Source organism: Pseudoalteromonas sp. P80D2 (assembly GCF_036680945.1).
GTDB lineage: Bacteria > Pseudomonadota > Gammaproteobacteria > Enterobacterales > Alteromonadaceae > Pseudoalteromonas > Pseudoalteromonas shioyasakiensis.
Map to the genome: position 1 here is coordinate 1 of NZ_JAZDAR010000015.1, position 57,671 is coordinate 57,671.

General features: G+C 40.3%; 39 protein-coding genes and 1 tRNA gene (1 of these 40 running past the window's edge). 17 read left to right on the top strand and 23 right to left on the bottom strand.

The features are described from left to right. The first annotated feature begins 342 nt into the window (after positions 1-342). From VRK28_RS00155 to VRK28_RS00175, 5 genes are all read left to right on the top strand, one after another. Positions 343-1,290: an HlyD family secretion protein gene (locus VRK28_RS00155; RefSeq protein ID WP_062567027.1), complete on the top strand. Its 948-nt coding sequence runs from the start codon at positions 343-345 to the stop codon at positions 1,288-1,290. Next, positions 1,287-2,213 carry an ABC transporter ATP-binding protein gene (locus VRK28_RS00160; protein ID WP_062567026.1) on the top strand — a complete coding sequence of 309 codons (927 nt, stop codon included), beginning with the start codon at positions 1,287-1,289 and terminating at the stop codon, positions 2,211-2,213. Before VRK28_RS00155 ends, VRK28_RS00160 begins: the two co-directional genes overlap by 4 nt. Before the next feature lie 5 nt (positions 2,214-2,218). Continuing rightward, positions 2,219-3,364 carry an ABC transporter permease gene (locus tag VRK28_RS00165; RefSeq protein ID WP_062567032.1) on the top strand — a complete coding sequence of 382 codons (1,146 nt, stop codon included), beginning with the start codon at positions 2,219-2,221 and terminating at the stop codon, positions 3,362-3,364. Between the two features lie 68 nt (positions 3,365-3,432). Continuing rightward, positions 3,433-4,596 carry a sugar ABC transporter substrate-binding protein gene (locus tag VRK28_RS00170; protein WP_062567025.1) on the top strand — a complete coding sequence of 388 codons (1,164 nt, stop codon included), beginning with the start codon at positions 3,433-3,435 and terminating at the stop codon, positions 4,594-4,596. Next, positions 4,593-6,830: an ATP-binding protein gene (locus VRK28_RS00175; RefSeq protein ID WP_062567024.1), complete on the top strand. Its 2,238-nt coding sequence runs from the start codon at positions 4,593-4,595 to the stop codon at positions 6,828-6,830. Before VRK28_RS00170 ends, VRK28_RS00175 begins: the two co-directional genes overlap by 4 nt. 10 nt (positions 6,831-6,840) lie before the next feature. Here VRK28_RS00175 and gloA read toward each other — a convergent pair whose 3' ends face one another. Continuing rightward, entirely contained in the window at positions 6,841-7,239 is a 399-nt protein-coding gene (gene gloA, locus VRK28_RS00180; RefSeq protein ID WP_062567031.1) for a lactoylglutathione lyase, read from the bottom strand. Positions 7,240-7,458: 219 nt separating this feature from the next. Beyond that, positions 7,459-9,366, bottom strand: coding sequence for an aminotransferase class V-fold PLP-dependent enzyme (locus VRK28_RS00185; protein WP_062567023.1), 1,908 nt, complete (start codon positions 9,364-9,366; stop codon positions 7,459-7,461). A gap of 240 nt (positions 9,367-9,606) precedes the next feature. On the opposite strand from VRK28_RS00185, the gene VRK28_RS00190 reads away from it, so the two are divergent. Beyond that, positions 9,607-11,145, top strand: a complete 1,539-nt coding sequence (locus VRK28_RS00190; RefSeq protein WP_062567022.1) for a S10 family peptidase — start codon at positions 9,607-9,609, stop codon at positions 11,143-11,145. A 120-nt stretch (positions 11,146-11,265) separates the two neighbouring features. Here VRK28_RS00190 and nth read toward each other — a convergent pair whose 3' ends face one another. The 9 genes from nth to VRK28_RS00235 form a co-directional block, all read right to left on the bottom strand. Further along, positions 11,266-11,898: an endonuclease III gene (gene nth, locus VRK28_RS00195; RefSeq protein WP_054553695.1), complete on the bottom strand. Its 633-nt coding sequence runs from the start codon at positions 11,896-11,898 to the stop codon at positions 11,266-11,268. Between the two features lie 38 nt (positions 11,899-11,936). Beyond that, complete coding sequence (locus tag VRK28_RS00200) at positions 11,937-12,635, bottom strand: electron transport complex subunit E (protein WP_054553694.1); 699 nt, start codon at positions 12,633-12,635, stop codon at positions 11,937-11,939. Next, positions 12,635-13,270: an electron transport complex subunit RsxG gene (rsxG, locus tag VRK28_RS00205; RefSeq protein ID WP_054563640.1), complete on the bottom strand. Its 636-nt coding sequence runs from the start codon at positions 13,268-13,270 to the stop codon at positions 12,635-12,637. The genes VRK28_RS00200 and rsxG overlap by 1 nt, the downstream gene beginning before the upstream one ends. After that, a complete protein-coding gene (gene rsxD, locus VRK28_RS00210) occupies positions 13,270-14,325 on the bottom strand; it encodes an electron transport complex subunit RsxD (RefSeq protein WP_062567021.1) in 1,056 nt (351 codons plus the stop codon). The genes rsxG and rsxD overlap by 1 nt, the downstream gene beginning before the upstream one ends. After that, positions 14,322-17,009: an electron transport complex subunit RsxC gene (gene rsxC / locus VRK28_RS00215; RefSeq protein ID WP_062567020.1), complete on the bottom strand. Its 2,688-nt coding sequence runs from the start codon at positions 17,007-17,009 to the stop codon at positions 14,322-14,324. The genes rsxD and rsxC overlap by 4 nt, the downstream gene beginning before the upstream one ends. A gap of 8 nt (positions 17,010-17,017) precedes the next feature. Further along, positions 17,018-17,572: an electron transport complex subunit RsxB gene (gene rsxB, locus VRK28_RS00220; RefSeq protein WP_054563643.1), complete on the bottom strand. Its 555-nt coding sequence runs from the start codon at positions 17,570-17,572 to the stop codon at positions 17,018-17,020. Position 17,573: 1 nt separating this feature from the next. Continuing rightward, a complete protein-coding gene (rsxA, locus tag VRK28_RS00225; RefSeq protein ID WP_054553689.1) occupies positions 17,574-18,155 on the bottom strand; it encodes an electron transport complex subunit RsxA in 582 nt (193 codons plus the stop codon). A gap of 438 nt (positions 18,156-18,593) precedes the next feature. Next, positions 18,594-20,537, bottom strand: a complete 1,944-nt coding sequence (locus VRK28_RS00230) for an EAL domain-containing protein (RefSeq protein ID WP_062567019.1) — start codon at positions 20,535-20,537, stop codon at positions 18,594-18,596. Between the two features lie 181 nt (positions 20,538-20,718). Beyond that, positions 20,719-20,795: transfer RNA gene (locus VRK28_RS00235), tRNA-Asn, on the bottom strand. Between the two features lie 1,062 nt (positions 20,796-21,857). Between VRK28_RS00235 and VRK28_RS00240 the strand changes: the two genes are divergently transcribed. Genes VRK28_RS00240 through VRK28_RS00255 form a run of 4 tightly spaced genes read left to right on the top strand, consistent with a single transcriptional unit; the run spans position 21,858 to position 26,819 of the window. Beyond that, positions 21,858-23,237 (top strand): MATE family efflux transporter, encoded by a 1,380-nt coding sequence (locus VRK28_RS00240; protein WP_058583763.1) that lies wholly within the window; start codon positions 21,858-21,860, stop codon positions 23,235-23,237. Next, positions 23,234-25,228, top strand: a complete 1,995-nt coding sequence (uvrB, locus tag VRK28_RS00245; protein WP_054563646.1) for an excinuclease ABC subunit UvrB — start codon at positions 23,234-23,236, stop codon at positions 25,226-25,228. Before VRK28_RS00240 ends, uvrB begins: the two co-directional genes overlap by 4 nt. 5 nt (positions 25,229-25,233) lie before the next feature. After that, positions 25,234-26,163: a class I SAM-dependent methyltransferase gene (locus tag VRK28_RS00250; RefSeq protein ID WP_062567018.1), complete on the top strand. Its 930-nt coding sequence runs from the start codon at positions 25,234-25,236 to the stop codon at positions 26,161-26,163. Further along, positions 26,163-26,819: a tRNA (adenine(22)-N(1))-methyltransferase gene (locus tag VRK28_RS00255; RefSeq protein WP_062567017.1), complete on the top strand. Its 657-nt coding sequence runs from the start codon at positions 26,163-26,165 to the stop codon at positions 26,817-26,819. Before VRK28_RS00250 ends, VRK28_RS00255 begins: the two co-directional genes overlap by 1 nt. Positions 26,820-26,834: 15 nt before the next feature. Here VRK28_RS00255 and VRK28_RS00260 read toward each other — a convergent pair whose 3' ends face one another. The 9 genes from VRK28_RS00260 to VRK28_RS00300 form a co-directional block, all read right to left on the bottom strand. Next, positions 26,835-27,077 (bottom strand): hypothetical protein, encoded by a 243-nt coding sequence (locus VRK28_RS00260; protein ID WP_332393077.1) that lies wholly within the window; start codon positions 27,075-27,077, stop codon positions 26,835-26,837. A gap of 231 nt (positions 27,078-27,308) precedes the next feature. Further along, complete coding sequence (locus VRK28_RS00265) at positions 27,309-28,196, bottom strand: DMT family transporter (protein ID WP_062567016.1); 888 nt, start codon at positions 28,194-28,196, stop codon at positions 27,309-27,311. Positions 28,197-28,268: 72 nt separating this feature from the next. Next, positions 28,269-28,427 carry a YbaM family protein gene (locus VRK28_RS00270; protein ID WP_082710998.1) on the bottom strand — a complete coding sequence of 53 codons (159 nt, stop codon included), beginning with the start codon at positions 28,425-28,427 and terminating at the stop codon, positions 28,269-28,271. Further along, positions 28,424-28,696: a late competence development ComFB family protein gene (locus VRK28_RS00275; RefSeq protein ID WP_062567015.1), complete on the bottom strand. Its 273-nt coding sequence runs from the start codon at positions 28,694-28,696 to the stop codon at positions 28,424-28,426. Before VRK28_RS00275 ends, VRK28_RS00270 begins: the two co-directional genes overlap by 4 nt. Positions 28,697-28,742: 46 nt before the next feature. Then, positions 28,743-29,636, bottom strand: a complete 894-nt coding sequence (locus VRK28_RS00280; RefSeq protein WP_208855504.1) for a histone deacetylase family protein — start codon at positions 29,634-29,636, stop codon at positions 28,743-28,745. Continuing rightward, the gene (locus tag VRK28_RS00285; RefSeq protein ID WP_062567013.1) at positions 29,633-30,241 is read right to left on the bottom strand and encodes a primosomal replication protein; all 609 of its coding nucleotides are present in this window, start codon (positions 30,239-30,241) and stop codon (positions 29,633-29,635) included. The genes VRK28_RS00280 and VRK28_RS00285 overlap by 4 nt, the downstream gene beginning before the upstream one ends. Next, a complete protein-coding gene (locus VRK28_RS00290; protein WP_062567012.1) occupies positions 30,242-31,018 on the bottom strand; it encodes a TSUP family transporter in 777 nt (258 codons plus the stop codon). Further along, positions 31,018-33,093, bottom strand: a complete 2,076-nt coding sequence (gene dinG, locus VRK28_RS00295) for an ATP-dependent DNA helicase DinG (protein WP_058583755.1) — start codon at positions 33,091-33,093, stop codon at positions 31,018-31,020. Before dinG ends, VRK28_RS00290 begins: the two co-directional genes overlap by 1 nt. A gap of 85 nt (positions 33,094-33,178) precedes the next feature. Next, on the bottom strand, positions 33,179-34,894 hold the full coding sequence (locus VRK28_RS00300) for a tetratricopeptide repeat-containing sulfotransferase family protein (RefSeq protein ID WP_062567011.1): 1,716 nt from the start codon (positions 34,892-34,894) through the stop codon (positions 33,179-33,181). Positions 34,895-34,962: 68 nt separating this feature from the next. Here VRK28_RS00300 and VRK28_RS00305 point away from each other — a divergent pair, with 68 nt between their 5' ends. The 3 genes from VRK28_RS00305 (at position 34,963) to VRK28_RS00315 (ending at position 42,147) form a co-directional block, all read left to right on the top strand. Next, on the top strand, positions 34,963-37,311 hold the full coding sequence (locus tag VRK28_RS00305; protein WP_062567010.1) for a DNA polymerase II: 2,349 nt from the start codon (positions 34,963-34,965) through the stop codon (positions 37,309-37,311). 255 nt (positions 37,312-37,566) lie between these two features. After that, a complete protein-coding gene (locus VRK28_RS00310) occupies positions 37,567-40,425 on the top strand; it encodes a TonB-dependent receptor domain-containing protein (RefSeq protein ID WP_058583752.1) in 2,859 nt (952 codons plus the stop codon). A gap of 75 nt (positions 40,426-40,500) precedes the next feature. Next, the gene (locus VRK28_RS00315) at positions 40,501-42,147 is read left to right on the top strand and encodes a tetratricopeptide repeat-containing sulfotransferase family protein (RefSeq protein ID WP_062567009.1); all 1,647 of its coding nucleotides are present in this window, start codon (positions 40,501-40,503) and stop codon (positions 42,145-42,147) included. A 40-nt stretch (positions 42,148-42,187) separates the two neighbouring features. Here VRK28_RS00315 and VRK28_RS00320 read toward each other — a convergent pair whose 3' ends face one another. The 3 genes from VRK28_RS00320 to VRK28_RS00330 all read right to left on the bottom strand — a co-directional run bounded on the left by VRK28_RS00320 (position 42,188) and on the right by VRK28_RS00330 (position 46,416). Continuing rightward, the gene (locus VRK28_RS00320; protein WP_156426514.1) at positions 42,188-43,978 is read right to left on the bottom strand and encodes a 2OG-Fe(II) oxygenase family protein; all 1,791 of its coding nucleotides are present in this window, start codon (positions 43,976-43,978) and stop codon (positions 42,188-42,190) included. Between the two features lie 53 nt (positions 43,979-44,031). Further along, on the bottom strand, positions 44,032-45,177 hold the full coding sequence (locus tag VRK28_RS00325; protein WP_062567007.1) for a DUF547 domain-containing protein: 1,146 nt from the start codon (positions 45,175-45,177) through the stop codon (positions 44,032-44,034). Positions 45,178-45,240: 63 nt separating this feature from the next. Further along, entirely contained in the window at positions 45,241-46,416 is a 1,176-nt protein-coding gene (locus VRK28_RS00330) for a DUF547 domain-containing protein (protein WP_062567006.1), read from the bottom strand. A 640-nt stretch (positions 46,417-47,056) separates the two neighbouring features. Between VRK28_RS00330 and VRK28_RS00335 the strand changes: the two genes are divergently transcribed. The 4 genes from VRK28_RS00335 to VRK28_RS00350 form a co-directional block, all read left to right on the top strand. Then, positions 47,057-49,720, top strand: a complete 2,664-nt coding sequence (locus tag VRK28_RS00335; RefSeq protein WP_062567005.1) for a TonB-dependent receptor — start codon at positions 47,057-47,059, stop codon at positions 49,718-49,720. Positions 49,721-49,835: 115 nt separating this feature from the next. Next, on the top strand, positions 49,836-51,776 hold the full coding sequence (locus VRK28_RS00340) for a S9 family peptidase (protein WP_062567004.1): 1,941 nt from the start codon (positions 49,836-49,838) through the stop codon (positions 51,774-51,776). 292 nt (positions 51,777-52,068) lie between these two features. Beyond that, the gene (locus VRK28_RS00345; protein WP_054564038.1) at positions 52,069-54,735 is read left to right on the top strand and encodes a TonB-dependent receptor plug domain-containing protein; all 2,667 of its coding nucleotides are present in this window, start codon (positions 52,069-52,071) and stop codon (positions 54,733-54,735) included. Between the two features lie 243 nt (positions 54,736-54,978). Continuing rightward, positions 54,979-57,671 carry the 5' portion of an ATP-binding protein gene (locus VRK28_RS00350; RefSeq protein WP_332393078.1) on the top strand. 1,462 nt of this gene lie beyond the right edge of the window, so the window shows 2,693 of its 4,155 coding nt (coding positions 1-2,693); it begins with the start codon at positions 54,979-54,981; its stop codon lies beyond the right edge, outside the window.

The following is a 57,671-nucleotide window of genomic DNA, read 5'->3' on the forward strand; positions in this document are numbered from 1 at the left end:
CGGTAACAGGGGTTCGAATCCCCTTGGGGACGCCACTTATTCAAGTAGGTTATGTGTAGTAGGGCGGTGAACACCGCGCAATCTATGCACGACGTTATCAAGAGTACAAATCTCTTGGGGGCGCCACTTACTTTAAGTAAGTTGATGTGTTGGAAAGGCTATCTATATATCATTTCAAATAGAACTAAGATTTTTCAACTTAATATTCCTTATTCTCCATATATCTTTACGATATAGACTCCATATATTTCTAAAACTTTAATTCCTATAGATCACTTTTACAGATCATTTTAATACTTTATAGTATCTAGCAACTCATCAGCTAACCATAAGGAAATTAAAATGTTAGCTAAACGTGTTGTACTCATACTAATTTCTTTAGTCATTACTGCTTGTTCAGACTCAAATGAGGGAGTAGCGCTAGGAACGCTTGAGCGTGAGCGTGTGATCCATCCTGCAACGACTAACGAAATACTCATCGATTTACCCGTCTCAGCAGGCCAGTTGGTCGAAAAAGGGCAGGTGATTGCAAAGTTCGATGCTGAACTACAACAAGCGATTGTTGCTAAAGCACAAGCTCAATTAGCTCAAGCCACTGCATTTCTTGAAAAAACCTTGAATGGTGCTCGCCCCGAAGAAGTTGCTGCTGCATCAGCCAAAGTAGCAGCAGCCAATGCTGCATATACGCAAAGCGAAGCTAATTTTCGCCGTGCAAAAACCTTAGTTAAAGATAAACTCGCAAGCCAAGAAACCTTAGACAGTGCTACCGCTGCACGAGATGAGACTTTTGCTAATTTAGAATCAGCAAAGCAGAACTTAAATGAGTTAACAAATGGTTCTCGCGTTGAAGATATTAATAGTGCGAAAGCGCAAGTTCAGGCGGCAGAAGCAGAACTAAAAGTACAGCAAAAATACCTCTCAGATCTGACAATTAAAGCGATGCGTGCTGGCAGGGTCGATAATTTACCTTGGCACGTAGGTGAGCGAGTTACTAAAGGTAGCCCTGTCGTTATAATTCAAGCAAACAGCGCACCTTACGCACGCGTATATATCCCTGAACCATATCGTGCCAAGCTCAATCAGGGCATGACCCTAACGGTTCGCGTCGATGGCATAGATAAAGATCTACAGGGTGAACTTACCTGGATTGCCTCAGAGCCTGCGTTCACGCCTTTTTATGCCCTTAATCAGGAAGAGCGTGCGAGATTAATGTATCTTGCTGAGGTAACACTACCGGTAAGTGAAAATAATTTACCGACAGGCGTACCTGCTCAAGTGATTATGCCATGACTGAATCGGTGATCCATGCCAAAGGTTTGGTAAAACAATTTGGCGATTTAAAAGCGATTGATAACCTTGATCTAGACGTTGAGCAAGGGCAAATTTATGGCTTTTTGGGCCCTAATGGCTGTGGTAAAACGACAGCAATCCGTATGCTTACGGGGTTATTGAAGCCAACCTCTGGTGATATCAATGTGCTTGGCTTGAGTCTGCCAAAAGATGCTGAAAAGCTCAGAACGCAACTTGGTTATATGACGCAAAAGTTTTCACTTTATAGTGACCTGACCGTACTTGAAAACCTAAAGTTCATGGCGGCGCTTTACCCGTTTAAAAAGCAGCAAAAACAACAAAGAATTGACGAATTGCTCCATACCTATGGTCTTGATCAAAGAGTTGATCAAATGGCCGGAAGTATGAGTGGGGGGCAACGGCAGCGCTTAGCATTGGCTGCTGCAGTGATTAATAAACCGAAAATTTTATTTCTTGATGAGCCAACATCGGCAGTCGATCCACAAAATCGCCGTGATTTTTGGGAAACACTGTTTGATTTAAGTAATGCCGGTACCACGATATTAGTCACCACTCATTACATGGATGAAGCAGAGCGTTGTCATCGTTTAGCCATTTTAGAATCAGGTATTAAACGCGCGGATGGCTCTCCAAAGCAATTAATGACAGACATGCACGCTCATGTTGTAGAAATCGCAGGGGCGCAAACCAGAGAATTAAAAAAACAGCTCGCAACAATTGACCATGTTATTTCAGCCACTCAATTAGGTGCACAGCTGCGAGTCTTAGTGAAAAAAGATGTTCAAGACCCCGTTGAGTTCATAAAGCAGCAATCATTTTGTCAGGATACGTGGCAAGTAAATAGTGTGCGCCCAAGCCTTGAAGACGTGTTTGTCACCTGCACAGGGCAGGGCAGACAATGAGTATTATGACTTCATTAAGCCGCATAAAAGCAATTGTAAGCAAAGAATTACTACAATTACGCCGCGATAGAATGACATTTGCGATGGTGGTGATGATCCCCCTTATCCAACTGATTCTATTTGGTTATGCTATTAACACCAACGTTAAAGATATCCCTGTTGCAGTGGTCGATCATAGTCAAACTGCGCTCAGTCGCATTTTAGTACAAACAGTATCGGCGACAAATGTGGTTAAAGTGACAGATTATTACGACAGTATAGAACAGGCACAAACAGCAATCGCCAGTGCGAAAGTGCGGGCTGTGCTGTTTATACCCCACGATGTGGCAAACCGACTTGCTCAGCACCCAACAGTGGGTTTTGGTTTGCCTGATGGCAGTAATGAGTCGTTAGTCAGGCCAATTGCACATTGGTTAGTTGACGGCTCAGATACAATGGTAGCGTCGAGCATAAAATCGCTGCGCAATATGCCGCTTGCAGAGCTTCTCGATAAGCCTGCGAATAGAACATACCCAACCTTTGAGACGACCTTATTTTATAACCCAGAGCAACGCTCTGCAGTGAATATTGTGCCAGGTTTAGCTGCTGTTATTTTAACCATGACGATGATTATGTTTACCTCTGCTGCCATTGTTAAAGAGCAAGAGCGAGGTAATATGGAGCTCTTAATCACCTTACCATTAAGCTCGCTTGAATTAATGATCGGTAAAGTGGTGCCTTATATCTTCATTGGTTTTATTCAGTTATTTATTATATTAGGCATGGGTAAGCTCTTGTTTCATATTCCTTTTGGAGGTGGTTTAGTCGCATTGGTTGTCGCAACCTTTGCCTTTATATGTGCCAGTTTAGTGCTTGGCTTAGTACTTTCAACCATCGCTAAAAATCAGCTTCAAGCAATGCAAATGACAATTTTCATTCTATTACCTTCTATTTTATTGTCAGGTTTTGTATTTCCCTATGAAGGTATGCCAAAGGCAGCGCAATGGCTTGCTGAGTGTTTACCCGCAACGCATTACCTAAGATTAGTACGTGGAATCGTGCTAAAAGATGTCAATTTAATAAGTATGAGCAGTGACTTACTTTGGCTTTTAGCTTTTACTATTTTGGGCTTGGCTGTGGCTGCATTTAGATTTAAGAAAACCCTTGATTAGGCTGGGCAATTTAAGGCATATGTGCTTAACTAAAAAGTAATTTTAATTCATTTTGAGTAGAAATTAGCGTGTGGCGAGTATTTTGGCTGGCGGTGCTATTAGTTACGTTTGATGGCTATGCAGCAACGATAAACCTAGCCCATACCATGAAGCATGAACATTTTAACCAATTGCTTAGTGAGTTTGCAGAGCAAAACGGTTTAACGGTTAACTCTGTATTGGTTGACCAAAAGGCGCTAAAGGTAAGGTTGGTACAAAATACTAGTACCAGCACCTCAACAGACGTAATTATTGTACCCGCTGATCACTTAGGCCTTGATAAATATGCCAACTACAGCGTTATTCCACACTCACTCATAGCTGATACCACAGACAAGCGAACCTTAGAAACTGCAAAGCTCAACAATGAGCTCTTAGGTATACCCATCATTCAAGGGAATCACTTGTTACTTTTTTATAATAAGCAGTTTGTTAAAGAGCCAATAGAAAACTGGCAGGATATATACCAAATTCAACCTTCATTGCCTGAAAAAGTGAAACTCGTTACATGGAGTTTTATGGAAATGTATTGGTTTATCCCGTTCCTATCGGCTTTTAGTGGTGATCTACTTGTAGATAATCAAGTTCAGCTAAATACACCAGCAATGCTATCGGCTCTCAAATTTGTTTGGGGTTTAAATAAACAAAACCTGGTTGATAGACAGTGCGATTACACTTGCTCAAATAATGCATTTAAAGCGCAGCAAGCCGCCTTCATCATCGATGGTGCTTGGGCATTAAAAACGTATGAGCAGGCGCTTGGTGATAGTTTAGCTGTGCAGCAATTGCCGAAACTCAATGGTGAGTATATGCAGCCTTATTACTCAACCTTTGTGCTGGCGTTTCCAAATGATGGCTTAAATGGTGTTAATAAAGACAATTTGATCAAATTTGCTAAATTGGTTCAAGCAGAAAAATTCCAAACACTGGTTTGGCAAAAACTTCAAGATATCCCAGTTAACACTGAGGTTTTAAATAACCTTAAAGCACAACAAGGCACTGAGTTATCAACCTTAATTGATGCCATACAATTTACAAAACCTATGCCTTCAACCGCATCTATGATCATCGTATGGGAAGTATTAAATAAAGGGTTTATTCGCTATGGCAGTGGTGCCTTAACTGCTGAGCAAGCGGGGCTTTTTATGCAAGGGTTGGCAGAGCGTTCGATTGCCAATGAAGGGGCTGAATGAGTAGTCCACGCTTTAGTCGCGCCTTATTTATCAGTGTATTACTACTGGTCATTATTCCCCTGCTGATCCTTGCAGGTTTGATGATAGGGCGATTCTATTTAAGCTCAATTGACCAAGCAAATACGAGTTTACAATGGCAAGCTAGAAATAATGCGGCCAGCCTTGAACAACTCTTATTTAAGCTTGAGAAAAACAGCCAATTGCTTAGTAGCACTAAAGCGATTACAGAACTGCCCAATAAAGTGGTGTACTCACAGTTCGCGCTTGTACAACTGCAGGAGTTTGTTGCCCAGAATCCACAGATAAAAGCATCGATTGTAATTGATAATCAAGGCTTTATAGTTGAAGGTTACCCTATTACCTCTTTAAATTTGAACTATAAACTCACAAAAAGCATTCTCGACAGCGCCAAGACATCAACAGAGCAAAACACAGTTCAAATTATCGATAACCCCCAAGTTAGTGAATTATTTGCGCCTGCAGAGGCAAAACAAAATGCCTTACTGGCAATTACATCTAAGTTGTTACATGAGCAAGATTCTCTTAGTGAGCCAATAATCAAAACGGGCGTGTTAGTGTCTTTTGTGCCTTTATCAGAGGCGTTAAAGTGGCTTGCAATACATAATGAACAACCGGTTTATCAAGCAGGTAAGCAGGTACAAATTACTGCACAAGATAACATTTTATATAGCGTGGGCGATGCTGGCGATAACGGCAAATTAATGGGGCAGGCCTCAATCAGTAATGTTTTTTATGCAGGTAAGCCAACCAGTTTACGATTCCAAATTAATGAAGCAAAAACCACCTACACCAGCGCTGTAAAGCAAACGGCTATATTGGCAGGGTTGTCAATTGTAGGACTCTCTATTATTTCATTTATTTCAGTGCGTTGGTTGACGGCACGGCTCCATAACCCGCTAAATCGCATTACTGCTCTTAGCCGAGAATATGCATTAGGTAATTACAAACAAGATACCGACGATTTTCATTATCAAGAGTTTAAAGATATTGCAGATTCCCTTAGCAGCATGGCCGATACCATTGATATACAAATTACTTCATTGCAATTAGAAAAACTTCGCGCTGAGCGCTCTGAGCAAGTTAAAAGCCAGTTCTTAGCCAATATGAGCCATGAAATACGTACTCCGATGAATGGTATTGTGGGCTTTTTGCAGCTACTCAATAAAAGCACGTTAACACAAGAGCAAGCAGAGTTTGTAAGGCAAATTAACAACTGTAGTGATGTGTTATTAACCGTGATTAACGATATTCTCGACTTTTCAAAAATAGAAGCCAATAAGGTAGAGCTCGAGTCGCGACAATGTGATTTAGTCGCGCTTTGCCATGACCTTATCTTACTATTTAAACCGAGTTGTGATGCTAAAGGGGTTGGCTGCCGGCTTGAGGTCTCCTCATTACAATCGCTGAATGTAGAATGTGATGAAATACGCGTTAAACAAGTGCTGATTAACTTGCTCTCTAACGCCGTTAAGTTTACCAATCAAGGAGAGATCATTCTTTCGCTTACTCTGCAAAGCCGAGATGAACACCAGACAGCCGTCGAGTTATCGGTAAAAGATACAGGCATTGGTATCGCTGAAGATAAAATAACAGCTCTGTTTAACCCCTTTGTACAAGCGCAAAGTAACACCACTCGTGAATATGGAGGAACCGGTCTTGGGCTTGCCATCAGTAAGGGGATGATTGATTTGATGGGAGGTACTATTGGTATCGACAGTGAGCTTGGCAAAGGTACCGAGTTTACCATTAATGTTAATTTTAAATCACTAAACACACAGGACGCTAGCGAAAAAGTACACCAATCAAATGAAGACATTCAGTTCGATTTTAAATCAGTCGACAAGCCAATATTAATTGCCGAAGATAACCCAATTAATCAAATTGTTATCTCTAAGTATTTAACTCAATTAGGTCTAAATTATGAATTGGCAGAAAATGGACAAATTGCCTGTGAGAAAACCCTAACACAAGATTACGCACTGATTTTAATGGATATTCAAATGCCGGTGATGGATGGATTAACTGCCAGCGAAAACTTACTTGCAAGGCCAGATTTTGATACGCCGATTATTGCGGTTAGTGCTAATGCTATGAAAGACGACATCGAAACAAGCGCAAAAATTGGTATCAGTGACCATATCGCAAAGCCAATTAATTTTGCTGAACTTGAAAAAGCACTCGCAAAGTGGCTATCTCAGCAATCGCTGAAATAGCCGGTATGAATCAAAAAGTGTTGTTATCTTTTTTCTGAATTAACTCAATTGCATAACCATCTGGGTCTTTAACAAATGCAATTTCAGTTGTGCCGCCTTTTACAGGACCCGGCTCACGACTCACATTACCGCCAGCAGCTTTAATGTCTTCGCAGGCTTTATAAATATTATCAAACTCGATAGCAATATGACCGTATGCATTACCTAAATCATAGCTGTCTGTATCCCAGTTATAAGTAAGCTCAAGCACGGTCGAATCTTTTTCGTCACCATAACCGACAAAAGCAAGGGTGTAGCGGTACTCTTCGTTGTCTGCACGGCGCAGCTCTTTCATACCTAATACCTGCGTATAAAATTCAATTGATTTATCTAAATCAGCAACGCGAAGCATTGTGTGTAATAAGCGCATTTTAAGCATCCTCTTTCTTGTCTTTAAATTCGCACAATTTCAATAACGCAGCATGGTACAACGCTGCGCATTAAAATTATTAAAAATGGATTATAAGTTATTTCGATTGCATGCACAGTAGCATTGAGACAAAGCGTTTAATATGAAAAGGGTGGCGTTATGCAGCAATGAATCGGGATTGCTGCATAACAATGAGGTTTTTGCGGTATAAGCGAAAGCTTAGCTTTTCACTTTACCTTTAAGTACATAAATTTCGCCATCAAAGCTCCCTTGAATTGTCAGGCCCTGACCCGCCAACTCCTTAAGATATTCGATATGCTCATTAGTGATATGTTGCCCCGGCACTAACAGTGGGATACCAGGAGGATAAGGTGTCACTAATCCGGCACAAATTCGGTTGTTACTTTTGCTAATTGGTACAGATTCACGTTCGCCATAGAATGCATCACTAGGAATACAGGCTAAGTCTATAGCGGGTAGATTCTCTGGTAGGCGTGTGCGCCTCATTGAAGTGGCAAGTTTTACTTTACCGCTATCGAGTTTCTTCAGCGCATTGTAAAGGCGAATGATCTTTGAGCGTGTGCCACCAAGAGTTAGCAAAACTAAAATGGTGCTGTGCGTGTACTTTTCGATTTCAAGGCCAATTTCATCTAATAGAAATTTATGAATATCCTTTAATGAATAAGGTAACTCGCTAATATCGATAAGGATCTTCAGTGGGTCGTGACCCATGTTATCGCCACTAAAATGTGGGAATATATCCATGAAATCTTGCTTATCGAGCACTTTAATATGTTTCAGTGAAGCCATTTGCTGCTTAAACTCTGCAACATGATTCAGCAGGGCATTCAGTAATTTATAACCTTCCATTTCTAATTGCTTCTGGCATACATCCAGCGAAGCAATGAGCTGATATTTTGGCGAGGTACTGGCGTAAATACTGTAGATCTCACGGAAGAAATCGGCATCGAAATCAGGGTCGTTCACATGAATATAAGACGCCTGAGAGAACGCTGAAACCACTTTATGTGCTGAATGGGTAACATAGTCTGCGCCAGCATTAATAGCTGAGTAGTGGCGTAAACTCGGGTGGAAAAGCGAGTAAGCAAACCACGCTTCGTCGATAAACACTTTAATACCGTGCTGATGTGCAAATTCCACTACTTGTTTTAAATCGCTAAGTAGACCATCGTAAGTACAGCCAGTTAAAACCAGTAATTTAGCATCGCTATTTTGTTCAATCGCTTGCTTGATGTCAGCCAGTGAAGGGGGCGCGAAGATACCATATTTAGGATTTAAAATACTCGATAAGTAAATAGGTAAACTAGCCGATTGCAAAATGCCGTAATGTACTGATTTATGGCAGTTTCGGTCAATGATCACCTTATCGCCTTTACGCAGCAAAGTTTGCAAAATAATCTTATTTGAAGTGGAAGACCCATTGGTAACAAAGTAGGTATGTTTTACTTCAAATGTCGCCGCAGCTGATTCTTGAGAGCGACCTATGGTGTTGGTGCTGTCAGACAGTGAACCAAGCGAGTCGACAGAAACCGACAGGTCGCCAACAAATACGTTACGGCCATAAAACTGATAAAAGTCTTTAATATAGGGAGAATTTCTAAAGCTAGCTCCGCCGCTGTGACCAGGTGTGTGCCATGAATCGTTCGATTCACCCACATAACGACGGTAGGCGGTCCAAAATGGGGTTTCTGAACGGTCATCAAAGTCATTGATCATATAGCCCAAGATTGCTTCAGGGTCTGAAATGACCTCATCTTTAAAAAAGAAAGATTCAATTTCTTCTGACTCGTTAACTATTTCCAAGCCTTTCGTATCGTCACCAATAACATAAACAGGCAGCTCAAGGCGTATGCCTTTTAATTGCTCGATAAAACGGCTATAGGTGCGCTCGCCATTGTTCAGTACATCCCAACTAAGTACCACAGCTTGAATATCGCCATCTTCCTCTACATATTTCAACGCCTGCTTGAGCTCAATGCACTCAATAATGTCGATATCAACATCACTGCGCTCAAAATTGGGGATTGTTTTTGCTAGGTTTGTTGAAAGCTCTTTTAAGGTGGCAGGATCTTGCTCAATTAATAAGATACGAAGTAAAGGTAACATAGCTATTCTCATAAAAATATCACATTACTCAACAGCATAACGAAAGGATGGAAGCTTGTGAAATTAATACTTTGATATTTTTTATACCGAGAAAGATAAGCTTTTTACGTGTTAATCGCAGATAGTTGAAATTACATGTGCTTGCTGTAAAAGTAATCACTTAAGTAAAAGGTTAATTGCACACTGAGTGATAAAGCCACTCAAGCCAGATACAGATAAGCCTGCTAGGGAGAATAAAACATGGCGTATGTTGCCAATTTCAAAACTGTAGTCATCTCTACATTGTTTGCGCTTTGTACAAGCGCGGTTAATGCAGATGAAGTCTCAAATTCAAACAACAGTAAGAAGCCGATACCAGAAGCCACTAAATTTGTGACCCAGCATAAAGGTACTTTTAATGACAAAAGGCTGAAATACAAAGCTGTAGCCGGTGAAACCTATTTATTAAACAAAAACGAAGAGCCAACTGCTGCTATCTTTTCGTTTGATTATATAGCTGCAAGCGATAACAAAAACAGACCAGTCACATTTATCTGGAATGGTGGCCCAGGCTCATCGTCTAATTGGTTACATATGGGTGCATATGGTCCTAAACGAGTTGTTGTACCAAGCGATGCTTCACATCCAGGAATGGCTCCTTACGAATTAAAAGATGCGCCTGAGACGATACTTGATGTGACTGATATGGTGTTCGTGGACCCTGTTGGCACAGGTTACTCGCGTGCCTTAGGTGACACTGACAGCAAAGCTTTTTGGGGCTTAAATCAAGATGCATCTTCTATCGCTGATTTTATTGCCCAGTGGCTAACAAAAGAAAATCGCTGGAATGCACCAATATTTTTATTGGGAGAGAGCTACGGGACAACTCGAGCGGCAGCGGTTTCTAAAGTGCTTATGGATAAACACCTGATCAATGTAAATGGCATTATTTTTGTGTCACAAGCTTTAGACTATCAAGGTTCAAGCCCTTATGTTGATGACAACATCATTTCTTACATCACTTACATACCCACACTTGCTGCAACTGCTTGGTATCATAAAAAAGTAGACACATCTGGAGATTTTGAAGCGTTTATTGATGCGAGCCGACAATTTGCAGTTGATGAATTACTACCAGCCTTATTTAAGGGGAATGCCCTTAGTAAAGCTGACAGAGCGCAAATTGTTGATGGCCTTCACCGTTATACAGGGCTAAGCAAACAATATATTGAGCAGGTTGATTTACGCATTAATGCCTTTAGATTCGCTAAAGAGTTATTGCGTGATGAGGGCGTCGCAGTAGGCTTGCTTGATGGACGTTATAAGCTTGATGAACGAGACGATTTAACAGCGGCTCCTAAGCAAGATGCGTCTAAAGTGATAGGGCCTGCATATAAAGCGGCACTGATGAAATACATGCGCACAGATTTAAACGTACAGTGGAAAAGAAAATACTTAAACCCTGGTGACCCTGAGTTATCAGATAACTGGCGCTGGCGTACTGCTCCTGATGGACAAGGATGGGAGCCAAGATACGTCAATACCGCGCCAGATTTATCTTATGTGCTTCGCAGTAATCCGCAAATGAAAGTGATGGTTGCCTCAGGGTATTACGATATTGTCACGCCATTTTTTGATGCAGAATACACCTTAAACAGACACGGTATATACGCTGATAAAATTGACTATCACTATTATCACGGTGGTCACATGATGTATGTTCACGAACCAGCAAGAGTATCGTTGTTAAATGATACGCGAGAGTTTATTAAAAAGCAGGTGAGCCAAAACCAGCGATAATGGCTAGGCTTATTGTGCCAAACCTTGTGTTTGGCACAATCTGCAAAATGAACTTACTGAGGTGATAGAAAAAGGTGAGCAACTTCACCTTAAAATTGTTAACTTTAGAGTAGACTTTAACTACTCAGTCTTTTCCTTAAACTCACACAAATCTTCGATAATACAACTGCCGCACTTAGGTTTACGAGCCGTGCACACATAGCGACCGTGCAGGATTAACCAGTGGTGTACATCGACCTTAAATTCTTTAGGTACCACTTTTTCTAGTTTTTGTTCTACAGCAACTACATCTTTACCCATGGCAAACTTAGTGCGGTTAGAAACGCGGAAAATATGCGTATCGACAGCAATTGTTGGCCAGCCAAAGGCACAGTTTAAAACAACATTTGCAGTCTTTCTGCCAACACCCGGTAATGCTTCGAGCGCTTCACGATTCTCTGGTACTTCTGAGTTATGTTTATTGACCAGAATCTCACACATTTTATAGACATTATTGGCTTTAGAATTAAACAAACCAATGGTCTTGATGTAATCGCGAAGGCCTTCAAGGCCTAAATCAAGAATCGCTTGAGGCGTGTTAGCAACAGGGAATAGCTTACGGGTTGCTTTATTAACACCCACATCTGTAGCTTGTGCTGATAAGGTAACCGCAACTAATAATTCAAACGGGCTTGAGTATTCAAGCTCTGTTTCTGGGTGCGGGTTTTGCTCACGTAAACGAGATAAGATCTCATAGCGCTTTTCTTTATTCATGGTGGCGTAAAGCACGCAGTGACGGTGCGTGCTCTCCTTTAAGTTAAACTTGTCACTCGGGCTCTAGGGCCTTTTTCTGCTTCTGGAGTAACAACTTGCTTAGATTTTATTTGTGTATCAATGACATTTTTTGCAGCAATCAATAAACCAAGCCCTAAAAAGGCACCCGGTGGTAAAATTGCCAATAAAAATTGGTTATCAAAACTAAATACTTCAATTCGAAGTGCAGCAGCCCATGGCCCTAATAATAAATCGGCGCCATCAAATAGCGTACCTTGACCAATAAGCTCTCGCATTGCCCCTAGCACCACTAAAACTAACATAAAGCCAAGTCCCATCATCAGGCCGTCAAAGGCTGAAAGTGGCACGGTATTTTTAGAAGCGAATGCTTCTGCGCGACCGATAATGGCACAGTTGGTAACAATCAGTGGAATAAAAATCCCCAGTGATTGATAAAGGCCAAATGTATAGGCATTCATCATTAGCTGCACGATGGTTACAAAGCCTGCGATGATCATCACAAAAACAGGAATACGAATATCTTTAGGTACCCAGTTACGCACAATCGATACGGTGACGTTAGAACCAACCAGAACCAATAAAGTTGCTAAACCTAGGCCTAATGCATTGGTAATCGTAGAGGTAACGGCAAGTAGCGGGCACAAGCCTAATAACTGCACAAGGGCAGGGTTATTGGCCCACATGCCATCTTTAAATAAAGTTTTAACTTGGCTCATTACTTGGCTCCTTGACAGATGTTTGGCGCAGCAAACAAGTTATCAAATTCAGCTTGGGCAAACAGCACAGCTTGTTTTACTGAGCCGACAACGGCACGCGGTGTAATGGTTGCGCCAGTAAACTGATCAAATTGGCCACCATCTTTTTTAACAGCCCAGCGGCTATCATCTTCACCCAGTACATTTTGGCCTTTGAAAAGGGTGATCCAGTCTGATTTTTTGACCTCAACTTTATCGCCAAGGCCCGGTGTTTCTTCGTGCTTAGTGACACGAACACCCGCTATTTCACCATTGGCAAAAACCGCAGTTAATAAGTTGATATCGCCACTGTAACCACTTGGTGTTACATGGCGCATCACTAAAGCGTAAGGCTTATTGTCTTTGTAAGCACGATAAATAACTTGCTCTGGGCGTGGACCTAAGCGCTCATCGGTGATCACGACACAATCTTTGTATAGTTGATTGTCATAATGATGGGCATCAAGTACTTGTTGAAGTTGCTCTGCAAGTTGTTGCTTTTCTTGCTCTTCAATACGCTCAGCAGTCAGGCTATGAGTCAGGGCCACAGTGCCTGTGGTAATGAGCGCAAATGCTGTAAGAATAGCGCCGTTTTTAGTCATTGAGGAAAGGATCATTATTTCACCCCATGGCCGTAAGTACGTGGTTTCGTGTAGTAATCAATTAAAGGTACCGCCATATTTAACAGCAATACACTAAATGCCACAGCATCAGGATAACCACCGAAAGTACGAATTAAGTAAACAAGTAGACCAATTAACGCACCATAAATTAAACGACCTCTATTTGTGGTTGATGCAGAAACAGGATCGGTAGCAATAAAGAATGCCCCTAACATGGTTGCACCACTGAATAAATGAAATACCACGCCTGGCTCTGTGCCAGGAGCTGCAATATAACCAATACCACTGCACACGGCCAATGAGGCTAAAAAGCTAACAGGGATATGCCAATTAATGATTTTAGCTTTTAATAAATAAAGCCCCCCGATTAAAAAGCCGAGGTTAACCCAGCCCCAACCAAGGCCAAACCAGTCATTAAAAAGAGGCTTACTCATGCTCTCAGCCACCGTTAGGTGATGGGCGACATCTGTTTTAACGGTATCAAGCGGCGTTGCCATGGTTGTGCCATCAATCGCTACACGTAATTGATCAACACTAAAACCAGCGCTGGTAAAGCCATTGAAAATAACAGACAGCTGCTGTGAGAAGCTGATTGGAGATGCAAGTAAATCACTAACAGGTAACCAGCTTGTCATTTGCACCGGAAACGATACAAGTAGTAATACATAAGCTGCCATAGCAGGGTTAAATAAATTAAAGCCAAGGCCACCATAAAGCTGCTTTACAATAACAATTGCAAACATACAGCCAATTACGATAATCCACCAAGGCGCTAAAGGGGGAATACTCAACGCCAGTAATACGCCTGTTAACCACGCACTACCATCACTGAGTGTTGGCCAAACTTTGCGTTTACGAAGCATCAATACAGCGGCTTCACAGGCGCTAACTGTAATTAGCGCGAGAACAAGCTGAATTAAAACAGCGCTACCAAAAAAGAAAACTTGCGCGATTAAGCCTGGAATACACGCAGCAATCACTGTCATCATTAATCGGCTTAATGATTTATGGCTATGATTATGCGGCGAACTCGCCATGGTTAGTTTCATGACTTATCGTTTCCTTCTTGTTGTAACTTTTTCGCTTTAGCTCTTGCAATGGCACGAGCGACCGCTGCTTTTTTCTTATCTTCGCTAGACTCAGGTTCATCAACCTGCGGTTTTGAATCATCCGTATCGCTTGAATCATCAAGTTGTTCTGATGATTCGTCACTCTGCGCTTGCTCTTTAGCGGCCTTTTTCGCTTTGGCGCGAGCTATGGCAGCTGCAACAGCGGCTTTTTTCTTATCTTCGCTAGATTCAGGAGCATCAGACTGCGGCTTGGCATCAGCCTCATCATTTGAATCATTTATTTGCTCTGAAGAATCGTCACTCTGTGCTTGCTCTTTAGCGGCTTTTTTCGCTTTGGCGCGAGCGATAGCGGCAGCAACGGCAGTTTTTTTCTTATCTTCGTTAGATTCAGGAGCGTCAGCTTGTGGCTGGGCATCTGCCTCAGCACTTGAATCATTAGTTTGCTGTGAAGAGTCGTCACTCTGCGCTTGCTCTTTAGCTGCTTTTTTGGCTTTAGCACGGGCGATAGCAGCTGCAACAGCAGCTTTTTTGTCATCAACTGGCGCGCTATCTTCTTCAGCTTCAGTTTGATTCTCAGCAGCTTGTGCTGCTTTTTTCGCTTTAGCACGAGCGATTGCAGCAGCAACAGCAGCTTTTTTGTCATCAACAGGCGCGCTATCTTCTTCAGCTTCAGTTTGATTCTCAGCAGCTTGCGCTACTTTTTTTGCTTTAGCACGAGCGATTGCAGCAGCAACAGCAGCTTTTTTGTCATCAACTGGTGCGCTATCTTCTTCAGCTTCAGTTTGATTTTCAACAGCTTGCGCTGCTTTTTTCGCTTTAGCACGAGCGATAGCAGCTGCAACAGCAGCTTTTTTGTCATCTTTTGGCGCAGCGTCAGTTTCAGCAGAAGCGTTTTCTTCTGTAGCTTGTGCGGCTTTTTTCGCTTTAGCGCGGGCAATAGCGGCAGCAACAGCAGACTTTTTATCGTCTTTATCGACGCCTTCTTCACCTTGCTCTAGTGCTTTTTGCTCTTTGTATTTACGTGCTTGTTCTTTACGTGCTGCACGCTCTTTAGCCACTTCAGAGTTATCAGGCTCAATCTCTGCACCTTGCTTTTTCGCTTTCGCACGGGCAATAGCTGCAGCGACAGCTGACTTACTGTCTTTATCATCAGATTTAGCTTTAACTCGGGCGAGTGCATCGGCCACTTTTTGTTTTTCGCCATCTGACTTAGCAGCCGGCTTACGTTTATGGCGATTTTGACGCTCTTCTTGTTCGCGCTCTAAGCGCTCTTTACGTGCTTCAAAACGCTCTTTTGCTCGCTCTGCTTTGATTTGCTCTGCTTGCTGCTCTTTGATTTCAGCTTTAGCAACACGATAGTACTGCACCAAGGGTATTTCGCTTGGGCAAACATAAGCACAGGCGCCACATTCAATACAATCGAATAAATTGTGCTCGTTGAGTTTGTCGTATTCTTTAGACTTAGCAAACCATTGTAATTGCTGAGGTAACAATGAAGCAGGGCAGGCGTCAGCACAGGCACTACAACGAATACAGGCTTTTTCATCACCCGGCTCAGCAAGCTCTTGGTGATCTGGCGCTAAAATACAGTTCGTCGCTTTAACCACACCAATACGCACGGTTGGTAGGGTAAAGCCCATCATTGGACCGCCCATAACCACACGTTGCTGTGGAACCGGAGAAAAGCCTTGGCAGTCTAATAAATGTTTAATTTCAGTGCCTAGTAAAGCCCACACATTACCTTGTTTATGGATGGTGTTACCGGTTACCGTTACTACACGCTCTATAAGAGGTTTACCTTCATGTACGGCTTGATTTACCGCAAACAAAGTACCGACATTTTGCACCAACATACCAATATCGGCAGGAATACTGCCACTAGGGACCTCTTTGCCCGTTAGCAATTTAATTAGCTGTTTTTCACCGCCAGAAGGGTAAACCGTTGGTACTGTTTGCACTATGATGCTGTCGTTATGTTGTGCTGCGAGTTTCATGGCAGCAATGGCATCTGGTTTATTATCTTCAATACCAATAATTGTCAGCTGTGGACTTAACAGCTGCTGCATTAATTCAATACCGGCAATTATGCCATCGGCATGTTCGCGCATTAGCATGTCATCAGCAGTGATATAAGGCTCACACTCAACAGCATTAACAATTAAAAACTCGATGGCTTTACGGGTATCAGCTTTTACATAGGTTGGGAAGCCAGCACCGCCCATACCTGCAATACCACTTTGATGAATAATATCTACAAGCTCATCATGGGAAAGTGCTTTGGCATCAGTTACAGGGTTAAGCTCGCACCAGTTATCTTCACCATCAGGTTCAATAATAACGCTAAGTTCAGGCAACGCCGACGGGTGAGCAGAGGGCATTGGGCAAATATCGCTGATCAACCCTGATGTTGGCGCGTGCACAGGCACTGACCAATTACCGCTTGGTTTAGTTAATGCTTGACCTTTTAGAACCTGCTGGCCTTTTTCAACAATAAGTTTACCGTTAGCACCAATATGTTGTTTTAGTGATACAACGAGCTTGTCTGGTAGTGGCAGTCTTGCAATGGCTTGTGTTGTTGATTGCAGCTTTTGACCTGGTGGGTGAACGCCTCCAGGTATAGACCACACTTTGCCTTGTTTAATTTGATCTATTAATTTTTCCATCTGTGCTCCTAATCTACCTGAGTCACAGGGATTGCGTTTAATTGCCATTTCCAGGTTTGTTTGGTTTCTTTGACAGGTAGCATATCAATACAGTCTACAGGGCACGGTTCAACACATAAGTCACAACCGGTACATTCATCAATTAATACAGTGTGCATTTGGCGAGTTGCGCCAACGATGGCATCAACAGGGCAGGCTTGAATACATTTGGTACAGCCAATACATTCATCTTCACGAATATAGGCAACGGTTTTAACTGGATCTGCTTGCTCACCGCCAGCCAGCGGTTTTGCTTCAACACCCATTAAATCAGCGAGTTTTTTTACCGTGGCTTCGCCGCCTGGTGGGCACTTATTGATTTCGTCACCATTGGCAATTGCTTCTGCATAGGGACGACAGCCAGGGTAGCCACATTGGCCACACTGTGTTTGCGGTAAAATGGTATCAATTTGGTCAACAATAGGGTTGCTCTCAACGCGAAAACGAACGGCGGCAAAACCTAAAATTAAACCAAAAATTAGCGCTAATGAACCTAACGCTATCAAAGCATAAAACAAGGTCATATTAAAACTTCACTAATCCTGTAAAACCCATAAAGGCCATCGACATAAGGCCTGCGGTGATCATCGCAATTGAAGCACCTTTAAAAGGAGCAGGGACATCAGCCGCAGCTAAACGCTCACGTAATGCGGCAAACAGTATTAACACCATAGAGAAGCCCACTGCGGCACCAAAGCCGTACACAGCCGATTGTAAGAATGAATGGTCTTCTTTGATATTAAGTAGAGCAACACCTAAAACAGCACAGTTAGTGGTGATAAGCGGTAAGAAAATCCCTAATAAGCGATAGAGTGTCGGGCTGGTTTTTCTCACCACCATTTCGGTAAATTGCACGACAACAGCGATAACCAAAATAAAACTCATGGTACGCAAAAATTCGATATCCAGCGGGATCAAAATATAATGATTCACCAGATAACTAGTCACGGAGGCAAGTGTAAGTACAAAGGTTGTGGCTAAAGACATACCAATTGCGGTATCTAACTTACCCGATACACCCATAAACGGGCATAAACCTAAGAATTGAACTAAAACGAAGTTGTTGACTAGCACAGTGCCAATCAATAACAAGACATACTCTGTCATGCGTGCCTCACGAGAATAAAAACGGCTCTATTATCCTTTTTTATGGGGGCCGACACAACACATGAGGGACGAATAGCTAAAATTAACAAAGCTGTTTACGATTAAAGTGTTAAAGCAAAGTTAATATACCCAAACCACCTCAAGATGCGAGTTTCAGTTGGAATTAAAAGCGATTTAGGCAAGGCATTGATTGCAAACAATAGTGGTTCTATTGTTAAAATCAATAACGCAGTATAAATCGCTTTTAAACCAACCCTTTGGGCGTTTCACAGGCACTTACTCTCATCGTTGTTACTTCTTAAAAGGGACTACCATTGTTGCAAAGTAACGCCTTGATATTAAGCACCTGTGAAACGCTGAATTCTGCATCTTGAGGTGGCTTGGGTATAGCTGGAATAGACCCAAAAATAGTAAGGTTTTTTGGGCCTTAAAGAGGGGTTAGATATCTTTCGGCTTTTCGATGTAATAGCCTTGCACACCATCTAAGCACAGCGTTTCGATGATATGTTTTTCTTCTTGGCTTTCTACGCCTTCAGCAAATACACTCACACCAATACGGTGAGCAAGATCTACCATTAAACGCATAAAGTATTGATTGTTTTTATCTTCTTCGAGGCCGCGAGTATAGCTTGCATCCATTTTGATAAAGTCAGGTTTTAAGTCTCTAAAGAATTTAAATGAGGTTAACCCCACACCAAAACGTTCTACAGTAATGCGTGCGCCCACGCGATGTACCATATCGATAAAGCGTTTACTTGCTTTAATGTTTTGTTGTAATCCAAACTCACTGACTTCAAAAATAAGTTTTGATGCAATGTTACTGTCTTTCAGTAAGCGGCGTTCTAACCAGATCACAAACTGATCATTGTGAGCGCTTGATGCAGTAACATTAATACCAAAGAATTTTTCAGAGAAATTACGCGTTTTAACTTTTTCTAAAGTGGTGTCGATAATTAAGCGGTCAATTTCCATTGCCATTTCTAGCTTCTCTGCCATAGCAAGAAAAGAGGCTGTTGGCAGCATTTGATTTTCTGCAGTTTTAAAACGAACTTGGATCTCGGCATAGGCTTTAACACTTTTACCTATTGGCATAATGTTCTGCATAACCAAGTGAACACGTTTCGACTCAATAACTTCGCTAATAACTTTACGCCAGTTTTGGTTACCAAAACCTGCGCTGGCGTTATTAACTAAGTCTGTTTCGCGCTGCACATGCCATGCATTCGCTTGTTTAGATTGCGCCATGCTCATTGCATTATCAACAATCGATAATAACTCACCAAGCGGCTTACCTTTTTCGTAGCCAACAATACCTGTGTTAGCAACTGAGCTTAATTCTTGGTTTTGCTGATACTGAGTAAAACGCGATTGTAAGTTATCGCCAAAACGTTCAGCTTCTTTAAGAGGGGTATTAGGTAATACCACTGCAAAGTCAGAGCTGTTTAAACGAAAAACCTGACTGCCTGTATAGGTGCCGCTAATATGTTTAATAATATCGGCCACACCTTTTACGTATTCATCACCTTTTTGGTAACCACGGGTTTGGTTGATGGTTTGCAATTCGCTACAACGAACCATGGCAAGCGAACCAAAGGTGCTCTTTTCTGCGTTCTCAATATTCTTTTCGTAGTACTCAACAAACATATTTCGATTGCCAAGGTTTGTAACTACATCTTTATACGCTTCTTTTTTAATATTTAGCGCATTATTTTGAATGTCATCATGCTTGGTCTGTAAGAAATGCGATAGGCGATTGAACGATGGAATTAAATCTTTGCTTAGCTTCTTTAAGCGGGTGGTATCCATCGCTTGCTCAAGGTCACCGTTAACCTGGTTTTGGTTGATATAAATATCAACGATATCTGAAATAGTCGTACTAATTTTACGATTTAGGCGGCGGAACATGCTCTTCATATAAATAATAGGAAGTAGGGCAATAAGGCCTGAAATTAAAACGACAATAAATAAAGACTGTTGTAATAGGCTAGCCAGGTTGTGTGCATTAATCGTAAACTCTACTTTAATGTCAGATGTTTGATTAACGGCGAACTGAGGGCGAATAGAATTAAAACTGTTATTAACTATTTCAGCAAACAAGGGTAGGGATTGGCTAGATTCTACCATGCTAATCACTTGACCTGATTGATCACGGATCACAAGTTTAGAAAAAGTACTGCCATCGGCAAATGCTTTTTGTATTTTCTCTGGTGCAAGTTGCTCAATGGTTTGTGTATTTATATATGCGTTTACTACACGCTGTGCTTTTTGCTGTGCATCACTGACTGCGCTATCAAAGCTAAGCGCAATAAAGTAACCACCTAATAATGCAAACAGCAACCAAGATATAAGTTGTATAAAAATAAGTTTTTTAAAGCCAGCCATGTTCTTATCTTTTAAAAGCCTAAAGGAAGGAATCAATTCCTTGATTGATTGCTTTAAGTATAGTCGTTGTATTCTAAAGCATAATATAGAATAAACTTAAATTAGGTTAGATTATAAGTGCTTTAAAGTCTAATACAATCGACGAATAGTAGTAGATAAAATTTTAATAGATTCGTGGAGTTGGCTCCCCCTCCCCGACTCGAACGGGGGACCTGCGGATTAACAGTCCGTCGCTCTAACCAACTGAGCTAAGGGGGAAGCGTCATGCCTTTCAACGGGGCGAAATATTAATGACAGCATTGCAAAGTGTCAACATAAAAACTTCATAAATTCAAAAAAGAAGCTTATTCGATGTTTTTATGTTCGATCTGAGCAAAATGTAGCTGAAAAGCTCAACATTTTTTGCTTAGCAGCGGGGGATCTATGTCGAATGCATCACTTTTTTGCATGCTTTTTGAGCTGAGTCATTTTTTAAAAATATAAAAAAGGTTTCTTTGCTAAGTCATTCTTTACCAAATCGAGGAAATCACTATTTATGTAATGTTTTTTTCGGATGGCAAAAAATAGATCTAATTCTTTTCGTGGCAGTTCCCACTCCTGATATTTTTTCGTGTATTTCCTTAATGAGGTAAAGGTAGGGTACCCCGATTTTTGATAGAAAATTCTAAAATTAGTTGGCTTCAATTATACACAAGGTAATTTTAGTTCTTTTTATCAGATGTTTAGCTTGTAATCTTTCCTTGTATTTTAATTGTCATACTAAAGTTCACGTAGCTGTAGAACATTTTTTGCGCCTTCTTTTCACTAAACTTATAAAACGGTTAAAACAAGATGCTTTGCTATTTATAGTATTGTGCATTTCAGGCTAGCCTTAAAAGCCTTTATATTTGCGGCTTCTAGAGAGTTATCCACGGTTTCTGTGGATAACTCTGTTTATTAAACTTTAAGAACAGCTATAGTGCTAGGATTTTCGAGGGCTACAGCAATTTCAAGTATTTAATTCACTTTTTTTAATTCATTTTAAATCAATGTGTTAGTGATTTTATCTGAAGCCTCGCTGAATTGATGAGTAAATTTATTCGTGACGATGAAATGGCGCTATTTATTGTGTAAAAAAACAGCGAATACTGCCTTTTAATTGTAACAAAGCTATTAAACTTGTTTTTATATTGTTTTTTATGAGGGTTAGTGGTTATTTTTATGTCAAAGCGCCAAAAGTAATAGTTTTGTGTATGAATTTTGATTCTGTTAATAAAGCATAGCTTGCAAGAGAAGGATGCTTTAAACTTACAGGTTCAGAAAAAGAGGCAAAGTATTCCCATGAGCGTGAAACCGCAGAGCAAAACTAAACCTGATCTTTTAAACTCACCCATTCTGCCAACCTTGAAAAAAATGACCATCCCAATGATCTTTGGCATGATCACCCTAATGATGTTTAATTTGGTTGATACCTTCTTCATTAGTTTGTTAGGTACAGAGCCTCTCGCCGCTGTCAGTTTTACCTTTCCTGTTACTTTTACTGTTATTAGCCTTGCAATTGGTTTAGGGATAGGTACCTCTGCGGTGATAGCTAAAGCACTTGGTAGTGATAAGTTAGATGAAGCACGTTTTGATGCCAGCATGTCGTTGTTGGTATCGGTGGTGATGGTGTTTAGTTTATCTGTAGTAGGTTATTTATTAATAGATCCGATCTTTAAGTTACTTGGAGCAGGCGAATTAGTCTTACCGCTTATTCATGAGTATATGAGTGTGTGGTTCTTAGGCAGCGTATTTCTAATTACCCCTATGGTTGGCAACTCTGTACTTAGAGCCAGTGGCGATACTAAAACGCCAAGTATTGTTATGGGGGGAGCAGGGCTGATTAATGCTATTTTAGACCCTATACTTATTTTTGGCTTTGGACCCGTTCCGGCATTAGGTATTCAAGGCGCAGCTATTGCTAGTGTTATTGCATGGTCAGTTGCTGTCGTTATCATTTTATACATCCTTGCGGTAAAAAATGGTCTATTGAGTTTGCATGCTGGTGTACAAACGCCGCTTAGCTCGATTCGTAAAATTCTTAAAATTGGTTTACCTGCGGCTGGCGCAAATATGCTGACACCTATTGCCATGGCGGTCATGACAGCATTAGTGGCTAAACATGGTCCTGAAGCGGTTGCGGCGTTTGGTGTAGGCAGTCGAATTGAATCTATTGCAAGCCTTGTGGTGCTTGCTTTGTCGATGACCTTGCCGCCATTTGTGAGTCAAAACTTTGGGGCAGGTAAGTTTGAGCGTGTTAAAGAAGCCTACACAAAAACCTTGAAATTCGTGATGATTTGGCAGTTCGCTATTTATATTTTACTGCTGTTAACCTCTGGCTTTATCGCTGATGTATTTGGTAAAGAGCAAGCAGTAATGGATGTAATTAAGTTATTCATTTATATCTTGCCATTGAGTTATGGCTTGCAAGGGGTGATTATTTTATCTAACTCTTCATTTAATGCCCTGCATAAACCAATGAATGCACTGATTTTAAGTGTAGTACGTCTGTTTGTTTTTTATGTACCTTTTGCTTATATAGGCAGCGAAATTGCAGGCTTAACCGGTTTATTTATTGGTGCGGCGATTGGTAACTTATTCACTGCAATGGTTGCCTATAAATGGTTTATTAAAGAAGTTGATGGGTTAAGTGAGTCATATATGAAGGAGTGTCATTCATGAGCGACCATTTCCAACTAGTTTCGAAATTTCAGCCAAGTGGTGACCAACCAACGGCAATAGCGCAATTAAAAGATGGCCTAGAGGCTGGGCTTGCGCATCAAACATTATTAGGGGCTACGGGAACGGGTAAAACCTTCACCATGGCCAATATTATTAATGATTTGAATCGTCCAACTATCATCATGGCACACAACAAAACACTCGCTGCACAGCTTTATGGCGAAATGAAAGAGTTCTTCCCTCATAATGCGGTTGAGTATTTTGTATCTTATTACGATTATTACCAGCCAGAAGCCTACGTTGTTGCCAGCGATACCTTTATTGAAAAAGACGCCTCCATCAATGAGCATATTGAACAAATGCGTTTAAGTGCCACCAAAGCGCTGCTTGAGCGACGCGATACCATTATTGTGGCTTCGGTGTCTGCTATTTATGGTTTGGGCGACCCTGACTCATACATGAAGATGATGCTCTTGCTTAAAGTGGGTGAAACCGTCGATCAGCGCGATATGCTGCGTCGTCTTGCTGAACTGCAATATACTCGAAACGATATTGAATTTAGCCGCGGTACATACCGTGTACGTGGCGAAGTGGTCGATATATTTCCTGCTGAATCGGATACTTACGCAGTTCGTGTGGAAATGTTTGACGATGAAATTGAACGTTTAAGTATTTTTGACCCGCTTACAGGGGCTGTTGAAAAGCACATTGTGCGCGCGACTATTTATCCGAAAACCCACTATGTAACTCCCCGTGAAAAAATTCTTGATGCCATTGATAAAATTAAAGGTGAGCTTAAAGACCGCCGAGCTCAGCTACTTAGTGCCAACAAACTTGTGGAAGAGCAGCGTATTGCTCAGCGCACCCAGTACGATATTGAAATGATGACCGAGCTTGGTTATTGCTCAGGCATTGAAAACTACTCGCGTTACTTATCAGGTAGAACACCAGGCGATCCACCTCCGACATTATTAGATTACCTACCTGATGATGCATTGATGATTATTGATGAATCACACGTTACTGTGTCGCAAATTGGTGCTATGTATAAAGGCGATAGAAGCCGTAAGGAAAATCTTGTTGAGTATGGCTTTCGCTTGCCATCGGCATTAGATAACCGCCCATTACGCTTTGAAGAATTTGAAGCTATTGCGCCGCAAACTATTTATGTGTCGGCAACACCTGGTGACTTTGAGCTTGAGCGCTCATCAGGGGAGGTTGCTGAGCAGGTCATTCGTCCAACCGGGCTTATTGATCCAGAAATTGAAGTGCGCCCTGTGGGCACCCAGGTTGATGACTTACTTTCTGAGATCTATAAACGAGTTGAAGTGAACGAGCGGGTACTTGTTACTACTTTAACTAAGCGCATGGCAGAAGATTTAACCGACTATCTCAACGACCATGATGTAAAAGTTCGCTACTTGCACTCAGACATCGACACCGTTGAACGAGTCGAAATTATCCGTGATTTACGTGCCGGTGTGTTTGATGTGTTAGTGGGCATTAACTTATTGCGAGAAGGTCTCGATATGCCAGAGGTTTCACTTGTTGCGATACTTGATGCAGATAAAGAAGGCTTCTTACGTTCGACTCGCTCACTTATTCAAACCATTGGTCGTGCTGCACGTCACTTAAATGGTAAAGCGATTCTGTATGGCGACCGCATAACTAACTCGATGCGACAAGCCATTGATGAAACAGACCGTCGCCGTGAAAAACAACAAGCTTATAACCTTGAGCATGGTATAGAGCCGCAAGCACTGGTTAAAAGTATCACCGATATTATGGATGTGGGTGAAGAGGCAAGTCCGAAAGATAACCTTAAGTTGGTGCGTAAAGAGTCTAAACAAGTGCTCAGCGCGAAAGATATTGCTAGCCAAATCAAAACCCTTGAAGCGAAAATGCATGCTTATGCTAGCGATCTTGAGTTTGAAAAAGCGGCGTCTGTGCGTGATGAAATTCACGAATTACAACAACAGTTAATTAACTAAAGATGATGACAAACGATTTTTCTGCCATTTTAAATGCCTTAGCAGAGGCTCCACTTGCTGCTAATGAATTATGTCGTGTATTCCATGGCCGTGGTCACTCAGTCGCTGAGCTGAGCCACATAAACTTAGACTTTTATCCGCCAGCACTTTTTTTAGTTTCATATGAAGAAATAGATGAACAAGTGCTAGCGCAATTAACTGATACCCTGTGGCAATGGGCGCAACAGAATGCGCCAGAGCTTGTAAGTGCATTGGTTTACCAACAACGTAGCGGCATTAACACTCGTAATGCCCTAATGTTTGGTGAATTACCCCAAGAGCACCATGTCAGTGAAAATGGTATTAAGTTTAAAGTCGATTTATTGAGTCGCCAAAATACTGGGATTTTCCCTGATATGCGCCGTGGCCGAGAGTTTGTTCAAGCCAATAGTAAAAATGCAAAAGTGCTCAACCTATTTTCATACACGTGTGGCTTCTCTGTTGCAGCAATGCAAGGCGGTGCTGACCAAGTTATTAATATGGATATGAATAAAGGGGTGCTGCGAACTGGTAAACAAAACCATCAGTTAAATGGTTTTGCTCAAGGGGTTAGTTATTTTCCGCACGATATTTTAAAATCATTCGGTAAACTAAAAAAATCAGCGCCGTATGAATTAATCATTGTTGATCCACCGAGCTTTCAAAAGGGCAGCTTTATATTGACCAAGGATTATCAAAAAATCTTGCGTCGTTTACCTGAGCTGTTAAATGAAAACACCCAATTATTACTGTGTGCCAATAGCCCTGAGCTTTCAGAGCAGGCGTTTAAAGAACTCATTAGCGATCATACACAAGGAGCAATTAGTTTTGTTGAGCGATTAGCTCCTACCGATGGTTTTATTGAAGTAGACAGTGATCGCAGCTTAAAAGCGTTAGTTTATAAAACAGCAAACTAATGGCACTGAGTAAACGACTATCAGCCATCATTGATGTGGTAGATTCAGGTTATGACGAAATCTGGGATTGTTGCTGTGATCACGGTTTGTTAGGCATTGAGCTGCTACAGAAAGATAAAGCACCGCTTATACATTTTGTTGATATTGTGCCTGAGTTAATGCAGGCACTAGGTGATAAACTCGAACGTTTTGCTAAAAGAGAGCAACGCGGCCGTTGGCAGGTACATTGCCAAGATGTAGCAATGATTTCACCAGATCCTAAAAAACGCCATCTTGTTATTATTGCTGGAGTGGGTGGTGAGTTGTTAGTGCAGTTCTTAGCGAAGATTGTAAGCCAACAGCCAAATACGCACATCGACTTTATTGTTTGCCCTGTACATCACAGTTATCAAGTTCGTAGCTATTTACAAACACTGCCATTGGGGCTCGTCTCTGAGCAGTTAGTGTGTGAAAACAAACGATTTTATGAAGTTATAGCCATGAGTGCGTCATCCTCGCAACAGATCACTCGAGTAGGGCACTCAATGTGGCAGCTAACAAGTAAAGAGCACCAAACGTATTTAAAGCAGTTATGTGCTCATTACCAACGTATGTTAAATCAAGACGCCGATTATTATCAGCCTGTGCTTGAACAATACAGGGCATTATTGTCTTAATTAGAGTTAACTTAATTAAAGTTTATTAATCTCTTGTTTTACGCTGTAGCTAGAGTCAGTAATAATGGCTTCGAGAGTTTGTACTCGCTCTCTTAGCTCTTGCAGCTCTTTTGTTACTTCGGCTACATGTTCGTTGGCTTCTTTTGAATTTTTTAAAGTTCGTGATTTAAACTCAAGGTGTTTTTTATACATATCATAAATTACCCCAGAGCCAACTGATATCAGCACGATTAACACCACCATGGTAGTACCTGACATACACTTCTCCTTCCTTTTTAGTACCCAATACCAATTCACTATAATACTTAATCATTTTGAGGGATTAAACCTGTCGCTAACTGCGTTAAAAATTTCTCATTTAGAACAACTAAATAACGAAATTTTTGCCTTGTTATCAACGAGGTTTTATTGCCTCAAAATAGACTACTTAATTAAGCGAATTGGTATAATAGAGTATAGATTGTATTTAAAAATGCAATTTGCATTCTGTTACAAGGTGTTTCGTTTTAGAAACGGCTTGATGCGAATAAAGCCTGTAACGAGCATGGTACCTGCGATAACACAGAGTGCGCCAACCAAGGTATTGGGACCAATTTGCTCATCTAAAATTAAATTTCCCCACACTATGCCAAAAAGTGGAATCAAAAAAGTAACAGTCAACGCAGAGGTTGGGCCAATGTCATCAATCAAGCGAAAGAACAAGATATATGCCACTGCAGTACACAGCACTCCGAGTGCCACCACACCAAGCATAACCTCGTTACTTGGCATTTCTCTGGCAGGAATAACAAAAATAAGCGGCAGCACCATGATACTCGCCGCCCACATACTGCCATGGGCATTATCAAAAGCAGATAACTTAGGTGCATGTTTAGTGTAATGGGATGCGATGGCGTAGCTGAGTGAAGCACACAATGCCGCAACAATTGCTGTGATAGCTTGGCTGTCGATAGTGAGGCTATTTTGCCCCACTAAAATGGCTACGCCCGTTAAGCCTAATAGCAAGCCAAGCAACATACTTTTAGTGGGTTTTGTTTTACTCCAAATAATACCGACTATGGCACCCCAAATTGGCGTTGTTGAGTTTAATATGGATAAGGTAGATGCATTAATTGTTTGTGCTGCATAGGCAAACAATAAAAAAGGAATGGCGGAATTAAGCGCGCCAATAATGAAAAAATGCTTTTTGTGGGTCGCGAACGCAAGTTTCTTGCGTAAGTACAGCGCAAAAATAAACAGTGTTATTGCTGCAAAGCCGACTCTTAACTCAATTAATACTGCAGGGCCTAAGCTATTCGCTGCCATGCGCATAAATAAGAAGGAAGCGCCCCAAATAGCAGCAAGGATGAATAAGCGTAATAAACTTGGCAATGACATGGTTTTACATTCTTAAATTATAAAACCTGAGCATACCAAATTTATGCCCCAATACTCGCCATTTTCGGACTATTAATCAGTTGATTGTGGGAGTTTCTTTTCGAAATCAGACTTTACGATTTCTAAAGCTGCTAATACATCTTCGGCGGGAACGTCGTTTTGCTCTAAGAGCATAATGAGATCAACAGCAATTTTTATATAGTTAGGTGCGCTTTCTAACTCATTGCTCATTTTTGCAGTTCCTTTTTCTTAGCAACTTGGCTGATGGCCACATCGATAGCAGTTTGCACTTGTTGCTCCATTTTAATACGCTCTGTTTGTGGTAAGTAAAATTCCATATCGACATCGTAGCGGATGTAGCGGGCTGGCAGTTGATTTAATACGGTGCAGCATAAATCTGCCATAACATCATCACTATAGGTTGATTCTAAGTTGCGCTTAGTGATGTCTTCGACAACTAATTTTTCATAGTAGTTGTGAATGTCGTCATGCAATTTCATACAGAGTGAGCCTAATTAAAAAGTCTTTTTAAGTGTATACCAAGCTTTAAAATAAATCGACAGCAGCCCTAAAAAGCTGGCCATGTACATCAACCAAACGGCTTACATTTCGTTGATAGCCACCGCCCATAGCTGCAAACACTGGGATATCAGCTTCCTTTGCTTGGTTTAATACAAAATAGTCACGTTGATACACTCCCTCTAAACTCACTTGAAAGTGCCCTAACTCGTCATCTGTTGCGATGTCTGCGCCGGCGTTATACAAAATGATATCTGGCTGGTGGAGTCTAGTTGTTAGGGCTAAAGCTTGTTTGACTGTCTCCAGGTATTCTGCATCTGAAGTGCCATGCTCTAAAGCAAAATCGTAGTTTGATTGCTGCTTAATACGCGGGAAGTTTTGCTGACAATGAATTGAGCAGCTAATTATTTGAGGATGTAGTTCCGTAACTTCAGCTGTGCCGTCTCCTTGGTGAACGTCACAGTCAAAGATTAATACGGTGTCGGCTTGCTCAGTATCAATCAAGTGTGCAGCAGCTATCGCTAAGTCATTAAAAATACAAAAGCCACTACCATATCCCGTAAAAGCATGATGATAACCACCACTTAGGTTAAAAGCAGCACCCTGTTGTATGGCAAACTCAGCGCCTTGAATACTCGCCCCAACAGAGTAAAGTGTTCGTTCAACCAATTCAGTGGACCAAGGAAAGCCCATTTTTTTAATTGCTTTGCTATCAAGATTACCAGCTAAAAATGCGTCGACATAGTCGGGGTTATGGCACAGAGTAAGCTGCGCTTTAGTGGCTTGTTGTGGGGTAATGAAGTGCTGCTCATCAATAAAGTTGCTGACAAGCTTTTTTAACAAACGATATTTATCAATGGGAAAGCGGTGACGCTCAGGTAAAGCTAACGCTGAATAACTTGGATGGTAGTAAAACATTATCTCAGATGCTGTTTCTCGACCTGTTGAATTTTGTCTTCAGTGGCAGAAATTGCCTTACGACAACGGCCAAGTCTTGCGTGTAATGCGAGTATTTCTTTGTTAATTTCGGCTGCTTGCTGTGTATTTGCAGCTTCAAGTTTTAGTTTTCGCTCTTCGATCATCAATACTAACCGGCGTTCAAACTCATGGTTTTGTTTTAGTTCGTCATACAGTTCATGGGATGACTGCATGATTTTTTTAACTGCTTGCTTATAAACCTGTGGTTTAGCTTTTGGCTTAAAACTATACTTATTTTCTTTAGCCCAAACTGGGGTTGATTTGATCACATTAAATACCGCTTCTACCTGAAGGGTAATGCGCTCAAGCGCATATTGGTAGGCATGGCGATGCTCAGCAGGCGGCAGGCTGTTTAGTTCATCTTCGATTTCGCTTACGTAGTCAGCCAGCTTCATACTTTTTGTGCTAAACACGGCTTTATCAAACAAACTTGGTTGGGCTTGCATATAGCGGTTTTTAGCAAATAAATTACCCTTATCAAATTGTGTGGCTAATTGTTTGAGCCTTTCAATTTGTGAACGTAGTTTATCAAAAGCAGTCGATTGCATTTATAAATAAGCCTCATAGATCAACTTTAACGCTAACACTATAACCACAGTGTTAAACACTGGGCGGATCATTTTACCACCAAACTTAATTGCTGAATGTGCTCCTAACCATGCTCCAAGCATCAAGAAAAAGCCCATTGTAATACCAAGTAAAAAGTTCACATGGCCAAGCGCCACGAATGTGATTAAAGAAATAAAGTTTGAAACAAAGTTCATTGAGCGGGCAAGGCCACAGTTAAGCAATAAGCTCATTTTATATAATAGGCTATTTGATGCGGTCCAAAAGGTACCAGTTCCTGGGCCTGCTAAACCATCAAAAAAACCAAGTCCAAGACCTTGCAGCCATTGTTTAACTTTAGTTTTACCATCAAGCTCTGGTAGCTCGTTATGCTCAGTTGTACTTAAGCTGCCAAATAAGCTGTAACAAGCAACTAAAATAATCACCACTGGTAGTAATTTATTTAAAAATTCAATACTTAAGTAATCAACCACTAAAGTACCTATGAGTGCACCAATGGCTGTTGCTAAAATGGACGCAGCCCAAAACCGTGGGTTGAACAACTTTTTACGAAAATAAGTCACGCTGGCCGTCAATGAGCCAAAACTCGCTGCAAGTTTATTTGTGCCTAAGGTGAGGTGGGGCGGTAAGCCTGCAGTTAATAGCGCTGGCACAGTTAACATCCCGCCACCGCCTGCAATTGCATCAATAAAGCCCGCTGCCAGTGCGACTGCGCATAATAGTGCCCAGGTTGCTGGGTCTAAAGCTAATTCAAACATTAATAATCAATTTGTCTTTTAAAAGGTGGCAAGGTATCGAGCATGGCTTTGCCATATCGCTTGGTCACTAAACGGCGATCAAGGATAGTAATGCGACCCTGATCATTTTCTTTGCGCAGCAGTCTACCACAGCTTTGTACTAATTTCTTTGCCGCATCAGGTACGGTTATCGAAAGAAACGGATTGCCACCTTTACTTTGCACAAACTCAGCCTGAGCTTCTTCTATTGGTGAGGTGGGTACCGCAAATGGAATTTTTGTAATTACCAGGTTTTCTAGGTACTTACCCGGTAAATCAAGACCCTCAGATAAACTTTGAGTGCCAAATAAATAGCTAGCACGGCCTAAATCTATATTAGCTTTATGCTTTTTAAGCAGAGCTTCACGAGACATTTCACCTTGCACTAAGACCTCAATTCCTTTGCTACGCAGCGCTTTAACAACATGATCCATCTGCCAGTAAGAGGCAAACAACACTAAATTTGCTTTTTTATCATCAAGGAACTTAGGTAATTGCTCAGCCAAGTGGTCGCTAAACGCTTTATCGGTCGGCTCAATATGGCTGGCAGGGATATGTAGCGTCGCTTGTTTTGGGTAATCAAACGGAGAAGGGACTTTTATGTATTTTACGCCTTCTTCTTTGGCAAGACCGCATTCATAGGCAAAGTGATCAAATGAACCCAATGCAGTTAAGGTGGCTGAACAAAGTACGGCACCCGCGCATTGATTCCATAATTTATCTTTTAGGTAATAGCCAACTTCAATAGGGCAATCACTGAGTAAATGGTCGTGATGGTTCTTATATTCCAAGCGTTTTATCCATCGCGCATGGGGAATACCTTCGCCTTTTGTGGCGTAGCTAAACCACAGCTTGTTCAATAACTCTAGGCGATTAATGTACTGACCACTTTCAGCCAAGATTGGATCGGCCACATAAGGTTTTATATCGCCATCACTTACGTCTTGCACTAGGGTATCGTGCATCTTGTTGAGTGCTCTTAGGGCATCAAGGGTGGCATCGCTAATATCTTTTGCTTTGGTATGTAAAGATGCTGGGATTTCACCGTGCTCAAAACGATAGGTGTCATCACTGTTATAGTTAAAGTCTGCGTTATCAAGAATATCACGCACCACTTTTAAGTTCTTACCAGCATCATTGATACTGTCACTGAGCTTAAAGTTTTGCCCAATCGCTTTTTGACCTACGAGCACATTAGCCATTTTACCAGCAAATTTAACCAGCTTGTCGAGCCAGTCTATAGTGCCTTTAATGGTTGCTGCAGCAGAAGAAAAATCGCGGGTGATGTGCGCTAAATGGTGCGCTTCATCGATTACATAAATCGTGTCGTCAGGTTCAGGTAAAATTTTACCGCCACCCAAATCAAGATCAGCCAGTAATAAAGAATGGTTGATCACTAGCACATCCATTTGCATAAGACGCTGACGTGCCATATGAAAAGGGCAGAGCTGATGAGCGCGCATTTGTCGTTGGCATGAATGCTTATCACAGGCAATTAAATTCCACACTTTATCAGGAATAGTATCAGCCCAGCTATCGCGGTCACCTTGCCATTGCTTTTTTGAATAAGCATCATAAAGTTGCTTTAAGCATTTGGTTTCCATATCAGATAGCGGCGATGACAGGGTCGGCATAAACTCCATTTGCGTTTGACTGTCGCCATTAACGGCGGCACTGAGTTTTTGTGCACAGATATAACGCTGTCGACCTTTCACTAAATCAAACTTGATGTCCAGGCCAGAGTGCTCTTTAAAAAAAGGCAGCTCCTTACTAATTAACTGCTCTTGTAGGGCAACGGTTGCCGTCGAAATCACTAATTTCTTTTTCTTGGCCATCGCTAAAGGCAATGCCCCTAAACAATACGCCAACGACTTGCCGGTCCCTGTGCCTGCCTCAATAACACAAATTCGTTGGCTCTTGTGATACTCGCCAGCCAGAGTTTTTGCTATCTCGGCAACTAAATAGTTTTGACTGCTTCGAGGGCGATAATCGGTGAGGTTATCAGCAACATGCTTATGAATTTGCCGAATTGTTTTTTTTAAAGAGTCAGAAAGCATGCCCAGAAAACCTAAAGTATGTATATAATTACAGTAATGAATTTTAGAGATTTAACCGGGCAACTACAAGCGACTTGTTTGATTATTATTTTATTAGCTTCAATAGCGGCTCTAAGTGAACTTTATAATTTGTCCATTGCGTTAAAGCATCTTTGTAAATCGGTTGTCTTACTTGCTCTGAGCTTGGTGTCATTATCGGACGCTGATGATTATAAAAGCTCATGCAGCTTTCATGCATTTCTAAACTACAATAATCAAGCAACTCAGAAACTGTATTGGAAAAATCATTAACAAGGTTTTGATAGTCAACGTTGAAGATTTCATCTGGATAAAGAGCGTGCCAGTGCGACATTAAATCTGCGTAATCATTTATATATTGTGCAAGCGATTTGAAATCGTAGCTATAGGCGTGGCCCTCAGAAAAAGAATGCTTGTATAAACTCCATGCTGTTGCGGCTTTATCTCTTGTTACTTCGAGAATTTTAGCGTTTGGAAATAGAGTTTTTATTAATGCGATATGATGAAAATTTGCGGGTTGTTTGTCGATAAAGACCTTATTTTTTCCGCGTAGTGGAGCAATAAAATTTAAATACCTTGCGGCATAATGAGTCTTATCTTGTTCTGAAAGTTTATCAAGGCCATAAGGTACATCTGAGAGTTTTTTACTCTCAAGCTCTCGCGCAATTGCGTTAATTTCTGTTAATTCATAACTTGCATCAACATCAGGGTGGCTTGCTAAAATTTGCTCAACTAAGGTAGAGCCACTGCGGGGTAAGCTGACGATAAAAATCAGCTGTAACGACTCATCAAATGCATTATGAGCCATTGGCTTTTGAGTTAAATGTTGCGTGCAACGAGAAGTGAAATTACTCGGCTTATAGGGAGTTAGTGACTTTTGAATACTGTTCGCTTTTTCTAACATCGCAAATGATAAGCTGAAGTTACCTTGTTGTTCATATGCCTTTGCGAGCGCAAAATAGAATTGAGCACTATTAAGGTTTGGCTTAGCAGCTTGCGTGAGCTGTTCTAGAAAGTCTACATCCTTACTGTCAAAAATGTATGTCTTTAAGTTTGCTAAATTCCAGTAAGCCTCACCAAGTCTTTTATCTATTTGCAGTGCTTGTTTGTAGTGATCAATTGCAAGCCCTGTATTTCCTTTTATTTTTTCAATGTTGCCAAGGCGAAGGTGGCATTGGGCTGCGTAATAGTTTGCATCAAGTAACTTGTTATAGATGGTTGTAGCTTCATCAAATTGCATTAATTTTACATGAGCGATCGCTAATAGGCTCTCAATGTATAATGTCGGTGAAGATATCGAAGAGTGGTAAAAAGAGATTAACTCATCAAATTGCTTGGTATTGAGTAGGGCTTTACAGTAGCTTTCTTTAACAGTTTGTTTTTGCGAGTTGTTCTCAAGGTTATGTTTTGATATTGCAAAGTAAGCTTTGCTATCACCCACTTTAAATGCGATCTCAGCCAGCGTTTCGAGTGCTCTATATTCATTTGGTACTAATTTTAATAATTGCTGAATGGTTTGCTGCGCTTGCAGAGGGTTTTGATTGGTTAATTGTTGTTTAGCCGTGTCTAATTGTTTATTAAACCAATGAATCATTTCATATTGTTTGAGTGCACTTTGCTGTTGTTCATGCTCTTGCAGTAGTTTGTGAATATTAGCAAGTAAAGCCCAGCCATCGTGATATTCTGGATTTTCATTGAGTACCTCTAACAACATAACTTTAGCTTTATGTGGTTCTGTAGCAACGAGTGTCTTTGCGTTATTAATCGCATCAATTGGGCTCATAATTGGCTCTTATAATTTTATGTAGTTAGGGTGTACTATACCCCTTCCGTAATAGATATTTGAAGTAAATGGTTACAGATACAGGTTTTATCCTTTCTAAAGAAGCGTTTGATAGCTCATCAGGGGTTAGTTTTGTGTTTTGGCTCTGGTGTGAAAACGGCCCTTTAAAAGTACAGGTTGAGCACCAAGAGGTGGTATTTTTCATTCCTGAAAACCAAGTAACTGCTGCAAAGCGACTATTACAAAATCAAAACATTCATGCTCGTTTTGCTGATGCCAAACTAAAAAACTTCCAAAATCAGTCGGTGATATGCTGTTATTTTAAATCGTTAAAAGATTACTACAGCGCCATTAAGGTTTTAAAAAGTTCACAACTAGTTACTTTTGAAGATGATGTTAGGCCAATTGACAGATTTTTGATGGAGCGTTTCATTAAAGGCTCAGTATGGGTAAAAGGTGAAATACAAATACGAAGCGGTTTTCGACTGTTAAAGAACGCTAAATTAAAACCAAACAATGAATTTAGACCTTTTTTCAAACATGTTTCTATTGATATTGAGTGTAATGGCGAAGGCGTACTATTTTCTATTGGCTTAGTCGGAAAAGGCATTGATAAAGTCTTAATGATAGGGCGCCCAGAGCCAACGGCTCATCTAGATTATCAAATCAATTGGTGTGAAGATGAAATAGATCTTCTTACTCAGTTTGAAAATGAAATTCAGCGAATTGATCCTGATGTACTGATTGGTTGGAATGTTATTGAATTTGACTTCAGTGTGCTTCACGCAAGAGCTGAGGCGTTAGGTATATCTCTAAAGCTTGGTCGCAACAAAGAAATAATGCGCGTGCGCTCGGGAAACATTACTCGCATAACAATGCCTGGTCGCGTAGTTATTGATGGTATTGATACCTTAAAAAATGCCACTTATCACTACGACAGTTTCAGTCTTGCCAATGTAGCGAGTATCGAACTTGGTGAAGAGAAGCTGATCAGCACAGATAATCGTCTTGAAGAAATTATTCGCCAGTTTAATGAAGACAAACTGTCTCTTGCTAATTACAACAGGCAAGACTGTATTTTAGTTCTGCGGATTTTTGAGAAATTAAAATTACTCGATTTTGCAGTTGTAAGAAGCCAACTCACCGGACTTGAATTAGAACGAATGGGCGGCTCAGTTGCGGCTTTCACTAACCTTTATCTGCCGCTACTGCATAGAAGTGGCTATGTAGCCCCTAATTTAGGCGATCATGGGTTAAGTTTTGACAGCCCAGGTGGTTATGTTATGTCATCGCAGCCGGGCCTATATAAGAATATCTTGGTGCTTGATTACAAAAGCCTCTATCCATCAATAATGCGTACATTTTGTATAGACCCTCTGGGACTAATTGAAGGGTTAAAAAAGCCAGATGACGCAATCGAAGGCTTTAACCAAGCACAGTTTTCACGTACTGAGCACCATCTACCTGAGCTTATTCGTGAACTTGCAGCAACAAGGCAAATGGCCAAAGATAAAAACCAACCTATGCTCTCGCAGGCAATTAAAATCATCATGAATAGCTTATATGGTGTACTTGGCTCTAAAGGTTGTCGCTTTTATGACCCGAGATTGTCGAGTTCAATTACTTTGCGTGGCCATGAGATAATGCAAACAACTAAGCAATGGATAGAGGAGTGGGGCTACAACGTCATTTATGGTGATACAGATTCGACCTTTGTTAAGCTTGATGATGATCTAAATTCACTAAACTGTAATGAAATCGGTACGAAACTGGCGGAGAAAATTAACAAACGCTGGCAGCAGGTTTTGCAGAAAGACTATAAAATAGACAGCTTTTTAGAAATTGAGTACGAAACTCACTATAGCCCATTTTTTATGCCCACTATTAGAGGCAAAACAATGGGTTCAAAAAAGCGTTATGTAGGAAAAGTCGAAAAAAATGGTGCTTCAAAATTAGTTTTTAAAGGTATGGAAACCGTAAGGAGTGATTGGACAGAACTTGCTCATGAGTTTCAAACAGAATTATTTGAGATATTATTTGCTGAAAATTATAGCCAAGAATTAATTTTTCAAGCCTTTGATAGGTATGTTAAAAAACTATATGCAGGTGAGTTTGACGCTAAGTTAATCTATCGCAAACGCCTGGGTCAGCATTTAACTGATTACCAAAAAAACATCCCTCCCCACGTTAAAGCAGCGAAACAGTACTTAGCTGACAATCCTCATCTTGGATTTCAGCGTGGACAAATAATTAAATATGTTTACACCGCTAACGGCGCTGAGTACTACACAGGTCACCATAATTACGATTATGGCATTTATGTTAACAAACAATTGTTGCCAATAGCTGAAATGATTGTTGTTGATTTAGGTACTAAAGTTTCGTCACTAAGTGACCGTCAGATACAGCTTTTTTAGAAAAATTAACATTTTTTTGACTCTTTGTTGCGATGAATGATCGGTAAGCTCAGTTTAAACGCTTATTTGTGTGTTTTTTGTCCACAAAACAAGAAAAAGTAAACTTTTTGCTGCTTCATTAAAAAATTGTAAATAAAGGGCTGGATATTTTGTTTTATTTGTTTATTATTTGTTTGTCGCAGTCCTGATGCGATACAAATAATAAACAAGCTTATGCTAAATATAGCCACAATATAGTGGTCCAGGGAGAATCAAATGTTAAATAATAAAGTTTCAAAAGCAGTTCGCTTAGCGCTTGCTTTTGGTACAGCTTCAACAGCTGCGTTTTCTGTAAACTCTTATGCTGCTGAAGAAGAAGCAGTAGAAAAAGTTGAACGTATTGAAGTTACAGGTTCACGTATCAAACGTACTGATATCGAAACTGCAAGCCCAGTACAAGTTACAACAGCTGAAGAAATCGAAGTAGCTGGTTTCACTCGTGTTGAAGACATGATGAACAGCTTGCCTCAACTAGAAGCTTCAAGCACTGCATTCCAATCAAATGGTGCTTCTGGTACTGCTACTCTTGATTTACGTGGTATGGGTTCACAGCGTACTCTAGTACTTATCAACGGTCGTCGTATGCAAGCTGGTGGTATCTACAGCCAGTCTGCTGATATTAACCAAATTCCAGCTGCACTTATCAAACGCGTTGACGTTATGACAGGTGGTGGTTCATCAACTTACGGTGCTGACGCGGTAGCGGGTGTTGTAAACTTCGTGATGGACGATCAGTTCGAAGGTTTCGAAGTAAACCTTGGTTCAACAGCTTATCAACACGATAACGACAACGAGTACATCCAAGGTTTAATGGATGACCGTGATTTTGATTACCCTGATGGAAGCTCAGGCTTTGACGGTTCATCGTTTGATTTCTCTGCTACTTTAGGTGGTTCATTCGATAGCGGTAAAGGTCATGCTGTAGGTTATTTCACTTACAACAAACAAAACGAATTACGCCAAGGCGCACGTGATTACTCTTCATGTGCTCTTAATGCTGCAGGTACAGCGTGTGGTGGTTCTGGTAACGCGGTAGTTCCTAACTTCTATATCTCAGGTGTAACTGACACAGGCGCATTTGATTGGGATGATTACGATTACTGGACACTTGGTTCTGATAGCAGCTTCATTCCTTCAAGCGGTAACGTTTATAACTACGCACCAGTAAACCACTTTATGCGTCCGGATGAGCGCCACACAATGGGCTTATTCGCTAACTATGAAGTAAACGATAACTTCCACCCATTCATTGAAGCTATGTTCATGCGTGACCGTACTTCTGCACAAATCGCAGAATCGGGAACGTTCTTTAATGAAAACTACGTAATCGATTACGATAGCCCTCTTCTTACAGATGCACAGCGTCAAAACCTAACTGACCGTTTCGGTTTAACTTCTGGTGACCAATTTGCTACTTACATTGGTAAGCGTAACGTTGAAGGTGGCCCACGTGTTAACCAACTTGAGCACAGCTCATTCCGCTTAGTACTAGGTAGTAAAGGTGAAATCAGTGACCTTTGGTCATATGAAGCGTTCATGCAATATGGTTCAACTTCTTCATCTTCTGCATACGAAAATGACTTCTTCGGTCCACGTATCAGTACTGCGCTTTCTGCAAATGGTGAAGACTGTGCCGCAACTGATGGCTGTATCCCTTACGAAGTATTCACATACCAAGGTGTTTCTGCTGAATCAGCTGGCGCATTAACTGGTACTGCGATTCTTAACGGTGTTACTGAACAGTTCATCGTAAGTGGCTTCGTAACAGGTGAATTTGAATTTGGTCTTCCTTCTTCAGATTACCCACTTGCTGCAGTATTCGGTGCTGAGTACCGTGAAGAAACATTTGGCCGTACAGCGGATGAAGTTTACGCACAAGGTCTATTACTTGGTCAAGGTGGTCCTACTAAGAGCCTTAACGGTGAGTACGATGTAACTGAATTCTTCGGTGAGTTAAGTATTCCTATCGTTGAAGGTATCACTGGTGTTGAAAGTCTATTAATTGACTTAGGTTATCGTTGGTCTGATTACAGTACTTCAGGTTCAGAGCCTACTTATAAAGTAGCAATGAACTGGGACGTAACTGAGAACTGGAAAATCCGTTCAAGTTACAACCGTGCTGTACGTTCTGCAAACAACGGTGAGCTATTCGCTCAACAAAGCCAAGGTTTATGGGCAGGTGTAGATCCATGTGCGACTGCAACTCCAGAACTTAGCCAAGCAGCTTGTGCTAACACAGGTATTACAGCGTCTCAATACGGTAACGTAGGTAAGAGCCCTGCAGATCAGTATAACGGTTTCTTCGGTGGTAACCCTGATCTAAGCCCTGAAATCGCAGATACAATCACTCTAGGTGTTGTTGGTAACCCATTTGAGAGCTTTAACTTCTCAATCGATTACTGGGATATCGACCTTGAAGATGCAATCGGTGCAATTGACCCAGAGTTAATCGTTCGTCAGTGTGGTCTAACAGGCGATGCTCAATTCTGTGATAAGATTGAACGTACTCCTGGTAGCGGCAGCTTATGGATTGGTTCTGGTCAAGTTGTAGCAACAAACACTAACTTAGGTAACATTCATTTTGAAGGTGTTGATTTAAGTGCTAACTATGACATGGAAATCGGCGGTGGTACACTTTCTACAAGCCTAATCGGTACTTACATGATGACTAAAGAATATGAAGATATTCCAGGTGTAAGTGAACCGTATGACTGTGTTGATACACTAGACAATGGCTGTTTCCCACAACCAGAATGGCGTCATGTTCTAACTGCAAGCTACGACACAGGTAGCTGGTGGAAAGCTACTGCTAAATGGCGTTACTTCAGTGCAGTTAATGACTACACAGGTTCTGACACTTTAGTTCAAGACGGCATTGGTTCACAAAGCTACCTTGACCTTAAAGGTTCATTCACTATCAATGATTACACTCGCGTACTTGTTGGTGTGAACAACGTATTAGATAAAGAGCCACCACTAGTAGGCGGTACATTATCTACAAATGGTAACGCAGTTGCTGGTTACTACGACACTCTAGGTCGTTACTTCCACGCAAGCGTTTCATTAAAATTCTAATTTGAATTAATTAATGTATGATAAAGCGAGCTTCGGCTCGCTTTTTTTATGGGGAAGCTTTTATATGGGGAAACAATGACATCAGAACAACACGCGTTTACCCAAGCTGTTGCTTTACTTCAGCAAGGTAAAGTTAGCCAGGGGATAGAATTATTAAAACCGTTAACACATAACAATGAGTTTGCTGAAAAAGCGTTACAGATCCTTTTCAAAGTAGCTATGCGGCAACAAGATACTGAAACAGCCATTGCCTATTGCCAAAAACTGGTATCGATAGCTCCAAAAAAGTTTGATTATGTACTGACCTTAGTACAATTAAGTATAAGTTGTGGTGAGTTCAAAATTGCAAAAAGCGCGCTATTACCTTTATATGAGACAAATCCGCAGCAAGCTGATATTTGCTTTCAGCTAGGAAAAATAGAAGGAAAGCTTGATAACTACGATTCAGCGATGCGCTTCTTTGAACAAGCTCTAACATTATCTGAGCAGTTTAAAGCACCCGCTTTAATAGAAATTGCTTTTATGCATAATGAGCAATTACATCAACCCGATGATGCCGTACGTTACTTACAACAAGCGATTAGTCATGATGCAAATAATCTTCAAGCTCACTTTTCATTGGCAAATATTTACGAACAGCTTGGTGATAAAGAGAAAGCGAAAAAAGGCTTTCAACAGGTTTTAAAAATAGATGCATTTAATGCGATGGCTCAAGCAAGATTGGCCGATATTGAAACCTTCACTGAGCGCGATGCAATTGACTATGAACAAGCAAGCTTAGCCATTTTAAAGCGAGAGTCAGATGACATAGCATGTGCTGATATTTATTATGCACTTGGTAAAGTATTTAATGATTGTAAAAACTATCAGAAAGCTTGGCATTATTATGTAAAAGCTAATCATTACAATAAAAAGTATTTACCAGCCTATGATCGGCAATCTGCTGAGAAGATTACTGACTACACCTTAGCTCGTAATATTGCTCTGCAAGAAGCGAATAGTTCAATAACACCCATTATAATTTGTGGTATGTTTCGTTCTGGCTCAACACTAATTGAACAAATCATCAGCTCTAACGAGCAAATATCGGCAGGTGGTGAAATTGCCTATTTACATTCATCGTTATTCAATTTGATTGGCGATGAAAAGACACTTGTTAATAAGGCTAAAGAGCCTGAATTTATTGATGGTTATAAAGAACAATTAACTTTAAGAGCTGAAGGTGCGCTTTATGTAACAGATAAACGCCCTGAAAATTACCTTTACTTAGACATTATCAAGCAGCTCTATCCAAAAGCTAAGATTATATGGACAGAGCGAGATATTAAAGACAATAGCTTGTCAGCTTTTTTCCAGCATTTGGGTCCGAGCTTAAACTATGCTGTATCCCTAGGTGATACTCTACATCACTATGAGCAGCAGCAACGTATTAAGTCACATTGGCAGTCGTGTTTCAGTAATGATATTTTTACTCTGAATTACGATCAGCTCGTTTGCTCACCCGAGCAGATTTTAGAACAACTGTTTCGCTTTCTAGGGCTTGAATATACTGATGAAGCCCAGCGATTTCACAATAAATCTGGCACTGTAAGTACAGCGAGTGTATGGCAGGTTAGAAAGCCACTTTATAAGTCATCCTCAGGACGATTTGCAAATTACCTTGAACACATACAGGCCGATGAAAAATCCTACCAAGATGCCAAAGCGCTGTTAAATAAGTAATTGGTAATAAAAAAGACCATCATTTAGATGGTCTTTTTTATTATTTTAAGGGCATGATATCACACGGAATAGTTAGCCGAGGGCTAGTACTTTTTAGTTGGTATGTACCATGCCAAATATAGCTTGGAAATATAATAATTTGACCTTCCTCAGGGCATATTTCACGAGCTATAGACTCACGCTCACCTAAGTTAAGACTGGTTTCTCCTAGCTTAAGCCAGCCATTTTTAGTTTCATCATCTTTACTCATCTCATTAGGAATAGAAATATAGCTCGGCGCTGATAACCAACCTTGAGGGTGGATATGATTAGCATGAAAACCGCCTTCTTCTAGTTTCACCGACCAACTACCTCTGGCAACAAAGCGTTTATGATTACGCGCTAATAGAGGGTGGTTAGCATCCTCTGGTAGCTGCATCAGGTATTGATTAATGCATTCATTCATAGATGACTTAAATAAATCAATAAGTTGGTTTGAACGGTGTAACAAGTGACCTTGTGTTTGGCTGCCACTGCGCACACTTTGATCTAATGGTTGTAGTTTATTTGTGTGAAGGCTGATCATTAGCTCCTGCAACTGCTCATTAAAATCAGCAAAGGTCTTAAAGCCAGGCGGAGCAGGTAGCTCCATCACTTTAACGAATTTATCTAGGTCAGTTAACCAGTGATATTTATCATTATTTGATAGTCGCCAAGCAATACTTAAATATGCCCAAAGCTCTTGGTTGTGAGGATTAAATTTTACTGCGGTTTCTAAATGAGAGATCGCTGAGCTGTAATCGCCTTGTTGTATGTAAAAGTTTGCTAAATCAATACAGTAACGAGCATTTTGTGGGGCTGCTTTAACGAGTTGCTGAAGGAGTGAAAATGCTTTTTCTTCGTCACCTGTTCTATCTAGAATTATACTGTGTGCATGATGTAAATCTAAATTTTGTGGATGGTTTCGTGTTGCATCACTGCTTACTAATAATGCTTCTTCCAGCTTATCTAGTTGCAGTAGTTGGCCAATTTGAGAGTGGATCAGAACAGGGTTTGCATCATAATTTTTGAAAGTTTGAGCATATGAACTCATTAATTGGCTCTGCGAGTGCTCCCAGTAGAGCTTGTTAAGGCTTTCATGCGCTGGTACATAGTTAGGAGCAAGTTCTAAGCATGCCTTAAGGTGAGCTTGTGCTTGTTCATATTGCTGTAAATCATAGTATGTACAACCAACTATGTAGTGCAACTCGGCACTTGGTTGCTGTTTTAAAAGCATTTGCAAAAGCGCTAAGGCCTCGGCAAATTGACCTAAATTTCGATAATTACAAGCATGTTTATAAACGAAATGAAATTGCCCCTTTAATTGAGCTGGCAATTTTGTTTGAAAATACTCTTCGATACGTTGTAAGTCACCAAAGCGCTCGAAAAGTTCTAAAGTGAGCCAATGGTAACGAACGAATGTGTTCTGCGAGGGCGATGTTTTGCTCAATAAATGTTCGGCTTTTAATAATTCATCTTGATAAATTAGGCTTTCAATGTAATTAAGTCGTGGCTTTTCGAGTGATAAAGAAGCTGTGTTGTATTCACAAAACTGAATACACTCTGCATACTTTTTTTGTTTACAAAGTAGATTTGTGTAGTTGTCTAAAAGGCCAACATGATTGCTAAATTGGCTAAGGCCTTGTAGATAACACTGCTCTGCTTCAATAGTTTTGTTTACAGCTGATAAACATAAGCTATTTAATGTATACCAATCAGCGGTTTTATTTGTATGTAAAGAAAGGAGTTGTAATGCCTGCACATATTGTTGTTGATTGAATGCGTGCAAAGCTCTTTGCAATGAATTATTCACTCGTACACCCTGTTTTTGCTTTATGTTAACAGGGCGTACAGTAAAGTAAAATATTACTCTTGATTTACATCAAGGTCTTTGATTTCTACAGTACCTTTAATGCGTTCTCTTTGTTTATAAAGCTTGCGAATTTTCTTCCAAACTTGTGGTGGGTATCGACCAAATTGAGCTAGCCGCTTCGTTAAGGGATCGGTGATATAGCTTCCGTCAGCTGCACGATATCCATATGTCATTCCTCCTATCCCCTCTAGCGCGGCCCTGTTAATAGCAGAAGAGGCGCCATAGGCTCTATGCGTGCGATATAAATCCACGATATGCCAATCATCTATTGTAAGCTTAAACCCTTTAGAAGACTCTACAGCATCTTTTAAAGAGCCATTAGTATAGTGTTCAATATGAGACTTTAAATCTTGCTCAAAGTCGTCAAACAAGGCTTCTGTTTGCTGGTAATAGACGGATAGGTAAAGTCTATTTTTCCCTTTAATTTGCATACCTCGGTTAGAATTAACAAATTCCTCACCATTGTCTGCTAGTTGGTAATACACTTTGCTTCCTACATAGGCCTCTGGGCGAAGATTTGGGCTGCCTATATTTCCTTGGTGAAATCCATACATAACAATCGGTTTATTTTTACCAAACTTTTTAAAGACAATGTTGTGTTGTATGTCATTTAAAGACAGGCTATGTCCCATAACAGTGATAAACTCCTCATCAAGTAATGAATTATCACCAAATAATAAATCTTCAGTACTAAAGATAGGGTAGTGCTCAATGAGTTTCTCTAATAATGCTGTGGTATATAAATTTAGCCAATAAGCCAGTTGCTCAGATAAAACGAGCTCATTAAGTGGGATTTGTTCAGGAACTTGTTCAAGGCTCAGACGTATTTTTTTAAAACCAGTTTTCAGGTTTGCCTTTACAACTTCTTCATAATAAAAACGATTTGCTTCTAAAGCTGTATCGTTATTTTTATGTGCTCGGGTGCGTGTACCAATGCCTGATTGGCCTTTTCGAAAACCTCGGTCTGAGCGGCCTAAGTCAATAACTGTGATTTTAAGTAACTGATCTAAATCACCATAAGATATTGTTAAATCACTATCTAAGCCGAAATCGGCAAATTCTTCAGGTAAAGTGTCTAGTTTTGCTGACGAGTGTGCAGTAAAGAAAATTGCGGTTATTAATAAGAGTGGTTTAAGCATAGCGAACTCCCTGTTCATAAAAAAGCCACCCGTCACATTCTTTTGACGAGTGGCCCTCTTATTTTAATTGTTTGAATCAAGATCTTTAATCTCAACAGAGCCACTGTTGTCTTGGCGCTTTAAGTTAAGTTTTTTGATTTTCTCTAACATTTCAGGAGAAAAACGACCAAAATCCATGGTGCGCATCATAATTGAATCTGTAATATGACTCACATTAACCGCCCCAATACCCGCGCCACTACCTTCAGGGCCCATTGGTACAGCTGAGTTGCTTACTACAGCATTAAGCATTGCTGCAGGGTTAGTTGATGCCGATCCGCCATAGTCACGGTCGGTACCATACAAATCAGTAATACTCCAATCTTCGATATCAACTTTGAAGCGTTTGGCGTATTTAACATCGCTTTTCATTTGACCTTCAGCGTAGTCTTCTAAGTGCTCACGTAAGTCACTTTCGAAATCTGAAAATAAAGACTCGGCTTGCTCATAATATTTAGATACATAAAGGCGATTTTTACGCTTAATTTGCATGCCTCTATTTGAGTTTACAAATTCCTCGCCATTTTCAACAAGTTGATGGTAAACCTTGCTACCTTTATATGCTTCATCTCGAAGGTTTGGGCTGCCAATGTTACCTTGATAAAAGCCATACATAACTATCGGCTTTTTTTTACCAAATTTTTCAAAAACAATTTTATGTTGAATATCATTGAGTGAAAGTTTGTAACCGGCAACGGTTAAAAACTCATCTTCTAAAATCGAATCATCACCAAATAGAAGGTCTTCTGTGTCGCGAATAGGGTAGTGTTCAATTAATTTTTCGACCATGGCTGTATTATATAGGTTAAGCCAGTAAGCTAACTGCTCGTCTAGGCTTAAATCATTCAGCGACACTTCGCTAGGTACCTTCTCCAAGCTAACTCTAATCTTGTGAAAGCCATCCTTTATCTCAGACTTAGTAACACCTTCGAAGAAAAAACGATTGGCTTCAAGCGCAGTATCGTTGTTTCTGTGCGATTTCATGCGGGTGCCAATGGAGGATTGAGATTTGCGAGAGCTTCGGTCTGACATCCCCATGTCGATAACAGTCATTTCAAGTAAGTTATCAAGGTCCTCATACGAAATTTTAATATCTCGATTAAGGCTAAAGTCTGAAAATTCTTCTGGTAGTTCATTTATTTTTGCATACGAAGAAAGTGAGCAAAACGTAAATGCAATTAGTAATAATTGTTTAAACATGATTTTTCCTTGTTGTTTTAACAATCTTACTATCAGTGATTGTTACAGTTTTTTCAAGTTTATATGTACCGAATTCGTTCTAGTTTTACTTGTTTATCTTCAGAAAATATAAGGGGTTAAATGTTTTTCTACACTTTTCGTTAGTTATTGCTAGTTAATAGAATGTTCATTCTATTAACTTTTGCATCATTTTGTCCTTTTTCTACATGTATCAATCATTTTGACCATGTTTATTGTGGTTTCATCTTAATTGTAAGGTCTTAAAATTTTATTTTTTTATTTTTAAAGATAAAAAATGCCATTTATCAGCACTGGATTTTGTTGTGTAAATTGCAATTATTGGCGGGTTTTGCTTTAGTACCCATATTAATACTAAAAAATTAAATTCTTTTTGATCTTTGTAACCTGTTGTAAATGTTGCTGTGTCTATTGTATTTAAAGGGGTTTGAAGGTGTTAATTATGTTTTATTATTTTGGTTAGTGTTTTATTTATTGTTAAAAATTGAACTTTTGAGTTAGCGAAGTGTTGACCTTTAAGAGTGGCGAGTATTATTATCAAAGCTCAAAATTACTGCCTAATATGCATTTTTTTTGAATAACTATAAATATTCCATGAATAACATGGTCCAGGGAGAATCAAATGTTAAATAATAAAGTTTCAAAAGCTGTTCGCTTAGCGATCGCTTTTGGCGCAGCTTCTACAGCTGCATTTTCTGCAAGCACATTTGCTGCAGATGAAGAAAACGCAGAAAAAGTTGAGCGTATCCAAGTTACTGGTTCACGTATCAAGCAGGTAGATCTTGAGAACAGCTCTCCAGTTACCGTTTTATCAGCGGCAGAAATCAGCCTTTCAGGTGAGCCTACAGTTGCTGACGTTTTAAATAACCTTGCTTCTAACTCTTTCGGTTCTTGGAAAGGTGTATCTGGTTACGGTGCTGGTGGTGCAGCTTCTTCTAACATTAACTTACGTGGCCTTGGCTCTGACGCGACACTTGTATTATTAGATGGTCGTCGTATGCCTGGTACAAGTTCATCTTCTGGTTCATCGGCTGATACATCAATCATCCCAATGGCTGTTGTTGAGCGTGTTGAAATTCTTCGCGATGGCGCATCAGCTGTTTATGGTTCATCTGCAGTTGCTGGTGTAATCAATATCATCACTAAAAAAGACTTTGATGGCGTTAGCGTAAAATACGATTACGAAGTACCTAAAGTTGAAGGTGGCGAAAGCAAAACTTTCTCAATTACTTCAGGTTACACATCTGAAAAAGGTAACATCATCTTCACGTATGAAAACTCACGTGACAATGCAATCTTCGACAAAGAAATTTGGGCGATGGACGATCCAACTTACGGTGCGTACAGCGGTTATAGCCATGTTCCAAACTACCGAATCGGTGGTGCGGGTAGCTATATCTCTAACCCTGAGCTTTGTGACCAAACAGCTGACGTCGTAAATTCTATGGATGAGAACGGCGTTGGTGGTTGTTTATACAATTACGGTAACGTTACAAAATTCTACCCAGACGTAGAAAACAACTCATTCTTAACTAACTTTAACTATGAATTGACTGACAACATTCGCTTTGTTGGTCGTGCAATGGCAAGTTTCAACGAAACAAACTCTCGTTACGCAGGTACGCCAGTATCTACCGGTGCAGTTTGGATGGATGCTGACAACCAATATAACCCAGAAGATGAAGATATCCGTCTTTACATGCGTTCTGTGCCAATTGGTAACCGTGATACAAAAACAGAAGTTGTAACTACAGACATCGTATTAGGTCTTGAAGGCTTCACTGATATTGGTAATGGTTTTGATTGGGAAATCAACTATCAAAACAGCATCTCTAAAACAAATGTTTTTGGTAGCAACCTAGTTAATGACGTAATGTTACAAAGCGCAATTGACTCTGGTGAATATGATATTCTTAACACTACTGGCATGAGCTACGAAGAGTGGAATACTCAACTTACAGACTTATACCAATATGCAGCGCATACAGGTACTTATGAAGGTCGTTACGAAAGCCAACAAATTGATGGTTTAGTATCTACTACATTCGTTGATAACGGTGATTTCGTTATTGCTGGTGTTGTTGGTGCAGAATTTGAAGAAATTGATTTCACTCAAGTATCTGATCCTGAGTCTGCAAATGGTTTCATCTCAGGCGGTTCAGGCGGCGATGACGTATATGCAACTCGTGACCGTACTGCTGCATACATGGAAATTCAAGCAAGCTTACCTTACGAAATTGATGTAACTGTTGCTGGTCGTTATGAGAAATACGAACAGTCAGGTATGACTAACCTTGGTGAAAAGAGCACTACATTTGATAAGGTTGTTCCAAAAGTAGGTGTTACTTGGCGCCCAACTGACACATTATTAATCCGTGGTTCTTGGGGTGAGTCTTTCCGTGCTCCTAACATGGGCGAAATGTTCCAGTCTTATGCATTAAGCTTCCCAACTGTTCGTGATACAGCATGGTGTGATGCTAACCCTGGTCAATCATTAGAAGGTTATTGTTCTGACGCTGGTGAGCAAGTAGCGACATGGTTCGGTGGTAATGCAAACCTTACTGAAGAAACGGGTGACTCTACGACGCTTGGTTTCGTATGGGATATCGTTGATGGCTTAGCAGTAGAATTAACTTACTACGATATCAGCTACGAAAACCGTATCGATGACGTAAGCACAACTGAACTTCTACGTATTGAACAAGAAGAAGGTGGTTTAGGTTCTACACCAGATGCTATCGACCGTGCTAATGGTACTGGCCAAATTGATTACATCTACACAGGTTATATCAATAAAGCATCACTACAAACGTCTGGTTTCGATTTCTCAACTCGCTACAAGCATGAAACTAGCTTCGGTGACTTTGGCGTAATGCTAAACGTTTCAAAAGTTATGGAATTTGAAGAGAAAGCTGACAAAGATGCAGAACCGTTTGATTATGCTGGTCTTCAAGATTACCCAGATTGGAAAGCTGATTTAGGTGTTAGCTATTCTTATGAAGATTACAGTGCTTCTTGGACTATGTTCTACGTAGGCGCTCAAGAGTCAGGTAACGAAGAGTGGGGTGTTGATTACCTTGCTGACGTTCCTTCATACTTCAAGCATAATGCTCAGTTCACATACACTGCACCAACAAATACTAAAATTTCTGTAGGTGTTAACAACGTATTTGATAAGAAAGCACCTTCTTGGTATGACGGCTTCCGTGATTACCGTGATTCAAGCTGGTCATTATACGATCAAACAGGTCGTTCAATGTACCTTCGTTTAGAACAAAAATTCTAAGCTAAAATAATTAGTATAAGCTCTTAAAACCCTGCTGTAGCAGGGTTTTTTTATGCAAAGTACTAAGTTATAAATAACCCAAACATTTATCGTCATAATTAAAGGGAATATTAAAATGAAAATAATATGGTTTTTACTTTTGAGTAGTTTGCTCAGTTTATCTATGAGTGTCGGCTCCAAAACGCAAGACATCCCAATTGAGGACTTCTTTAAAACACCTAAATTTTCTAATTTGCAACTTTCTCCAAATGGTAAGTATCTTGCGGTTTTATCGCCAATTAACGAGCGTAGAAATATTGTTGTAATGGAAGTTGATGGCTTTAAAAATGCGAGGCCAATAACAAAGTTTGATGAGCAAGATATCAATAGTTTCTCTTGGGCGAATAATGATGACATTATTTTTACACTAGACAGTAATGGTAATGAAGCATTCAGTATTTATACAATTGATGCCCATAAGAAACGTGCGAAGGTCGTGCAGTTAGTCGGATCAAAAGTTGGCGCATCAGGTATCCGCTCTGCATCAGTTGTGCATTTATTACCAGATGATCCGAAGCATATTCTGGTGCAATATAACGGCCGAAACATTGTTGCTCCAGATTTATATAAACTGCCAATCGACAGCCGTTGGGATCGTAAACACGAACGTAATTACAAGATGGACTTACTTGCAAAGAACCCTGGTAACGTTCAGGGGTGGATGCTTGATCATGATGGTGAGGTACGTGGCGCTTTAACGATTGAAGGTTTAAAAGGTACTTTACTATATAAAGGAAAAGGCGAAGAAAAATTCAGAGTATTACGAGAGTACAATGCCGAAGAAGCAAATATTGAACCATTGGCATTTGATTTCGATAATAAAAGGTTGTTCGTCGCTTCTGATTTAGGTCGTGATACCAAAGCTGTTTTTTATTTCGATCCAGAAACGAATAAGTTAGGCGAACAAATTTTTGCCCATGATAACGTTGATGTTACATCGCTTAGCTTTTCGAGAAAGCGTAAAAAGCTTACTTCAATTAGTTTTTATGACAAATACCCTGAAGAAGTATACTTCGATGAACAGACTGCAAAAATGATGACCTCATTAAAGCAGACATTTCCCGATAAAGTTGTGACAATTACCAGTCGCTCTGATGATGAAGTGCTCAATATTGTCTATGCAGCGAGTGACACTGATCCCGGCCAATATTATTTATTCAATAAAAATGACAATAGCTTAAAAGCATTATTAAGCCCAATGTCATGGATAGATCCTAAAGCGATGTCGCCGATGCAGCCTATCGAATTCAAAAGTAGAGATGGTTTAACATTAAATGGTTATATCACAATTCCTAAAAACTCGTCGGGTAAACAGCTACCTCTTATCGTAAATCCACATGGTGGTCCCTTTGGAATTCGAGATTATTGGGGATTCAATCCTGAAGCCCAGTTTTTTGCAAGTAGAGGCTATGCCACAGTCCAAGTTAACTTTAGGGGGTCTGGCGGTTATGGTCGCAAATTCCAGCAAGCGGGCTATGGTGGTAAATGGGGCGCTGAAATGCAAAATGATATTACAGATACCGTTAAATATTTGGTTTCAGAAGGTATCGCAGATGCGAATAAGGTCTGTATTTATGGCGCGAGTTACGGTGGCTATGCCACAGTAGCAGGCCTTGCGTTTACACCTGAACTTTATAAATGCGGAATAGATTACGTTGGCGTAACAGATGTGTCTTTATTATTTGATACATTACCAAAGCATTGGGAGTCACAACGTGAAGTGCTTGAAATGCAGATTGGTGATCCATCTGATGAAGCCCTAATGAAACGAATGTCACCGTTGCAACATGTTGATAAAATTAAAGCGCCACTAATGATAGTGCAAGGTGCGAAAGACCCGCGCGTAGTTAAGCAACACGCAACTGATTTACGTGATGCACTGGCAAAAAAAGGAGTAATTTTGTCAGATGATGAATGGATAATGAAAGAAAATGAAGGTCATGGCTTTCAGAAGCAAGAAAATAAAGTTGAGCTTTACACAAAAATGGAAAATTTTTTGGCTAGATATTTGAAATAATAAATTATCAAAAAAATATAAAAAACCCAGAAATTAAGGCTCGAACCTTGTTCTGGGTTTTTTTATTGTTTCGAATATATAAACTAATGTGAAATATATGTAATCAAATTTTTCTTTAATCTTATATACACTTGAAACTTAAAATTTACATTGAAAAACAATGGTTAAAAAACTGTTGACCAAAAGTTGTCCCTAATATTAGTATTTAATTCCCTTATGGGGTACTAGTACCTTTTTAAGGGGTAAAATAAATTAATAAAGTCATAACATGGATATGACCAGGGAGAATCAAATGTTAAATAATCAAGTTTCAAAAGCAGTTCGCTTAGCGATTGCTTTTGGTGCAGCGTCAACTGCTGCATTTTCAGCTTCGTCTTTTGCTGCTGAAGAAGAAGGTGTAGAAAAAGTTGAGCGAATCGAAGTTACAGGTTCACGTATTAAACGAACTGACATTGAGGGTGCAAACCCTGTTGTTGTAATCGACCGTGCATCTTTAGATAATTCAGGTCAATTAAGTGTTGCAGACGTATTAAACCGTTCAACATTTAACTCATTTGGTTCGATTCAACCATCATCAGGTAGTACTGCGCAAAGTCAGGCAACAGTAAACTTACGTGGTTTAGGTTCTTCAAGAACACTTGTTTTAATTAACGGTAAGAAAATGCCAGGTTCACCTGTTATGGGTGGTGGTGCAGCTGACTTAAATACCATTCCTTTTGCTGCTGTAGAGCGCATTGAAGTTATGGGTGATGGCGCATCTGCGGTATATGGTTCTGATGCGATCGCCGGTGTAGTTAACATTATTTTAAGAAAAGATTTTGAAGGTGTTCAAGTTCAGGGTCGTATGGGTACTCCGAGCCGTGATGGCGGTGGTGATGAGTCATCATTCTCAATTATCACAGGTCTTAAATCAGAAAACTCTAACCTAGTATTCAGCTATGAGCATGATGAGCGTGATATTATTTTTGCTCGTGATCGTTGGTTCTCACGTGCAACAGACGATGGTTCAGGTACATTCGCTGGTACAACAGGTCAAAGCTGGTATGGCCGTAACATTCTAGATATGCAAACATTTGAGTTTAACCCAATGATCACTGGTCAAGACTGTTCGCAGTACGGTGATTCATTTGCTTATCATAATGATGCACCAGATTTCCCTGCTGACGACGGCTGTCACTATGATTATACTGCTGTTGCTGCTGACGCTGCTTCAACAAAGCGTGACTCAGTATTTGTTAACTTTGATTATGACATCAATGATGATTTAATCTTTAACTTCCGCTCATTACATTCGCGTAATGAAAGCTTTGGTCGTTTCGCACCTGCAGCAGGCTGGTTTACATTCCCTATTGCGCTTGCTGAAGACACAGAAAAAGGCTTAATGGCTGTTAATGAAGGCGACCGTGGTTATTACCGCTTTAATAACGTAGGTACTTCACGTGACACTTGGCAAGTTAGCAACATGGCTGATTGGAGTGCATCTCTAAATGGTATGGGTGAAGTGTTTGATTGGCATGTAGATGCACACTACAACCGTTATGAAATGAACGAGTGGGGTCAAGGCTATGTTCATCGCCCAAGCGTAGAAAATGCGATCATTGATGGTTGGGATCCACGTGACCCAGATCAATCTGCGTATGCTACTCAATTAGCTAATATCGCCGCAAATAGTAACCGTCGTTCTGGTAGTACATTACGTGAAGTAACTGCAGGCGTAAGCTTTAATGAGTTAGCTACTTTACCTGCAGGTGAACTAGGCCTATATGTTGGTGCTAGCTACCGTGAAACTGATTACTTTGACCAAGCGGAAGCTCAAAACGAAGCGAAAAACATCATTGGTACTGCTGGTGGTTCAGCGGCAGGTGACCGTACAGAATCAGCTGTTTTTGCTGAAATGTTAATCCCTGTAGTAGACACATTAGAGTTAAACTTAGCTGCTCGATATGATGATTACAGCGATGTAGGTTCATCATTTGTTCCTAAAGTTTCACTTAAATACCAGCCATTTGATGAGTTAGTTTTACGTGCTGCTTGGGGTGAAGGTTTCCGTGCTCCAACGCTGGAAGATCTATATAAAGCACCACAAGAGTCAGCTTCATCAGCTAAAGATGTTGTGGTATGTACATCAGCAGGTACATCACGTTCTGATTGTCGTACACAACAACATACAACTTACTTCATCGGTACTGATTCATTAAAACCTGAAGAATCAGAAAGTGTAAGTTTCGGTATGGTTTATAACATCACTGATAATATCGATATGTCAGTTGATTACTATGATATCGAAATCACTAACCAAGTTAGCTCGTTATCTACACAAGACGTATTTGACCTTGAGTTAGCTGGTCTTCTAGGTGACCCTGAAGATCCAAATGATAACGCTGCTGGTTATGACCAAGTATCTGTAGACCGTGGTGGTAATCCAACGGGTCGTTCGTTACTTGTTACTGCACCAATGGCTAACATTCCTGGTTTCTCTACAGATGGCTTAGATTTCAAACTTAACGCAGTATTTGACTTAGGTGGCGCAGGTCTACTTCGCTCTAAGTTTGCTTGGTCAGAAGTACTTAGCTATGAAGAGCCAGATATCATCGGTTACCCTAACGTTGATAAAATTGGCCGTGCTGGTTTACCAGAAAGAAGAATCAGCTGGGGCTTAACATGGGATATCGAAGCTCACATGTTAAACGTAAACTGGAACCACATTGCCTCAACAGCTGAAGAAACTGAAGATGCAAATGATGAAGGTACTAAGTTCAAAGCAGTTGGTGAGTTATCTTCGTATAACATTATCGATATTAACTATACTTACGCAACGCCTTGGAACCTTGATCTAACACTAGGTGTTAATAACTTAGCTGATAAAGATCCAGTATTGAACTCTGAATTAGACTACGACGACACTCTTTATAGTCAAGTTGGTCGTCTGTACTATGCAGGTTTCAAATTTAAGTTCTAAACGAACGATTTAAATACTTGTATATTAAAACCCTGCACTTGCAGGGTTTTTTATTTTATAAAAAAATTCACTACAGGTTTTACAATTATAAAATAATTAATTTTTAAGGCTTAATTATTTACTTAAGCTCTTGTGTAAGATTTATGTGCAGTTGTTTAAATCAATTTATGCTCTTATACTTAAAAAACCTTAATAAAAGCGATGTTTAAGTTGAGTTATTTCCATAAAATCATAGTGTTGTTTTTGACGCTGTGTCTTTCATTCGATGTCTTAGCCACACAACTCAAAGCGGGTATCGTTAACTATAATTTTTTTCCTTACCATACCCGTGATGCTGATGGGCAGTTTTCGGGTGTTATTGTTGGTTATAGTAATGAAATCGCTCGCTTGGCTGAAGCCGATCTTGAATACCGTGTTTACGACAGTTTAGATGAGTTGTTAGATGCGCTTAAAGTTGGTGAGATCGATTTTGCTGTAGGCCTAAATAAAACCGCACAACGCAAAAAGCATTATTTATTTTCAACACCCTTCATGGAAGCGCCAAGAGGTATTGTCGCAAATCAGTCTATTGCAAATGATGCTTTGAAAAACTTAGCGAGCTTACGTTGGGTGTGCATAACGGGTAGTTCACATTGTGAATATTTAGTTGAAAATGGCGCGCTATTTATTAATCGTTTTATAAAACCCGAAGACGCCTTTAAAAAAGTAGCAGATGGCTCGTTTGATGCCTTTATGGGTGATTACTCAGTATTATCTCATCAACTAAAAAATCGCTCTCAAGAAAACCTGAAAGTTGTGAGCCCAGTTTGGTTATCGAGCGAAACCTTGCATGTAATGTTTAATAAAAATAAAACAGCATTACGCAATCAGGTTAACTCGGTATTAGCCGCTATTTCACCAACCACGAGACAATTATGGGAAAGTTCTGCTAGTGAAGAATATTTAGCCGCTAAAGCGTATAGTCAATTTAAGCGTGACTTTAACCGTATTGATAAAAAAGAAGAAAATAATTACTTACTGACATTCTCTTTTGTCGATGGTTTATATCCAATTCATGCGACAAGTAATTTAGGGGAAGCTAATGGCTATTTAAACGATACTCTTGAGCTTTTAGCGCAGCGCAGTGACTTTCAGTTTAAGTATATACCTGCGGCTAATTCGAAAGAGTTGGAACGACTATTTTTAGCCAATAAAATTGATTTAATTCCGACCATGAACCCTACTAAAATTGATGAGGGGGTGTTGATAGCACTGCCTGCTCACTACAGTTTAGAGATGGTGTTAATCTCTAAACGAGCAAGCCAAACTAAACGAATTGGTTATTTAGAAGCGTTTGCTGACCCTAAGCAAAAGCTTGTAACGAATGAACTCGTTGAAACGGTATCATTTGACTCAATTAAAACGCTATTTTATGCACTGAGAAATGACAACATTGATGCTGTGATATTGCCGCAAAGTATTGCGGCATACCAGTTAAACCAATTCTATATTGGTGAGTTTTATATTAATCCAAAATACCGTTATACCCAGCCTATTTATTTTTTAGTGAATAAGCACTTTTCAGAGTTTGCGACTTTGCTAGACAGCTTATTTAAAACACTGACCAGCAACGATTTTAGCTATGTTGTGAACCGTCATGGCATTTTTAGTATTGAACGTGGCTACGACCGTAAAACAGTGAATACCACGGCAATTCTTATTTTAATTTTAATCGCTGTGTCGGTGATTTATTTTATTAGCTGGCGGTTAACTATTAATCGCGAAATTGCAAAGCGTAAAGAAGCTGAAGAAGTGGCATTGATTAAGCTTAACTTTACCCAAAAACTCATTGATGACTTACCCACTATGGTGGTGATTCAAGATCAGCATCAAAAACGCGTTATGTGGAATCGTGCCTACAAAGAAAATTTTGCTCACTTATGGGATGAAAATAACCAATATCTGCGCGGCGACATTAAAGTTGTAAAAAAACTAATTTCACAAAATGAACAAAGTTTAAATTCAGGCAAAGTCATTAATCAGCATATTAATTACACTAACAAATCTGGCAAAGAACTGGAGTTGCTTTACACTAAAAAGCCGTATGTGGGGTTAGATGGTGAACTAGCAGGTATCATGACAGTGCTTACTGATGTTACTGAGCACCGCCATTTACAACGTGAGAATCAGTCAGTTCAACAGCTTCTACAAACCATCACAGATACCATACCCGGCGGCGTATTCCAGTATGAGTATTATGACAATGGTGAGGGGTGTTATACCTATATAAGTAAGGGCGCGCAGAGCTTATTAGGTGTCACTTCACGAATGATTAACCAGCGCGGTATGACGGGATGTATCTCGCCATTTATTGTTGATGAAGACCGCGTGCAAATCGCCAAGAGTTTTAAAGCAGCGACAAAATTTAACAAACTGATTGATATTGAGTTTCGGATAAATAATCTCGGCCAGCAAATTTGGTGTCGTTATATTGCTAATGCTGAAATTAATAAACGAGACGATAAGCAAGGTGTGCGTTGGAACGGGATCTTGCTGGACATCAGCTTACTTAAACGTCAACAAGCAGACTTAAGTAAAGCTACTCAGCTTGCACATCAAGCTGATCTAGCAAAAAGCCGCTTTATTGCCACTATGAGTCATGAATTAAGAACGCCAATGTCTGGGGTAAATGGCTTTATAGAGTTGTTAAAATCATCACCGCTTGATGAAGAGCAGCATTACCTAGTTGAGCACATTGACAGCTCTGTAACCAAGCTTCGCACATTAGTGGATGATATTTTATATTTTGCTAACACCACGACAGGCAATATTGAAGTTGAATTACGTGAGGTCGACCTAGAAGCACATTTATGTCGTGTTTTGCGTGCCCATGAATACCTAGCTAAGCAAAAAGGGCTTGAGTTTAACGTGATATGGCGCACAGCTGCTTATACCTT

Bases quoted from the DNA above. Each gene is read 5' to 3' on its own strand.
- VRK28_RS00330 (WP_062567006.1), bottom strand. From the start codon at position 46,416: ATGTTTAAACAATTATTACTAATTGCATTTACGTTTTGCTCACTTTCT.
- VRK28_RS00160 (WP_062567026.1), top strand. From the start codon at position 1,287: ATGACTGAATCGGTGATCCATGCCAAAGGTTTGGTAAAACAATTTGGC.
- VRK28_RS00310 (WP_058583752.1), top strand. From the start codon at position 37,567: ATGTTAAATAATAAAGTTTCAAAAGCAGTTCGCTTAGCGCTTGCTTTT.
- VRK28_RS00155 (WP_062567027.1), top strand. From the start codon at position 343: ATGTTAGCTAAACGTGTTGTACTCATACTAATTTCTTTAGTCATTACT.
- VRK28_RS00270 (WP_082710998.1), bottom strand. From the start codon at position 28,427: ATGAGCAATGAGTTAGAAAGCGCACCTAACTATATAAAAATTGCTGTT.
- VRK28_RS00185 (WP_062567023.1), bottom strand. From the start codon at position 9,366: ATGTTACCTTTACTTCGTATCTTATTAATTGAGCAAGATCCTGCCACC.
- rsxG (WP_054563640.1), bottom strand. From the start codon at position 13,270: ATGATCCTTTCCTCAATGACTAAAAACGGCGCTATTCTTACAGCATTT.
- VRK28_RS00300 (WP_062567011.1), bottom strand. From the start codon at position 34,894: ATGAGCCCAATTGATGCGATTAATAACGCAAAGACACTCGTTGCTACA.
- rsxD (WP_062567021.1), bottom strand. From the start codon at position 14,325: ATGAAACTAACCATGGCGAGTTCGCCGCATAATCATAGCCATAAATCA.
- VRK28_RS00250 (WP_062567018.1), top strand. From the start codon at position 25,234: ATGACAAACGATTTTTCTGCCATTTTAAATGCCTTAGCAGAGGCTCCA.
- VRK28_RS00325 (WP_062567007.1), bottom strand. From the start codon at position 45,177: ATGCTTAAACCACTCTTATTAATAACCGCAATTTTCTTTACTGCACAC.
- rsxC (WP_062567020.1), bottom strand. From the start codon at position 17,009: ATGGAAAAATTAATAGATCAAATTAAACAAGGCAAAGTGTGGTCTATA.
- VRK28_RS00345 (WP_054564038.1), top strand. From the start codon at position 52,069: ATGTTAAATAATCAAGTTTCAAAAGCAGTTCGCTTAGCGATTGCTTTT.
- VRK28_RS00315 (WP_062567009.1), top strand. From the start codon at position 40,501: ATGACATCAGAACAACACGCGTTTACCCAAGCTGTTGCTTTACTTCAG.
- VRK28_RS00305 (WP_062567010.1), top strand. From the start codon at position 34,963: ATGGTTACAGATACAGGTTTTATCCTTTCTAAAGAAGCGTTTGATAGC.
- rsxA (WP_054553689.1), bottom strand. From the start codon at position 18,155: ATGACAGAGTATGTCTTGTTATTGATTGGCACTGTGCTAGTCAACAAC.
- gloA (WP_062567031.1), bottom strand. From the start codon at position 7,239: ATGCGCTTATTACACACAATGCTTCGCGTTGCTGATTTAGATAAATCA.
- uvrB (WP_054563646.1), top strand. From the start codon at position 23,234: ATGAGCGACCATTTCCAACTAGTTTCGAAATTTCAGCCAAGTGGTGAC.
- VRK28_RS00335 (WP_062567005.1), top strand. From the start codon at position 47,057: ATGTTAAATAATAAAGTTTCAAAAGCTGTTCGCTTAGCGATCGCTTTT.
- VRK28_RS00240 (WP_058583763.1), top strand. From the start codon at position 21,858: ATGAGCGTGAAACCGCAGAGCAAAACTAAACCTGATCTTTTAAACTCA.
- VRK28_RS00340 (WP_062567004.1), top strand. From the start codon at position 49,836: ATGAAAATAATATGGTTTTTACTTTTGAGTAGTTTGCTCAGTTTATCT.
- nth (WP_054553695.1), bottom strand. From the start codon at position 11,898: ATGAATAAAGAAAAGCGCTATGAGATCTTATCTCGTTTACGTGAGCAA.
- VRK28_RS00275 (WP_062567015.1), bottom strand. From the start codon at position 28,696: ATGAAATTGCATGACGACATTCACAACTACTATGAAAAATTAGTTGTC.
- dinG (WP_058583755.1), bottom strand. From the start codon at position 33,093: ATGCTTTCTGACTCTTTAAAAAAAACAATTCGGCAAATTCATAAGCAT.
- rsxB (WP_054563643.1), bottom strand. From the start codon at position 17,572: ATGACCTTGTTTTATGCTTTGATAGCGTTAGGTTCATTAGCGCTAATT.
- VRK28_RS00265 (WP_062567016.1), bottom strand. From the start codon at position 28,196: ATGTCATTGCCAAGTTTATTACGCTTATTCATCCTTGCTGCTATTTGG.
- VRK28_RS00290 (WP_062567012.1), bottom strand. From the start codon at position 31,018: ATGTTTGAATTAGCTTTAGACCCAGCAACCTGGGCACTATTATGCGCA.
- VRK28_RS00165 (WP_062567032.1), top strand. From the start codon at position 2,219: ATGACTTCATTAAGCCGCATAAAAGCAATTGTAAGCAAAGAATTACTA.
- VRK28_RS00260 (WP_332393077.1), bottom strand. From the start codon at position 27,077: ATGTCAGGTACTACCATGGTGGTGTTAATCGTGCTGATATCAGTTGGC.
- VRK28_RS00255 (WP_062567017.1), top strand. From the start codon at position 26,163: ATGGCACTGAGTAAACGACTATCAGCCATCATTGATGTGGTAGATTCA.
- VRK28_RS00190 (WP_062567022.1), top strand. From the start codon at position 9,607: ATGGCGTATGTTGCCAATTTCAAAACTGTAGTCATCTCTACATTGTTT.
- VRK28_RS00230 (WP_062567019.1), bottom strand. From the start codon at position 20,537: ATGGCTGGCTTTAAAAAACTTATTTTTATACAACTTATATCTTGGTTG.
- VRK28_RS00200 (WP_054553694.1), bottom strand. From the start codon at position 12,635: ATGAGCCAAGTTAAAACTTTATTTAAAGATGGCATGTGGGCCAATAAC.
- VRK28_RS00175 (WP_062567024.1), top strand. From the start codon at position 4,593: ATGAGTAGTCCACGCTTTAGTCGCGCCTTATTTATCAGTGTATTACTA.
- VRK28_RS00285 (WP_062567013.1), bottom strand. From the start codon at position 30,241: ATGCAATCGACTGCTTTTGATAAACTACGTTCACAAATTGAAAGGCTC.